The following is a 47,581-nucleotide window of genomic DNA, read 5'->3' as shown; positions in this document are numbered from 1 at the left end:
GGAACTTCTATTCTCTCAAACGGGAAGCCGATGCCTCTGAGCGACACACCCGAATCAGACCTTATGAATAACGCTCTCAGTGTGCTTCGTCTTTGCCTGTTTCGTGGATAACGCGACCAATTATGCCTGCCGACCTCCACTCATATTCGCGGGACTCTTGAAGCGAGTCGCCGATAAGCATCGTCTTGTTCTGTGCGCTGGAGAACGCTGGAACGATCGTCTTATGATCCGCTTCGCTTCGCTCCCACCAAAGTTTGAATTCATGTCTTTGGCCTTCACTCGCCATGTAGGCTGCAATCATGAAATTTTGTTGAACCCACTCGCGTGCGTTTTTTAGCTCCGCTGGAGTAAAAGACGAGGGAAACGTGACCGACTCCGCGTCGGAGGTGACGGTGAGTATCCGCGTTCCAAACTGATCAAATTTGGCGCGTTGTGAATCGCCTGGATGCGTCGTCTCTGCCGAGGCGGAAGTAGTTGCGCCGACACCACCGAGGGTTAAGCCGGATGTTGATACAAAGAATTGGCGTCGTGAAAAGGTGATGGTACCTCTCTCGCGGAAAGCGCTATGGTAGATGAGGCGCGCACTTACCGCGACTCAAGATGAAAGTTTATAAGCCACTGCTTTAGTTCGAGTTGTCCATGCCTGTCACATGCGTTGCATATCCAGAACAACCGGCCATCTTCCAGTCGTATCCGCTGGTTTGCGGGTCACCCCAGAGCGCTATACCGCCTGGTGAATCGACCGGATAAGGCGCCGGGGCTTTCCTTATTGCGTCAGTAAGCTGCCACCACAGTTTGAATGTGTAGTCGAAGCCTTTATCAGCCATACACTGTCCGATGATGATGTTCTGTTGCACCCATGTTTTCGCATTGGCGACTTCGTCGTTGGAGAAAGTGGCTGGATAGACAATACTGGTGGGATCGCTGAGTCGGTCGTAGACGGGAGTACCTGATCCGTCGTCGCGAGGCAGCAATACGCTGGTCCCTGGTGGCAGCGGCGGGGTGGCAGGAGGGGCAAGTTCAGGTGGAATCGCTGTCTCTGGAAGTGATGGCGGTGGACTGAGCAAAGACGGTGACTGCGCGTTCGATGCGAATGCCACACCTAGGCCGCTGACGCCTATCGATGCCACAGCGGCAGCGACGGTTAACGCGACACCCGCTCGACGCTTACGTGACCGCGGTTTGCGCGCTTTTCGGTTTGGGCCCAAGGTAAGCCTCCAGACAACTGAGCAATATCGAACACCTTTTCGTTCCTGAGAATAGATCAGGAATACGACTTTCACAACTTAGTCTGAGGGCGACTCCGGTGTCAACTGCAGGTCGTTCCCACGGAGTCGAGGCGTGGTGAGGGAGCCGCCGGCGCTCTTGCGAGCGGTTGAGTCCGCATCTGGGAGACACTGAACCGCCCACGAAAGCCTATTGTCCGGATCTGGAGTGACCCAGGGATCCCGTACAGAACTCCTGCACATCGCACAGAGGCCCAGACGCGTCACCCCAGGGGCGAACGCAGAAGCGCCACCGTCGAAAGGACGGCGGCGCTTCTTCGAGCGAATGCTCGCAGAGCGGCTCAGGGGGTGCAGGCCACGTTCCCGATCGCGTCCTTCCCCGAGTTGGAGCAGCGCAGTGTGTTGCCGCTGGTCGACCAGCCCGACGGCTGGTGCAGGTACACCGTCTCGTCCGTCGTCTTCTGTCCGAGGTTGCCGCTGACGGTGTTGTTGTTGCCCGAGCCGTCGGCGCGGGTGATGACCTGGTAGCCGTAGGTCGTCGTCCCCGAGGCGGAGTTCCCCGCGGCTAGCCAGCCGTTGCCCGACACGAGGATCATCGATGTGACCTCGCTCGACAGCCGCGAGCCTCCGAGGACCGTGTTGCCGAGGATCTTCCCGTCGAGAGTCCCCTCTTTAGCCTCGATCGGTTCGGCACCTGTGTCGCTGATCATGTTGTCGACCACCGCGATCCTGGCCGTCCGGTCAGGGTTGCAGCCGTTGTACTCGCACCAGTTGCGGTCAGAGGTGCCGATGTAGACGCCCTCGCCGAACTTGGTCGTGACAAGTCCTGTGCGGCGGATGGTGCTGCCCACGATCAACGAATCGGTCGTCTGATTGCGGAAGTGGACCGCCTCATAGCCGATGTCGGTAACGGTGAGTCCGGCCATCTGCACGCCGGTGCTTGAGAGCACCTGGATTCCCTGGAAGGAGCTGCGGACCGAGAATCCGACAAGGTGCAGGTTCTTTGCGTTGTTGATCAGCAGAGCGGTGCCGCTCGAGATCGAGCCGGAGGAGAGCACCGCGTTGGGCGAGCCGCAGATCCACATCGAGCCCGTCAGGGCGGCGGTGCCTCGCAGAGTGAACTTGCCGGTGTACCAGCCGTCGGCCAGGCGGATGACGTCTCCCGCGCGGGGTGCTGCGAGGGCGGCAGCCAGCTCGGTCGAGTTCGTCACTGTTGTGGTCGGGGTGGGGCAGGCGAAGGCCGCGGCCAGGGAGGCGCGGGCGCCAAGCAGATCGGAGGAGATACTCCCCGTCTGCTTGAGGCGCGAGTGGTGGCCCGCGTCATCCGTCGCCGAGATCCAGTAGGTGAAGATACTGCCGGCCGCGGCGGTCTCATCGCGGTACTGGCGTACGGGGTCGGAGACAGTGCCGAGCACGACCGCGCCTGAGCCGTCCTGCGCCGAGCGGTGGACGTCGTACGAGACGACTCGCGAGCTGAACGGTGCGTTCCAGGCCACGGTGTAGCCGTCGGTCAGGGGTGAGAGCTGGATCGTGTCGACCGCGAGGCCGTCGTCGGCGAGGACGAACGCGTCGATGATCAAGTTTCTGTCCGACGACTGGGAGTTCTTCGTTCCCGTGTAGGAGATCGTCACGGTGTGTCGGCCCTCAGCGAGGTCCGTCGTCTCGTAGACCGGCATCTGGTACTGGGCGGTCGAGCTGTAGCGGTCGACCTTCGTGACAGGTCCGCCGTCGACCGAGACCGCGGCAATACCCGAGGAGGAGGTCTTCCGGCTGATCCAGCGCCACGAGGTGCCGACGAAAGTGAAGGACACCGATCCAGCCGACGTCAGGTACTTAATCGAACCGCCGCTGTCTCCGCCAGACATCGATTTCCACGAGCCGGTGTAGGTCAGCGCGGGATCGGTCTCCTGGACGGTGAGGCTGCTTGCGCCAGAGGGATCGAGCACGGGTGCGGTGGAGCCGCCGACTACTTGGTCCTGGTCGCCGGTGGAGCGGGTGACGTCGATGGCGTCGATGACGAGGTTCTTGTCGCTGGCGGCGCTGTTGGCCCGCCCGGACCACGCGATCGTGACCGTGTGGACGGAGTCGGTAAGGCCCTTCTTCGAGAAGACGGGGACCTGGTAAGCGGTCACGTTCGTGTAGCGGTCGACCGAGGTGCTGGCTCCATCGACGGTCACGGTGGCGATGCCGGCGGAGGCGGTGGTGCGGCTGATCCAGCTGAAGCCGGTGCCCCTGAAGCTGAACGAGACGGAGCCGGTGCTGTTGAGGAACCTGATCCCGCCGCCGCTATCGCCGCCGGTCATGGTCCGCCACGAGCCGCTGTAGGTGAGAGAAGAGTTGGTCTCCTCGATGCGGACACTCTGGCCGGCGCCGGGGTCGAGGGTGGCGGCCGAGGCGGCCGGAGCGGTGAGCGGGGCGACGAGGATGCCGAGAGCGGCGATCAGGGCGGTGGCGAGAGAGAAGCGTCTAGGTCGGTGGGTCGGGTGTGTCGTCGTTCGAGTAGTCACGATCGGCTCCGGGTCTTCAAGATGCGTCGGGTGGTGCTGGAGGGAGAGTTCAGGGGTATTTAGGGGGGTCGTGCAGGTCTGACCGACGCTATAGAGACGCCTCGTCCCAACCCCCTGAATGAGGGTGATTCGCGTCCTAGTACCCCATTCGGGCGGCGAGAATCCATCCGCCGCGCCACTGACGCGGCAGTGCGCTCCACGTGCCATTCGTCGGCGAGGGTCAACGGCCGGTCATCGGAGAGGAGAGCGGGGCGTCGCCTGCTCGTGATGGCACGCTGCGAATCCAGGGGGTGAGCAGGCATTCCAGTACTCCGGGAGGACGTGGGGGAGACGGATCGATCCGCGGGTCAGACGACTCGGTTCTTCACGATCGGGCAAACGGCGACTGTACCCCCCGCGCAGGGGGTATCGTCGTCGGGTCGGCGCAGCCAGACGAGAATTGATCGCCCGTTCATAGCCCCGTCGTCGTGCCGAAACACTGCGATGTTGGGCTTTCCCTGGGCAATCACGCTCTAGATAGGCCGCGGCGAAAGATCGGGAATCCGAACGGCAAAGGGGACGCGATGGACACGGTGACGACCAGCGATCGCCGGACCGCACAGTCCCGCGGCGAACGTCCGCGGCCTCGGCGTCTCCTCCGAAACCTCCTCGCCGGCCTGCTGTTGATCCCCCTCGTCGTCCTCGCGCTCTTCGGCGCTGGCATTCCCCTCTACGTCACGCCGCCGATCGATCCGATCCCGAAGCAGGCCGACGCCGTGTTCGTCCTCGGCCCGTCGACCCGTGCGCGCGTCGAGTTCGCCCGTCGGATCATCACCTCCGGCGCGACCGACACGATGGTCCTCTCCGTGGGCCCCGAGGAGATGAACGCGTCCCTGGAGGATAAGAAATACAAAAAGTGCAACGAGCCGGGCGGCGACGTGCTCTGCTACGCCGCCGACCCCCTCACCACCCAGGGAGAGGCGCGGCAGCTGCGCGACATGGCCGCGGAAAACGGCTGGGACCACGTCATCGTGCTGACGAACGCACCGCACATCGCCCGCTCGCGGATGATCCTCGAGCGGTGCTACTCCGGCGAGATCTCGATGGTGCCCTCGGGCGAGCCGATGGGACTCGACTACTTGATTGGCCAGTACTTCTACCAGACCGGCGGATTCCTGAAGGCCTTCTTCGTGACCAACTCCTGCTGACCCACCGACTCAGCACGGACGCGGGGCACCTTCCTCGCCTGCGCTAGTCTGCCGAGGAACCGCGCCACTTTCCGCGCATTTCGTGTCGCCCTCCGCGAACCCCTCCGAAAGGCCCGCCCGTGACTCCTGCCCGATCGATCTTCGCCGTCGGCCGCGGCCAGTACGAGAACATCGGTGACATCATCCTCCGCCGCCAGCTGCTCGATTGGCTGCGCGAGTCGGGCCCGCTGCATGTGTACGTGGGTAACTCGCCCTGGGGCTACGACGACGGCCTGCGTCTGGCTCCGGACGACCGCGTCTACCGCTCGCTCCTGCGCTGGTACGCGGCGCTCGCCCGCGAGGCGCTGGCCGGACGAGCGAACTCGGTGTTCAAGCCCGGTGAGATCCAGCTCACGCTGATCGGGATGAAGGAGCACCTGGTGATGCTCCCCGGCATCGCGCTCGTCCGCCTCGGCGGCGGCCAGGTCATCCGCGCAGGAGTCGGCACGCGCAACTTCGCTCCACTGCCCCGTGCGATCATGTGGCCGTCGATGGCGCTCTCGAGCTACACCCGCTGGCGCGACGACAAGACCGCTGACTACATGCGGGTCGGCACCGCCATGCCCGACCTCGGCTACGGGGAGGGCGCAAGCGACGAGGAGCTGCGGGCGTTCGCCGCGCAGCCCGACGCCGAGCGGCGCGTCCTCGTCCTCTCCCTCCGCGAGGACCACGAGGTGGACGCCCGCCCTTACCCAGGCGCGGACTGGCTGGCCGCGATCAAGGGCTTCGCCCAGCGCGAGGACCTCGACATCGTCGTCGTCACGCAGGTCGCGGTCGACGCAGAGCGCTCGCGCCGCCTCGCCGCCGACCTCGACGCCGACATCCTCGACTGGGACCCCTCGCACACCCACGATCAGCACGAGATCCTGCTGCGCGAGCTGTACCGCACGGCGCGCATCGCGATGAGCGACCGCCTGCACGTGATCATCATGGCGTTCACCGAGGGCGCGGCCCCGGTGAGCCTGCAAATGGACGCGTCCACCAAGGCCTCCCGCCACTTCGAGACGATTGGGATCCACGACGTCACCGTTGACATGTCGCGCACGACTCCGGAGCGCGGTCTCGAGACCATCAGCGCCGTCGCTGCGCGACGGAGCGAACTGCTCGAGAAGCTCCTCGTGGCGCGCGGACGCCTGCGCGGTGTCCGCGACGATATCCAGGCGCTGCTCGCCGTGCCGCCGCGCTCGCGTCCGGCCGCTTCGGTCGGCCAGACGACCCGCGTCTACCACGTCGGCCGTGCCGGCGAGGTCCCCGGAGGGATGACCCAGGTCGTCAACGGGTACCTGCGCTGGCCGTTCGAGCGCTCGGACGTCCGGGTGATCTCCTCCCGCACTGCCCCCGGCGAGCACGTGGCCGGCGCCCGCCTGGCTGCCGGAGCCGCCGCTCGCATCGTCGCGCTCTCGCGGCGCGAGCCCGGGAGCGTCGTCGTCGTGCATCTCTCGGAGCGCGGCTCGTTCCTCCGCGAGGGCTCGCTGCTCCGCCTCGCTCACCGCCTCGGGCTGCGAACTGTCGCCCACCTGCACGGCAGCGAGTTCGCGGCCTTCACCGTCGCGCACCCGCGCCTCGTGCGGGACGTGCTGCGCAGTGCCGACGAGATCATCACGCTCTCGGAGGAGACGTCGGCGATCTGCCGCCGCTACGTCCCGGCTGCCCGCGTGCACCTGGTCCCCAACGCACTCGAGCAGGGCACGCCGCGCGAGAAGACCCGCACCGTCGTCTTCGGCGGCGTCGTCAGCCATCGCAAGGGTGTCGACGTGCTGCAGAAGGCGTGGGCGAAGGTCGAGGGAGCCGAGGGCTGGCGGCTGCTGATCGCCGGGCCGATCCGCGAGCCCGAGGTCGTCGACCGGAGCGTCCCGGGGATCGAGTTCCTCGGCTCGCTCGAGAACGCGCGGCTCCTGGAGCTGTTGGACGAAGCCGCGATCGCGGTCCTGCCCTCGCGCGACGAGGCGATGCCGATCTTCATCCTCGAGGCCCTCGCCCGCGACGCAGCCGTCGTCTCGACCGCGGTCGGCGGCATCCCGGAGGTGCTCGGCGACGGCTGCGGACGGATCGTCTCGCCCGGCGACGTCGATGCGCTCGCCGCCGCGATGACCGAACTCATCGCCGACCCCGAGGCCCGCGCCGCCGTGGTCGCGAACGCGGGCGCGCGCTTCCGCGAGCGCTACTCCGCCGACGCAGTCTTCCCGCGCGTCGAAGAGGTGTGGCTGGGCTGAGGGGGTTCGGCTGGGCGCGACCGACCGAGGGGTTGGCTTGTCTCAGCGGACTGCCGCATCGCCCGCGATCGGGGCGTGCGCCCCTGGTAGGCGATCGGCGGGCGCAGGGGGGGGCGCTCGGGGAGCGTAAAATCGCTGGAGTCCGCGTCGCTGTGCCGTCGCACGACTTCGCCCGCCGACCGTCCCGAGCGTGAGCGTCCACCACACCCCGGCGTCGACCGGACCCCAGCGTCGACCGCCCGTGTCGACAGCCCGCCCCGACACACATCAGAGAGGCTCGACCGTGGCCAACGCCGCCGATTCCGACCGCCGCCTGTGGTTCCTCCCCCTCGCGCGCGCCGTGATCGCGGCGGTCGCCGGCTGCGTGATCACCTTCTCACCGGATCACGGCCCTGCCTTCGGACTCGCCGTCTTCGGCGGCTTCGCTCTGGCGACCGGAGCAGTCTCGCTCGTCCTCGGCCTGCCCGTGTGGACCGGGCGCTCGCGTCCGCTCGCGCTCGGCTCCGCAGTGCTTACCCTCGTCGCCGGACTCGCCGCGCTGATCGCGCTGCCCGTCGCGCACCTGCTCTCCTTCGTCGCGCTGGTCGCCGGGTGGGCGCTCCTTTCCGGCTTCCTCGAGTTCTCGAGCGGACGCCGTGGGCACGGCCTCGCCGCCCGCGACGCCGCGATCGTGGGAGCCGGAACGATGCTGCTCGGAGCCGCTTTCGGACTGCTCCCGCCCCACCCGGTCGTCACGGTCGGTCTCCTCGGCGCGTACGCCGTGATGGTCGCCGTGTTCCTCGCCATCGCGGCGTTCTCGCTCAAATGGGCCGCCGGCGCCGCCACCGGACACGATCCCGTCGCTCCCACGACACCCACCTCCGGAGGAGACCGATGACCGTCGAAGGCCAGAACCCCGAGCCCGGGGCCGAGGGCGGGTCTCTGAGCGGGTCTCAGGGTGGGTCCGAGCGCGCCTCCCAGCCTGCAGACTTTGCTCCTCGGACCTTCCAGCCCACCCGCAAGGACCGCCTCCGGCCGCTGGAGCTCATTGGCTTCTCCGCCGCGATGGCGGCTTTCGTCGGCGTCGTCGTGCTGCTCTCGACTCGCGAACTGGTCGTCGCCCTCCTCTCCTTTGGCGTCACGTTCATCATCGTGGTCGTAGCCATCGCGATGTTCTCGCTCACCTTCAAGCCCGACGAGGCCGAGATAGCCGACATCGACGAGCAGGACGCGGCGCACTGAGTTCGCTGACGAGGGCGTTGCCTGCGAGGCCGTTGCCTGCGAGCGCGTTGCCTGGCGGGAGCCGTCCGCGCCGCCGCCCGCCGCGGTGCCCCCCCACTGTCCAAAAGGTGCCGCCGCCTGCCGCGGTGCTCCCACTGTCCAAAAGTTGTCGCACTCGACGCCGAGTGCGACAACTTTTAGCTTCTCGCGGCGCTGGACCGCGGCCCGGCCGCGCGAGTGTCCAGAAGTTGTCGCACTCGAACGCGAGTGCGACAACTTTTGGACACTCGGGGCGCCGGCCACGCAGTGCAGCGCCGCACTCGCCGCAGGGCGCCCCGCGTCAGCGCAAGCGGTCGACCAGCGCGGAGGCGAGCCCCGTGTACCCGGCCGGGGTCAGCGCCAGCAGGCGCTCCCGTGCCGCGTCGCCGATGTCCAGGCCCTGCACGAAGACCGCGAGGTCCTCGGCACTGAGCCGCTTGCCGCGGGTGAGGTCCTTGAGCAGCGCGTACGGATCGGTGATCGCCGAGCGCCCCGCCGCCACCTCCGCGCGGATCACGGTCTGGATCGCCTCCGCCAGCACCTCCCAGTTGCCGTCAAGGTCGGCCGCGAGCGCAGCCGGGTCGAGGTCGATCTCGAGCAGGCCCCGCGCGATGTTGTCGAGGGCGAGCAGCGAGTGCCCGAAGGCGACTCCGATGTTGCGCTGCGTGGTGGAGTCGGTGAGGTCGCGCTGTAGACGCGAGGTCACCAGCGTCTGCGCGAGCGAGTCGAGCAGAGCGCTGGAGAGTTCGAGGTTCGCCTCGGCGTTCTCGAAGCGGATCGGGTTGATCTTGTGCGGCATCGTGGAGGACCCGGTCGCCCCGGCCTGCGGGATCTGCCGGAAGTAGCCGAGCGAGATATAGGTCCAGATGTCGGTGCAGACGTTGTGCAGGATCCGGTTCGCGTGTGCGGCGCGTCCGTAGAGCTCGGCCTGCCAGTCGTGCGACTCGATCTGAGTGGTCAGCGGAGTGAAGGCGAGGCCGAGGGAGGTGACGAACTGTTCGGCGAGGGCCGGCCAGTCGGTGCCGGGGTCGGCGGCGAGGTGCGCGGCGAAGGTGCCCGTCGCTCCGCTGAACTTGCCCAGGTACTCCGTGGCCTCAATGTGCGTGATGACGCGCCCGAGCCGGTACGCGTAGACCGCGAACTCCTTGCCCATTGTGGTCGGAGTCGCGGGCTGGCCGTGGGTGCGGCTCAGCATCGCTTCGTCGCGGTAGCGGACCGCGAGCCCGCGCAGGGAGTCGACGACGGAGCGCAGTTTCGGCAGCCAGATCTCGCCCACCGCCTGGCGGACGACGATCGCGTAGGAGAGATTATTGATGTCTTCGCTGGTCGCGGCGAAGTGGGTGAGCTCGGCGATCCGCTCCAGGCCCAACTCCTCGAGCCAGTGGCGCACGAGGTACTCGACGGCCTTCACGTCGTGGCGGGTGCGCGCCTCGAGGGCCGCCAGCGTGTCGATCTCGGGCTGGCCGAAGTCGCGGGCGCGGCGGCGCAGCTCCTCGGCGGTCACGGCGTCGATGGGTTCGGAGCCGAAGATGCGGCGGTCGGTCAGGGCCAGCAGCCACTCAACCTCGACGTGCACGCGCGCGCGGTTCAGCCCCGCCTCCGAGAGGTATTCGCCGAGAGACGAGACGGCGCCGCTGTAGCGGCCGTCGAGAGGACTCAGCGGCTGGGTGGGGAGCGTCATGCGGTGGTGCCTTCCGGTTCTCAGGTGTCCTGCGCGAGGACGGCGCGTGCCTCGGCGGGGTCGGCTTGGACCGAGCGGTTGCCGCGCAGTCCGGGTTCGATCTGGGCGAAGAGCGCTCGGCAGGCACGCTCGATGAGCGCGAGCACCGAGTCGAACGCCGCTGCATCGGAATAGTAGGGGTCGGGGACGTCGCCCTGCGGGGAGAGGGCCGGCTCGAAGGCGAGCAGGCGGCGGATCTTCTGCCGGTCGACCTCGGTGCGCGCCCAGGAGCGAAGTGCCCGCTCGTGCCCGTGGTCGAGGGCGACGACGAGGTCGAATTCGGCGAATCGGGACGGGTCGAACAACTGCGCGCGGTGGCGCCCGCCGTCGAGTCCGCGCCGCTGGAGCGCGTCGAGGGCACGGCGGTCGGCGTGCTCGCCGAGGTGCCACTCGCCGGTACCGGCCGAGCTGATCTGGATCGCGGAGCCGAGCCCCGCCTGCTCCGCCAGGGACCGCAGCACCACCTCGGCCATCGGCGATCGGCAGATGTTGCCGGTGCAGACGAAGCACACGGCGAAGGCCGAGGGCGCGGGGGAGTCAGGGGTCACCCGCCCATCATGGCGCACGAAGGCTCCTCCACAGCAGGTCGATCTCGGACGCTCTCCACAGTTCCCGGGAACGCCGCAGTGGGCGCGAGAGGACCCGCGCAGACTGGTCCCACAGGCACCGCCTCAGTCCTGATGGCGGCGGAGGAAGGGGCGCAGGAGGAGACCGATGAACCAGTTCACGAGCGCGAGGACGAGGGCGCCCAGCACGCCCCACCAGAAGCCATCTACGACGAGGCCGAACCCGAAGAGACCGCTGATCCACGCGGTAAGCAGCAGGAGGAGCCCGTTGACGACGAACGAGATCAGCCCCAGCGTGATCAGATACAGGGGGAACGCGATCACCCTCACGACCCCGCCGACCACAGCGTTGACGACTCCGAAGATCACCGCCACGAGGAGATACGTGAGGATCGCCGCGGCCGCCCCGTCGTCAAACGGGTCGACGCGCACCCCCGCCACAACGAGGGTCGTGAGCCAGATCGCGACGGCGTTAGTGAGGAGGCCGAGGAGGAGTCTGCGCATGCTTCCACTATCCCCGGCGCCGCCGAGCATCGCGAGTCGGTCCTCAGGCCGTGTCGTCGCGTCCGGCCGGGTCGTTGCGTCCGGCGCCGCGCGCGACCACGACGGGTGGCGGCTCCTGTCGATCCCGCCCGAGCGCCGCCGAGATGCCGCGGACGAGCGACCACGCACACCCGCGCCGCTCGGACCGCCCTCGACTCCGCATCTCTGCACCCTAATCGGGGGACGTATCTGCGGTCGACCCTTGAGGCGGCACGCTCAGGCCTCCGTGCGATGTGAGCCGAGCGGCGGTGCACGGGCGGCGTCGGCCCCTCCCCCTAGCATGGGGCGGGTGACCGACCCGCAGGAGCCTCCCGTCCGCCTCCGACCCGAGATCCTGGCGCTCCCCGCGTACAAGCAGGGCCGCGCGGCGCCGGCCGACGCCTTCAAGCTCTCCTCCAACGAGAACCCGTTCGACCCGCTGCCCTCCGTGCTCGCGAAGGTCCGTGAGGTCGACGACTTCAACCGATACCCGGACGCCGCCGCGACTGCCCTCCGCTCCGCGCTCGCCGCCCGATACGGGGTGGGCATTGACGAGGTGATCGTCGGAGCCGGATCCGTCGCGGTCATCGCCCAGCTGATCAGCGCCGCCGCCGGTCCGGGCGACGAGGTCGTCTACGCCTGGCGCTCGTTCGAGGCGTACCCGTCACTCGTCACCACCGCCGGCGCGACCAGCGTTCGCGTGCCGCTGCGCCCCGACGACACCCACGACCTCGACGCGATGGCCCAGGCCGTCACCGAGCGCACTCGGATCGTCATCGTCTGTAGTCCGAACAACCCCACGGGCACCGTCGCCACGGCCGACGATGTCGAGTCCTTTCTGAGGCAGGTGCCGCGCGACGTCCTCGTTCTCCTTGATGAGGCGTACGCCGAGTTCGTCGGCGACGAACGCGCGGTCGACGGCACTCGCCTCCTGGCCGAGCACCCGAACCTCGTGCTGGCGCGCACCTTCTCGAAGGCTTACGGCCTTGCCGGCTTACGCGTCGGGTACGCAATCGGCCACCGGCGCATCCTCGACGCCGCCCGCTCGACCGCGATCCCGCTCTCGGTGACCCGCTTCGCCGAGACCGCCGCCGTCGCCTCCCTCGAGCACAGCGAGGAGCTGCTCGAGCGCGTGAACCGCATCGTGCGCCTGCGCGACGATCTCTGGCGGGCGTTACTCGACCAGGGCTGGACGATCCCGGAGTCGCAGGCGAACTTTCTCTGGTTCGATACCCGCGACGACACCGCGCGGGCGACCGAGGTCTTCGAGCGTGCCGGCGTGGTCGTTCGCGCGTTCCCTCCGGAGGGCATCCGGGTCTCCATCGGCGATGCGAGCTCTGTCGACAAGCTCCTCAGTGCGGCGGACGAGATTGTGCGATCCCTCCCCGAGGGGCACCCCGCGAGACGGATAAGTTAGTCGGATGGTAACCACCACTACGGAGTCGCCGACGGTCCAGTTCCTCTCCGCGGACGGTCGGTTCTCGCCCACTCCTGCCGCCGAGCAGTACACCGCCTTTCTCGACGGGGTCGGTGAGGCCCAGCACCGCTCCTTCTACCGCGAGATGGCGGTGGTCCGCCAGTTCGACATCGAGGCCGCCAACCTTCAGCGGCAGGGTCAGCTCGGCCTGTGGGTCCCGAGCCACGGGCAGGAGGCGGCACAGGTCGGCTCCGCGTTCGCGATGCGCCCACAAGACCACGTCTTCCCCTCCTACCGCGAGCATGTCGTGGGCAAGATCCGTGGCATCGACCTGCTCGGCGTCCTCGCCCTGCTGCGCGGCACCACGCACGGGGGCTGGGACCCGAGCGACCCGACGAACGGCAACTTCCACCTCTACACGCTGGTGCTCGGCTCGCAGGCGCTGCACGCCACCGGCTACGCGATGGGCCTCACCCTCGACGGAGCCACCGGCACGGGGGACGCCGAGAAGGATGCAGCGGTCATCGCCTACTTTGGCGATGGCGCCTCCAGCCAGGGCGACGTCAGTGAGGCGATGGTCTTCGCCGCGAGCTATCAGGCACCCACGGTCTTCTTTCTCCAGAACAACCACTACGCGATCTCGGTCCCGGTCGCTACGCAGTCGCGCAGCCCGCTCTATCTCCGCTCGTCTGGCTTCGGCATTCCCGGTGTTCAGGTTGATGGCAATGACGTGCTCGCGAGCTACGCCGTCACCGCCAAGCACCTCCAGGACGCGCGCTCCGGCGGTGGCCCCCAGTTCATCGAGGCGCTGACCTACCGCATCGGCGCACACACCTCGAGCGACGATCCCACGAAGTACCGCACCGACGACGAGCTCGCCTCGTGGGTCGCGAAGGATCCGATCACCCGCTTCGCCGCCTTCCTGCGCGGCAACGGCGCACCGCAATCCTTCTTCGACGAGGTCGACGAGGAGGCGAGGGATTTCGCCGCCGACATCCGCCGCCGCCTGCTCGCCCTCGAGGCGCCACCGACCGGGGTCATGTTCGACAATGTCTACTCCGAGCCGCACGCGCTCGTAGAGGAGCAGAAGGCGTGGCTCCAGCGCTACGAAGAATCGTTCGGAGGCGAGCAATGACGATCGACACCACCACGGCCCTGCAGCCGCCCCGCACCGGGACGCAACTCGAGTCGATGTCCATGGCCAAGGCGCTCAATGCCGGCCTCCGCCGCGCGATGACGCAGGACGACCGTGTCCTGCTGATGGGCGAGGACATCGGTCCGCTCGGCGGCGTCTTCCGCATCACCGAGGGCCTGCACGCCGAGTTCGGCGCGACCCGCGTGCTCGACACCCCGCTCGCGGAGTCGGGCATCGTCGGTACCGCGATCGGGCTCGCGATGCGCGGGTTCCGGCCGGTGTGCGAGATCCAGTTCGACGGTTTCATCTACCCGGCGTTCGACCAGATCACCTCGCAGCTCGCCAAGATCACGAACCGGCACGAGGGCTCGCTCACGATGCCCGTCGTGATCCGCGTCCCCTACGGCGGGCACATCGGAGCCGTCGAGCACCACCAGGAGAGCAACGAGGCGTACTTCGCGCACACCGCCGGCCTCCGTGTGGTCAGTCCGTCCACCCCCAACGACGCCTACTGGATGATTCAGGAGGCCATCGCATCGGACGACCCGGTGATGTTCTTCGAGCCCAAGAGCCGCTACTGGCCCAAGGGCGACGTCGACCTGAGCGGCCCTGCCGCGCCGCTGCACGCGAGCCGCGTCGTCCGCCAGGGCACAGAGGTCACGCTGGTCGGCTGGGGTCCGATGGTCGCCGTGCTGCTCCAGGCCGCCGAACTCGCGGGCGAGGAGGGGACGAGCGTCGAGGTCGTCGACCTGCGCTCCCTCTCGCCCATCGACTGGGAGCCGTTGCTCGCCTCCGTCCGCAAGACGGGCCGACTCGTCGTCGCTCAGGAGGCGTCCGCGAATGTGAGCCTCGGCTCCGAGATCGCCGCGACTGTCACGGAGCGCGCCTTCTACTCCCTGGAGGCCCCCGTCCTGCGCGTGGCCGGCTTCGACACTCCCTTCCCGCCCGCCAAGGTCGAGAAGCTTTTCCTCCCCGATGTCGACCGCGTGCTTGAGGCCGTCGACCGCTCGCTCGCGTACTGACGCGCGCGACCTTCCCTGCACGAGCCCACAGGAGACTCCCCGATGACCGAACAGTTCCTCCTTCCCGACGTGGGCGAGGGCCTCACCGAGGCCGAGATCGTGGCGTGGAAAGTCAAGGTCGGCGACGAGGTCGCCGTCAACCAGGTCCTCGTCGAGATCGAGACCGCGAAGTCGTTGGTCGAATTGCCGTCGCCGTTCAGCGGCACAGTGGTCGACGTGCTCGTCGACGAGGGTCAGACGGTCGACGTCGGCACCGCGATCATCTCCGTCCGGTCCGGAGCCGGAGTCGTCGGCTCCGAGGTGCCAGCCATCCCTGCGCACCCCGCTCAGGCGGCCACCCCGCCCGCCCCGTCCACCACCGAGCCGGGCGAGGGCTCTGGAGCAGCGCTCGTGGGCTACGGCGCCGCAGGCGGTCACGTGGCGACGCGCCGCCGCCGTCCAGGAGCCGCGTCGCCGGCACCGACCCGGCCGGAAGCGCCGGTGCGTCCCACGTCAGTCCCCGCCGCCGCAGCGCTCCCCGTCATCGCGAAGCCGCCGATCCGCAAGCTCGCGAAGGACCTCGACGTGAACCTCCTCGAGGTGCAGGCCACCGGCCTCGCCGGCGAGGTCACCCGCGACGATGTCATCCGCCACGCCTCCCAGGCCAGCGTCTTCCGCAACATTCAGACCCCCGCCTGGGGTGACGACCGCGAGGAGCGGATTCCGGTCCGCGGCGTCCGCAAGGCGATCGCGGCCGCGATGTCGACCAGCGCCTTCACCGCGCCGCACGTCAGCGTCTTCGTTGATGTCGACGCGACCCGCACGATGGAGTTCGTGAAGCGCCTCAAGAACTCGCCCGACTTCGCCGGGGTCAAGGTCTCGCCACTGCTCATCATGGCCAAGGCGATCATCTGGGCCGTCCGTCGCAACCCGACGGTCAACTCCGCCTGGACCGACACTGAGATCATCGTGCGCCACTACGTCAATCTCGGTATCGCCGCGGCCACTCCGCGCGGCCTACTCGTGCCCAACGTCAAGGACGCCCAATCAATGAGCCTCCTCGAGCTCGCCCAGGCCCTCGAAAAGCTCACCCTCGACGCCCGCGACGGCAAGACCACCAGCGCCGACATGCAGAACGGCACCATCACCATCACCAACATCGGCGTCTTCGGGATGGACACCGGCACCCCGATCCTCAACCCCGGCGAGGTGGCGATCATCGCCCTCGGCACGATCAAACAGAAGCCGTGGGTCGTTGACGGCGAGGTCCGCCCCCGCTTCGTCACCACGGTCGGCGGATCGTTCGATCACCGCGTTGTCGACGGCGACGTCGTCAGCCGCTTTGTCGCGGACGTCGCCAGCGTGCTGGAGGAACCGGCGCTGTTATTGGATTGAGCGTGGCTGTGGTGGATTGAGCGGACTCCTCCTTCGTCGTCGTCCGCTCCGCGGTTGGCTGAGGGAGGTGGTGGCGTTTCGCAGAGCGGGGTGCGTATCGCTACGGCGAATCGCTGGAACGCGATTCGGCGGTGAGCTCGGCCCTTCGGGCGAGCATGTCTAGGGAGGGGGGCTCGGCCCTGCGGGCGAGCGGGTCTCGGGAGGGGCGTCAAGGGGCAGTCGGTGCGCCGGCGGTCGGCAGGACGGTGCGGGCGGGGTCAGAATGGGTGGCGTGCAGATGGCGGAGGATATCGAGCGCGCCGGAGTGCAGCTCCGAGAAGTCGGCGCCGCCTATATTCATGGGCTGATCGGCGGCCGGCACGTCCTCGCAGCGGCGAGCCGGTGCGTCGCCGACGGGCAGGACGGCCCGGGCATGGTCGGCCTCGCCTCCCTGTACGCCGACGCCAGAAGGACGGAGATCGAGACCGCGATCGACGCGGCCCTCGACGAGATCGGACAGCTGCCAAAGGATCCCGACGAGATCGCCGTCAACGCGCTCCGTGCGGTCGCACGACTGTTCCTCATCGGTGCGCTCGACATCCACTCGCTCGCCCGCGTCGCGGACGTGCACGTCGGGTACTCGGGTCCGGCGTTCGCGTTGCCGCTCGTCAAACTCGACTACGACCTCGACAGGATGGAATACGACCGGTCCGTGGTCTGTCGCGACGTAGAGGCCCGCGCCCGCCAGATGGCTCAGGAGTTCCTCCGGGCGTCGGAACCCGGCGCCGCGCCCTCCTCCCAGCAGCACCTCGCGCAACCGCAGTTCTTCGCCGGGGACGACCTGACCCTCACACCGTTCGGGGAGGTGTTCGTCGCGCGCCTGCGGAAGTGTGCCGAGAAATGGGACACCGACGTCCGACCGGTTGACACCTGGCACGAGGAGACCGCCGATCCTGTCCTGGTCGGGGTGGCCATTCCGGGACTCTCCGGTCCGAGGACAGTCCTCTGGGTGAAGTGCTGGAAGGACATCGACGGAAGTCCTGTGCTCGAAGGGTCCTGGGGAGATCGCGGCCCGGTGACCGACTGGTACGGACACGATCCCGTTCGAGAGCTGACCGTTCGCGGTAGCAGCGCGCACCCTGGCACCCTCGCCGAGCTGGCCGCGGGATGGATCGTGCACCAGCTCCGGCGCACGATTGTCCGCGACGAGTACGGACGCCGAGGCTGGTCCCACCGGGACGAGGACGGTCCACTGGAGCGGCGGATCATCCCGCGGCGGATCCGGCGGAGTGTTGTGGAGCGTTCCAACGGACGTGCCACCGGGCTCCAACTTCCTTCAGTGGGGCGCAGGAGCGAAGACAGGACGCGACGCGGCGTCAGCTGAGACGAGGGTTCAGACGTCATGGTGGATGAGGGGGCGTCTCAGCTGACGTTGCGGCGGGCGCGGTTCATGACGCGGACATCGCCCGAGACGCTCGAAGTGCGGGGACGCTGACCGACCGCATCCACCGGCCCGAGCCATCGTCCAACGCGGTGCCGCAAGCATTTAATCGGTCAAGCGTTTTGAATCGCCTTCATCGAAGGCGGATAGTTGCACGTAACATCGGTAATGGTTCTCTCGGGTAGTCGATTCTGGTAAATCAATTTACCCAGAAAAACCGTCATTTTTAGTTAGCCCGCGCGTGTTACTGGCGTAGGTTTCTTGCTATTCTGAATAGGCCACAGAGGGTTCGTGTCGGTGGTGTGTGTCAGAATGGTCCAATGATTCTCTCAATCAGCAAAGTCAGTGAAGCGCTTGCCCACGACACCCCCTCAGGAGGTACCCATCGTGACGTTGGCAGAGGTCTTAGGTTGGGCCGCAAACGTCATAGCCGCTGTCCTTGATGTCTTCGCATTCCCAGCGACGGCCATGTTCTGGATCGCTTCGCTTTTAGGCCGAGTCGAACGAGACCCGCTTTCGGTCTTTCTCAATGCGACACTAGAGATTGGTGTCTTCTGGGCCGTAGCCGCTTTCACCGTCGGCGGTTTTCTGCGTTGGATCGCACGGCTCCTGGAAATATGGATCGTTCCCGCGGTGATCAGGTCGGCGCGTGTCGATGCGGCACGAAAGGTGGTTGCCCGGTCTTTTTCACTTGTAAGTTTTTGGAGCAAGTCTCCTGGTGGTTTTCGCGCTCAGGCTACTCGGTGGACAAGCGGTCCGGGAAATTCGACGCAGGAATTCGTGGTAGGCGCGCGGCGCGACGGCAGCAGCTTGGACGCTTGCTCTTACGCCTTCCCACCGTACCTTTTTCTCTCGTTCGTGTCGTGCTCTCGTTGGTGCGCTCCTGGTTCGTTCTATTGATGCTGGCCGCAGCCGCGTGGGTGGCATTTCGGCCACTCGACACATTCTGGGCGCCTATCCCAGGCATGATCGAAGTCACGTACGGCTACCTCAACGACCAACAGTTCACCACGGTTCTCGCTGTCCTGGTTTTGGTGCTCGCGTATGTCGCGACCCCGGGGATTCGAGCGCAAGCAGCCTGGCGTGCCTCGCGACTGGGTTCTGCTCACGGTCACCTGGACAGGATCGCTCTCATGGCCGGTCGTGCGTATACCCCGCTCACCGGAGCCGTCGACGAACTCGACGACTATCTTCGTCGGAAAACGTTGCCCTATCTCGCCAAGACGATCACGGCAGGTGAAGGCCGATGGAATAGCGAGGAGAACTGTGTTCACCTGGTTAAACCGTCGAGGTATTACGCCCTGCCCATGATGCTGCGTCAAGAAAGTCAGTGGAAGATTTCATTGGAGTATCCAAGCTATCTTGCGAACCTTCGTCAAGCTCTCGATAGCCTGGATAAAATCTTCCACGAGGTGCGAAAAGAGGGGCATTTCTGGGAGGTAAGTAAGATAACTCCGTTGTTTACACGGAGCACCCTCTTTGAAGTCGGATACTGGTCGGGAGGACGGTGTGCTCTTTGGGAGCAATATTGGCTCCTCGACCCGGAAAATTTCCAGAAACGTATTGAAGATGAGCTGCGTCACCACCAGTGGATTACCGACAAGTATGTCAACGATGATTTCCAAGAGAATGCAGATGGGGTCCAAGCGCTGAATGCGCGAGCAACGAAGGTCGTCGCTAAAATTTATGAAGATGTACGCGACGGTCTTCTGAATCTTCTCTGGAAGGAGGCAGAACTCATCCGATTGTCGGGCGCGGCAAGGAGATATCGCAGACCGGGGACAGTCAAGCGTGTACTGACCATCCTCGTCGATAAATGACCCGGACGGTGCAGCGGTCGCGCGAGCGGCGGCGTGTGGGTTTGAAAGGATGCCGGAATGTGCCCGCGGAGGAGAACTCGGTGGTTCTCTACTCCGCGGGACGTTCCTACCGTAGTCGTCCGCTCCGGCGCACGATTGTCCGCGACGAGTACGGACGCCGAGGCTGGTCCCACCGGGACGAGGACGGTCCACTGGAGCGGCGGATCATCCCGCGGCGGATCCGGCGGAGTGTTGTGGAGCGTTCCAACGGACGTGCCACCGGGCTCCAACTTCCTTTAGTGGGGCGCAGGAGCGAAGACAGGACGCGACGCGGCGTCAGCTGAGACGAGGGTTCAGACGTCATGGTGGATGAGGGGGCGTCTCAGCTGACGTTGCGGCGGGCGCGGTTCATGACGTGGACATCGCCCGAGACGCTCGAAGTGCGGGGACGCTGACCGACCGCATCCATCGGCTCGGGTCGTCGTCCACGCCGCAGCGGCGCGCGGCGCCGCGAGGTCATCCCATCGCCCCGCTACGCCGTGAGCGCGACCGCCGTCCACGACACGGGCGGCAGCGTGAGCATCAGCACCCCGCCGGCCAGCGTTGCCGGCGCTTCCCGCAGCCGCACGCGATTCTGATCCTCGTGGGTGTTTGTCGCGTACGGGTCCTCGTCAAACAGGGCCACCGCCTCCTCGACCGTCGAGACGCCGAGACCGCTCACGTCGACCGTCACCTCCATCGCCTCCGTCTGCGAGCGGTTCACCAGGAACACGGCCGCGCGCCCGTCATCGAACGTGGCAACGGAGTCGACCAGCGGAGCGTCGCCGTGGCGGGCCGTCGAGTAAGTGCCCACGTCCATCCGCGGCCGCAGCACCGAGCCGGAGGCCAGGCGCGCGGTTGTCGAGAACGGGAAGAAGGTGGTCTGGCGCCACGCCGCTCCGCCCGGCTCGGTCATAATCGGTGCGATCACGTTGACGAGCTGCGCGAGGGAGGCTGAGGTGACCCGGTCGGAGTTCTTCAGCAGCGTGATCATCAGGTTGCCGAGCACGACAGCGTCGGCGACGGAGTAGACGTCCTCCAGCAGGCGCGGGGCGTAGGACCATTCGCGGGTGCTCTGGTCTCCCTCCGCGTCGGCCTTCTCCTTCGCGGTCCACTCGGCGAGGTACCAGACGTTCCACTCGTCGAACGAGAGCGTGATGTCTTTTGTCTTCTTGAGCTTGAACTTCACGTGGTCGACGGTCGCGGCGACCGTCGCGATGAAGTACTCCATGTCGAGGGAGGAGGCGAGGAAGGAGCCGAGGTCGCCGTCGTACTCCTGGTAGTAGGCATGGCAGGAGATGTACTCGACGTCGTCGTAGGTGTGCTCGAGGACCACGCGCTCCCACTCGCCGAAGGTGGGCATGGACGAGCCCGATGAGCCGCAGACGACGAGTTCGAGCGACGGGTCGGCGATCTTGAGCGCCTTCGCGGTGCGGGAGGCGAGCTTCCCGTAGTCCTCCGCAGCCATGTGGCCGACCTGCCAGGGGCCGTCCATCTCGTTGCCGAGGCACCACATCCGGATGTTGTGCGGTTCGGGCGAGCCGTTGGCGATGCGCTGATCGGCCAGGGTGGTTCCGGCTGAGCCGTTGGCGTACTCCAGCACATCGAGCGCCTCGAGCACGCCGCGGGTACCGAGGTTCACGGCGTACATGATCTCGCTGCCGGTCAGTTTTGCCCACTTCGCAAAGTCGTCGAGGCCGACCTCGTTGGTTTCGAGCGAGTGCCAGGCCAGGTCGCGCCGGCGGGGGCGCTCGGAGCGCGGGCCGACGCCATCCTCCCAGCGGTAGCCCGAGACGAAGTTGCCGCCCGGGTAGCGGATCGTGGTGGCGCCCAACTCCTTGACCAGCTCGACCACGTCGAGTCGGAAGCCGTCCGCGTTGGCGGTGGGGTGGCCGGGTTCGTAGATTCCGTTGTAGACGCAACGGCCCAGGTGCTCGACAAACGAGCCGAAGAGCCGCGGAGTCACGGGGGCGACGACCGCAGACGGGTCGAGGATGATGCGCGCGGTGGCGTCGGTCATGGGGGCCTTTCGGGGCGTCGGCTTCCGCGGAGGGAGGGTGCTCGTCGGTGAGCGGGTCTTTCTAACGTTGTACAGAGATGCCTAACGTTGTACAGCGATGCGTTGTACCGAGATGCTCCGCTCCTTTCTCCGTCGCTGTCAAGGGCGTGCTCCTCTTCTCTCCTGCTCTACGGTCCTGTGCTCGACTGGGCGGATGCCCTCCTCCGATGCCTGCGCCGAGCTCGCCGAGCGCGCCGACGCCCTCGCCGCCTCCGCTCCGGCACCCCGGGCGCTGATCGCCGCCCTCGCGCAGGAGGCCGCGGGCATCCGCAGTGCCCCGGTCGGAGTGCTCGACCTCGCCCGCGGTGGTGCTAACCGCGTCCGCGGACGGGGCTTCCGCCGTCGGTACGACGACGGCACCCGCGGCCAGGCCCGCCACTTCGCCGGAGTTGCGGGCGCCACGCTCCTCCTCGGTGGCCCGGTCGCGCACGTTTTCCTCCGAACGCTCGGCGGCGACGAGCCCGGCTCGGCCGATGACCGCCTGACAACGCGGGCGATCGAGTGGAGTCGGCTCCTGCGCCGAGGCGAACTCTCCGTCGCCGAGGCGGGCGCGTGGATCCGCTGCGAGATCTGCGGCTAGGCCGCGCCGGTCGACTCCCGCGGCACCACCGTGAATGCGGCCTCCTTGAGTGTGCCGGGTCCGGTGCGTGAGCCCTCGATCCGGGCCTGCAGAAGTTCGACCGCCGTCCGGGCGATCTCGTCGCGGCCGGAGTCGACGCTGGAGAGGCTCGGCGAGGAATAGCGTGCCTCGTCGATGTCGTCGAACCCGATCACCGCGACGTCTTCCGGCACCCGCACGCCGGCCTCCTGCAGCGCCCGGACCGCGCCGAGCGCGAGAGTGTCGTTGAGGGCGAAGACGGCGTCGAAGTCGAGCCCGGAGGCGAGCATCCGCCGCATCGCCTCGGCGCCAGCGGAGCGCCGCCACGGCCCCGAGACTCCGATCAGCCGCTCGTCGAAGGGGATCCCCGCCTCCGAGAGCGCCGCACGGTAGCCCTCGAGGCGGAGTGACGCCGAACTGACCGCGGCGTCGGGGTGCGTGCCGAGCGCGACGATGCGGCGACGCCCCAGGGAGAGCAGATGAACGGTCGCTGCCCGCGCTGCCGCCGCGTTCTGCATCGTGACGTGGTCGACCAGCCCCGTGAAGATCCGTTCGCCGAGCAGGACCAGAGGGAAATCGACCGCGAGGGCCGTCTCGTCGGCCAGGCCGAGCGGGCTGAACAGCAGGCCGTCGGTGAGTTGGCGGCGCTCGCTGTCGAGGACGTTGCGCTCGCGCTCGGGGTCGCCGCCGGTCTGCTCGATGAGGACGGTGAGACCGCGGTCATCGGCGGCGCGCATCACGCTGTCGGCCAGTTCGGCGAAGTAGGGGAGGCTCAGCTCGGGCAGGGCGAGGCCGATTACAGCAGTGCGGCCTCGGCGCAGGCTCCGCGCCGTCAAATTTGGGCGGTAGCCGAGCTGCGCGATGGCCGCCTGGACGCGCGCCCGCGTCTCGGGCCGTACGTACGGGTAGTCGTGGATGACGTTCGAGACGGTCTTGATCGAGACGTCGGCAGCCCGGGCGACGTCGTGCAGCGTGACGGCCACGATCCTCCTCCGCTCGGCCCTCACGCTACCCCGATGGTTCGCCGACGTCCTGCCGCGAAATGTCGCGAGATGTGCGCCCGCGGTCGAGATGCGACGGCGCGGTCGAGATGGGCCGCCGCGGCAGGCGATCTCGTCCGCCCGGGGGAATCTCGCGACATTTCGCGGAGAGGCAGAGGGGTCGAGGGAGAGTTTGACAATCGTTATCAATAGTGGGTACGGTACGGGGGTTACCCGGAACCTGACTCAGATGGACTCACTGTGAAGAACCGCTTACCCGCTCTCCTCGCCCTCCTCGGGGGGACCGCGCTCATGATGAGCGGCTGCTCCGGGTCGGAGGGCGCCTCGGGCGCGGCGTCTGCCGGCGGAACGGTGAAGGTTGTCGCCTCGACCAATGTCTACGGTGACCTAGTCCGCAGCGTCGGCGGCGACCTGGTCGACGTCACGAGCATCATTGACAGCCCGGACAAGGACCCTCACGAGTACGAGGCCACGGCGCGCGATCAGTTGGCGGTGTCGGGCGCGGCGCTGATCGTCGAGAACGGCGGCGGCTACGACGCTTTCATCGACAGGATGCTCGATGCGGCCTCCTCCACGGCCCCTGTCGTCACGGCGACCGTCGTCGCCGGGCTCGAGGACGGCCACGATCACGATGAGCACACCGCCGGCGACGACGGCCACGAGCACGCCGAATTCAACGAGCACGTCTGGTACGACCTCTCGGCCGTCCGCCAGGTCGTCGCGCGAATCGGCGACGAGCTCTCCACTGTCGACCCCGGCAACGCGTCTACCTACTCCGCTAACGTCGCCACTCTCGACGGCGAGCTCGCCGCGCTGGTCACCCGGGAGGGCGAGGTGAAGGGCACGCTCGCGGGCCGCTCGATCGCCATCACTGAGCCCGTCCCGCTCTACCTGACCGACGCGCTCGGCCTGACGAACGCGACTCCTGAGGCGTTCAGCGAGGCGGTCGAGGAGGGCACCGACGTCCCCGCCACGACGCTGCAGGAGACGCTCGCCCTCTTCAGCGGCAAGACGGTCGGCGCACTGATCTACAACGAGCAGACGGAGGGCGCCCAAACGGATGCCGTGCTCGAGTCCGCGAAGGCGGCCGGCATCCCGACGGTCGGAGTCACTGAGACGCTGCCGGACGGTAACGACTACACGGGCTGGATGACCGCCAACCTGAACGCGATCGAGGGAGCCCTCTCGTCGTAACCATCGATTCCACGATCCGGCCCGTCTCCTCGGAGGCGGGCCCTTCGGTGTTGTGTCTGCGCGGCGCCGGCCTGCGCTTCGGCGACCGCGAGCTGTGGAGCGGCGTCGACCTCGACGTGCAGGCGGGGGAGTTCGTCGCGGTGCTGGGCGCGAACGGCTCCGGCAAGACCAGCCTCCTGCGCGCGGTGCTCGGCCAGCAGCCGCTCAGTGCGGGGGAGCTGCACGTGCTTGGCGCCCCGGTGCACCGCGGCAACCGGCGCATCGGCTACATCCCGCAGCAGAAGCTGGCCGACGAGGGGACTCCGCTGCGCGCCCGGGACCTGCTCGGGCTCGGGATCGACGGCCACCGCTTCGGCCTGCCGCTGCCCTCGCGCTCGCGTCGCGCGGCCATCGACGCTCTGCTCGAGGCGGTCGGCGCCACCTCCTTCGCCGACGCTCCCATCGGCAGCCTCTCCGGAGGCGAGCAGCAGCGAGTCCGCGTCGGCCAGGCCCTCGCCGGCGATCCGGCGCTCCTGCTCTGCGACGAGCCGCTGATCGCGCTCGACCTCGCGCACCAGCGGGCCGTGAGCGAGCTGATCGACCGGCACCGTCGCGAGCGGAACCTCGGCGTCCTCTTCGTTACCCACGACGTGAATCCGGTGCTCGGGATGGTCGACCGGGTGCTCTATCTCGCCGGCGGCCGGTTCCGGATCGGCACGCCCGATGAGGTGCTGCGCTCGGAGGTGCTGAGCGAGCTTTACGCTGCGCCGGTCGACGTGATTCGCGCGCGGGGGCGCGTCATCGTGGTCGGCGCCCCCGACCACTCGCACGTGCATGAGGAGGCACACTCGTGACCGACGTCTGGTCGCAGATCTTCAACTTCTCGGAGTACGGGGAGTTGCTCGCCCTGCTAATCAATTCGGTCATCGCAGGCGCGGTGCTGGGAGTGGTCGGCGGGCTGATCGGCGTTTTCGTGATGTCGCGCGACATGGCGTTCGCGGTGCACGGGATCAGCGAGCTCTCGTTCGCGGGGGCCTCGGCGGGCCTGCTGCTCGGGGTGGGCGTTGTGGAGGGATCGATCGTCGGCTCACTGATCGCGGCCGTCCTGATCGGTCTGCTCGGCTCGCGCGCCCGCGACCGCAACTCGATCATCGCCGTCCTCATGCCCTTTGGCCTCGGTCTCGGCATCCTCTGCCTGGCGCTGTATCCGGGGCGCAGCGCGAACAAGTTCGGACTGCTCACCGGGCAGATTGTGGCCGTCGATGACCCGCAGCTCGGCTGGCTGATCGCCATCTCGGTGGTCGTGGTGATCGGGCTCGCGCTGATCTGGCGGCCGCTCACCTTCGCGAGCGTCGACGCCGACGTGGCGGCTGCGCGCGGCATCCCGACCCGGGCGCTCTCGATCGCGTTCATGCTTCTGCTCGGCTTGGCCGTCGCCGTCTCGGTGCAGATCGTCGGCTCGCTCCTGGTGCTAGCCATTCTGGTGACGCCGGCGGCGGCTGCGTTGCGCCTGTCCGCCTCCCCGATTGTGGTGCCGGTGCTGAGCGTGCTCTTCGCGGTCGGCGCGCTGGTCGGCGGCATCCTGCTCGCGCTCGGCGGGTCCATCCCGATCAGCCCCTACGTCACGACGATCTCGTTCGCGATCTATGCGGTCTCCCGGGTCATCGGACGGGGCGGTGTCCGGCGCTCCCGGGTCGCCGTCGGCGGGGGGCGGTAGCGTGGCCCGGGTCGTGCGGAGTGGAGGTGGGTCTGTGGTCAAGCGGAACACGTGGCAGCGGGAGGCGGTGCGGGAGGCGCTGACCCGCCGCGAGGACTTCGTGAGCGCGCAGGGCCTGCACAGCGCGCTGCACGCCTCCGGATCGCCGATCGGGCTCGCGACGGTGTACCGCGCCCTGTCCGACCTCGCGGTCGAGGGCGAGGCCGACTCGCTCCAGTCACCCGAGGGCGAGAGCCTCTACCGTGCCTGCACGCCCGGTACCCACCACCACCACCTGATCTGTCGGCGCTGCGGGCTGACCGTCGAGATCGCGGCCGACGCGGTCGAGACCTGGGCGCACTCGGTCGCGGCGCAGAACGGATTCACGGATGCGCACCACGTGGTGGACGTGTTCGGACGGTGCGCGGCCTGCACAGTGGAGCTGGCCGAGGGCTAACGCGCACGGCCGTTGCCCGCGGGCACGCTCGATGCGCCGATCCGACGTGCGGTCCGCGTGCGCGGCGCTCACGCGGGCAGGAATACGCCGATCGACCGGTCCTTCACCACGGTGCCCGCCGGCAGCACGCGTCCGCTCATCGCGAGGTACACGCCCGGGGGCAGGAGCTGCACGGCAGACACCGCGGTGCCCAGATTGAACGCGGCGTCGCTCTCGAGCATCCGCGCGGGCTGCATGGCACCGGTCAGCACGACCACGCGGTCGTGGACCACGCCGAGGGCCTCGGCCGTCGCGGTCATCGTGTCCGTTCCGTGGGTCAGGACGATGCGGTCCTCCTCGGCCGAGAGCACCCGCTCGCGGATGAGCGCGCGGTCGTCGTCGTCGAGGTCGAGGCTGTCCTTCGTGAGAATCGACTCGATGCGGAACTCGAGGGTGGTGAGCACCGGAGCGAGCAGGCGCGGCACCATCGGGGCGCCGATCTCGAGTTCGCCCGCGAGCGAGTACTGCTTGTCGACGGTGCCGCCGGTGGTGAGGACGAGGATGCGGTCAGTCACCCGACCAGACTAGGTGCCGCCTCCAACACCCCCCGAGCACGTTCGCGCGCTGTGGCGCAAGGAGGCGTCCCGAGTGCGCGTGATCGGGAACGATGGAGCGCATGCGAACCTCCTCCCTCTCCCTCCTCCGCGCCGGCGCCAAGGTGCTTCTCGGCTCCGTTCTCGTTGTTGCGGGGGTGAGCCACCTCACCCGAAAGCGGGAGGAGTTCCAGGCGCAGGTTCCGGACTGGGTGCCGCTGGACACCGACGCGGTCGTGCTCGCCTCGGGAGTGGTCGAAATCAGCCTCGGCACCTCGCTGATTCTGGCGCGCCGCAGGGCACCGCTGGTCGGAGCCGCAGCCGCCGCCTTCTTCACCGCGATCTTCCCCGGCAACATCTCGCAGTGGCGGACGCGCACAAGCGCCTTCGGCCTCGACACCGACCGCAAGCGCGCCGTCCGCCTGGCGTTTCAGCCGGTGCTGGTGGCGTGGGCGCTCTGGTCGACGCGTCGGCCGCGCGGCTGATGTGACGGCGGCACGACGCATCGTCAGCTGAGATGCCTCCTCATCCACGATCGTGGATGAGGAGCGCTCTCAGCCGACGTTGTGCGGCGCGGCCTCGGTGAGCCGCGGTGCGAGCAGCTCCTCGATCCGGCGCCGCGCCCCTCCTGATGCGGAGGGCGAGGTGGCGGCGAGGATGTCGGCGTACCGAGCGCCCATCAGGAGGCGGGTACGAGCTTCCAGCGTGCGGCGAGTAGCTCGAGTCCGCGGTGGAAGGTGGCCGACCAGGCGGTGACATCGTGGGCCGCGCCCGGCACCTCAAGGTAGGTGGCGTCCATCCCCGCGGCGAGTGCCGCGGTGTACAGGGTTCTCATCCCGGGGCGGAAAGCGGCGTCGTTGGCGCCGACTCCGAAGAGCGCGAAGGTGCCGGTGTAGGGCGCGTGCTTCGCCAGGAGGTTGAGCGGTTTCGCGGCCTCGTATGCAGCCGCGTTGCCGCCGAAGCCATCGGCGATGGTCGCGGCCTCAGAGCCGCGATTCGGTGCGATCTCACCCGAGGCGTCCACGATGTTGCCGAAGAGTGACGGGTAGCCGGCGCCGAGCTGGATCGCACAGGTGCCCCCTTGCGAGAGCCCGCCGATCGCCCAGTGCTGCGCGTCGCCGAGGACGGGAAGATTGGCGCGGATCCAGTTCGGCACGTCGACCGTGAGGTATGTGGCGGAGTTGCCAAGCGGCGAGTTGATGCACATGGGGTTGATCGTCGGGTCGCCGAGCTGGTCCGGCGAGACGACGATCGGTGCGAGCCCGGCGTGCTCGGCCGCGTAGGCGTCGAGGGCCTCCTCCAACCTCTCGGTCGAGAGCGGGTCGGAGGGGGAGCCCGGCTGGCCCGACAGCATCACCATCACGGGGAGAAGCGGCGGCGTGGGGGTAAGGGCGGCGGGAGGGAGGTAGACCACGGCCTCGCGGGCAGGGAATCCGGAGGCGGTCGCCGGGATCGTCACGGGCGACACGGTCCCGGCGCTAGGCATCCCGGGCGGTGCGGTCCAGGTCGCGAGATCCGCGTGCGGGCCGCTCGCGGCGGTCACCGGAGGCGGCCCGTCAGAGTAGGCGCTGATGCCCAGCACGCTGCGCACGGTCGGGTACTGCCCGAAGTCCATGTTGATGCTCATCGCGGCGGTCGTGACGACGAGCACGGTGACACCGAGGGAGGCGAGCGCCCGGCGAAGGCGCTGATGCCCGAGCGCGTGCACGAGGACGAGTAGCGCGACGGCGACACCGCCGAAGCCCAGGCCGATCCAGGCGCGGGTGACCGGGGTGAAGTCGATGCCGAACGGACCGTCGGGTCCGTCGACGAAGGCGGCCAGGCCGACTCCGCCCATCAGGCCGAGGAGCAGGACCACAACGGCGACGGCCAGCCGACGCACGCGGTCGGTGGGGCGTGTACGGGCGAAGGCTGTGAGCAGGAGGACGAGGGCGACGGCGGTGAGAAGGTAGACAGCGACGACGGCGGGTCCGGAGACGACGCTCAGGTCGAGGAGGAAAGTCATGCTTCGATCCGGTCGGAGGTCGTCCCGGTTTGGAGATCGTCGGGCTGGCGTCATTCTGGCGCGTATCTCTGGAGGAAGCCTGGAGGCGCTCCGTGCGATGCTCCTCCCCAGGCGCGGATCCGGCGACCTCTCCACACATCGCGCAACCCCGCGCGCTGCGCTGCGCTGCCGCCTACCGTGGAATTCTCGACGCATCCCGCGCCCTCACAAAGGAGCCCGCCCCATGACGCAGAACCATCGCACCGCCACCGCTCTCCGCGGGGCTCGCGCATGAGCCGCGGCGTTGCCGTCGTCACGGGCGGTACGGCCGGGCTTGGTCGAGCCACCGTCCGCGAGCTGGCGTCCCGCGGCTGGGATATCGCTGTATTGGCGCGTGGCGAGGACGGCCTGGCCGCCACCGTCGTCGAGATCGAGCAGGCAGGCCGGCGCGGGCTGGGTATCCCCACCGATGTCGCCGATCGCGAGGCGGTCGAGTCGGCCGCCGATCGCGTCGAGGCCGAGCTCGGTCCGATCGAGCTGTGGGTCAACGACGCGATGGTCGGCGTGTTCGGCGAGTTCCTCTCTACCGAACCGGCCGATTTCGAACGCGCGGTCGCGGTCAACTTCTTTGGCTTCGTCAACGGCACCAGGGCCGCGCTCTCGCGGATGACTCCGCGCGACCGGGGCCATGTGATCCAGGTGGGCTCCGCGCTCGCGCACCGGGGCATCCCCCTCCAGGCGGCGTACTGCGCCTCCAAGTTCGGCGCGCACGGCTTCACCGAGGCAGTCACCGCCGAGCTGATCCACGGGAGAAGCAAGGTCAGGCTGTCAGAGGTCGACATGCCCGCGCTCAACACGATCCAGTTCAACTGGGTGAAGTCGCAGCTGCCACACCATCCGCAGCCCGTCCCTCCGATCTACGAGCCTGAGGTGGGGGCGATCGCGATTGCCGACGTCGCCGACAAGCCGCGCCGACGCACCTGGGTCGGCGAGCCGACCGCGGGCACCATCCTGGGCGACCGCTTCGCCGGGGCCTTCATGGACTGGTACCTCGCCCGTAGCGCCTTCGACGGTCAGCAGGCTCCCGACAAGAAGGAGCCGATGCTCCCGAACAACGTGTACGAGCCGGTGCCCGGCGACCACGGGGCCCGCGGGCTCTTCAGCGACCGCGCGCGCACGATGACTCCCCAGATCTGGATGATCCGCCACCGTGCCCTCAGCTACGCGGGGGCCGCCGCCGTCGCGGCCGGTGCCGTCGGCGTGGTCTCCGCCCTGCGGAGGAGGTGAGCATGGTCGACGCGGTCGTCATCGGCGCGGGCCCCAACGGGCTCGCGGCCGCCGTCACGCTCGCGCGGGCTGGACTCTCGGTCGTGGTCCTCGAGCGAAACGAGACGATCGGCGGCGGTGCGCGCACGGCCGAGTTGACGCTGCCCGGCTTCCACCACGACGTCTGCTCGGCCGTGCACCCGATGGCGCTGGCCTCCGGGTTCTTCCGCGCGTTCGCGCTGGATCGGCGCATCGAGCTGGTCGTCCCCGAGATCTCATACGCGCATCCGCTCGATGCCGGCCGGGCGGGGATCGCCTACCGGGACCTCGAGCGGACCGTCGAGCGGCTCGGCCGCGACGGTCCCGCGTGGCGGGCACTGATGGGTCCGCTGGCCGAGCGGGCCGACCGTGTGGCCGGCTTCACGAACGATGCGCTGCTACGGATCCCCACCGATCCCGGCGTGCTGGTGCGGTTCGGCCTGCGCGTGCTCGAACAGGGCACCCCGGTGTGGAACCTCCGCTTCGCCGGTGACGTGGCCCCCGCGATGTTCTCCGGACTGGCAGCGCACTCGATCCGGCCGATGCCCAGCCCGTCGACCGCCGCGGCGGCACTCGCGCTCGGTGCCTACGCGCACGCCCGTGGCTGGCCGGTGCCGATCGGAGGGAGCCAGGCCATCGTCGACGCGCTCGCCGACGATCTGCGCGCGCACGGCGGCCGTATCGAGACGGGCGTCGAGGTCACCTCGCTCGCAGAGCTTCCTCCCGCCCGTGCGGTGCTCATCGACGGCACGCCTACCGCGCTCCTCGCGCTGGCCGGCGAGCGTCTCCCCACCGCTTACGTGGCTGCGCTTCAGCGGTTCCGCTACGGCAATGCCGTGGCGAAAGTCGACTTCGCGCTCGACGGGCCGGTGCCGTGGACGAATCCCGAGTTGGCCCACGCCGGGACCCTGCATGTCGGAGGAACGCGGGCCGAGATCGCCGCGGCCGAACGCGACGTGGTCCGGGGCCGGCACAGCCGCAGTCCGTACGTCCTCGTCGCGCAGCCGTCGATCGCCGACCCGGGACGCGCGCCAGAGGGCAAGCACGTCCTCTGGGCCTATACGCACGTTCCACGGCATTCTCCCGCCGACCAGCGCGAGGCGATCACCCGCCAGATCGAGCGCTTTGCGCCCGGCTTCCGCGACCGCATTCTCGCTGCCTCCTCGATGACAGCGCGGGATATGCAGGCCTACAACCCCAATTATCTCGGCGGCGATATCGCGGCCGGCGCGGCCAGCGTGGTGCAGCTTCTCGCGCGACCCGTGCCCACGAGGGATCCGTGGCGGACTCCCGCGAAGGGCCTCTACCTCTGTTCGTCGTCCACTCCGCCGGGCCCTGGCGTGCACGGGATGGCCGGCTGGCACGCCGCCCGCAGCGCCCTCCGGCACGAATTCGGGGTGCGCGACGCGCCCGATCTGTCACCGGATACGCCCCCGGTGTGAGCCACTCCATCACCCTCGCCTTCTGGCAGTGTGGAGGCGTCGCCGCCGTCACCTGCCGCCACTCGACCTGAAAGAGCCTGCGATGTCCCGCAACACTCGCGTCTTCCACTGCCCGCCTGAGTCCGTCTTCGCGGTGCTCGCCTCCGGATGGCTGTTTCCGGGCTGGGTCGTCGGTGCCTCGCGGATGCGCCGGGTCGATGCCGACTTCCCGCACGTGGGTGCGCAACTGCACCATTCGTTCGGGCTCTGGCCGCTGGTGATCGACGACCGCACTACGGTGCTCGAGTGGGATCCGCCGCGGCGCATGATCATCCAGGCGGCAGGCTGGCCGATGGGCGAGGCGCGGGTGCGTCTTGAGGTCGAGCCGCACCCGCGAGGCGCGAGGGTGCGGATCCACGAGGCCGCGGTGAAGGGGCCAGGCACCCTCGTCCCTAAGCCGCTACTGCATGCCGTTCTCTGGCTGCGCAACATCGAAACCCTGCGACGACTCGCGCACATGGCCGAGGCAGGGGCCGCCGGACGTACGTTGGCGCCGGCCGCGGTCCCTTCCGCACAGGACCGTGCGGGGCTCGACACTCCGAAGCACGTCTGGCCACGCCTGCTCGGTACCGTCGGCTCGATCGCCGCGGTTTGTCTCGCCGTGCGCGCCCTGCTGACGGCGGGGCATCGCGCGCGGAGCTAACGCCGCGGGTCGAGGCCTTGGTCAGACGATCCGGTCGATCAGTCGGACGTGCTGCACCGCGACGCGTTTCGGCTCGCCCGAGAACGCGGCGTCGCGTTCCGGTGACGCGAGGTACACCTGCTCGACCGCAGCGAACGACTCCGCATCGCCAGGCGTACTGACGGCCCAGATGAATTCGTTCACCTCGCGGTCGGCGTAGGCGAACTCGACCCGAAATCCGTGCGCCTCACGGGCAGGCACGATCCGCGCCGAGAACCACGCGAGGAAGTCGTCCATCACCCCGTCCTCCAACTCATAACGCCGAAGCTGAACAGTCCTGATCTCCCCTGCACCTGCCATCCCTCAACGCTACCCGCCGCCCCACCCGCCCTCCCGTCTCCCCATCCGCGAGACGTCTCTTGGAAACGCGACACTCCGGGAGAGCCGTACTCACGAGGCATCTCGCGGAGAGGGGAGGGGCGGGCGGGGACGACGGGGTCACGCCAGGGCCAGGCCGTCGAGGAGGTCGTGCACGGTCGAGCCGACCTCGGTGACGGCGGGGGACGCCTCCTGCACCGCGCGGAGGACCTCGCCCCAGATGAGGGCGCCGGCCGCCAGCACATCCTCGCGTCCGGCGCGGACCCACGGCAGCGCAGCGATCTCGGCCGGCGCGAGGGCGGCGAGCTCGTCGCAGGCGGCGACGACGTCGGCGAGCGGGAGGGTCGCCTCGAGCGCCGTGCGGTCGGTGCTGCGCAGAACGTGCGCGGTGATCGTCAGCACCGTGGCGGCGACGCCGACGACGCTCCGCGCGCGGGACAGGTCGACGGGGGAGGCGTCCAGCGCCTCGCAGATGTCGGCCCGGATTGCGGCGCGCTCGTCATCGGTGGGGGCGGCGGCTCGGCGATGGCGCTCGGTGAGGCGGACGCTGCCGACGTTCATGGAGTGCGCCTGTTCCGGTTCCGCGCCGCCGAGGACCAGTTCAGTCGAGCCCCCGCCGAGGTCGACGACCAGGACGGGGCGCTCGGGATCGACGGCCGAGACGGCGCCGCGGAACGACAGGCGCGCTTCCTCGTCACCCGTGATCGTCTCGGGTGCGACCCCGAGGATCCGCTGGACGGCAGCGAGAAAGTCATCGCGGTCTGCGGCGTCGCGGGTGGCCGAGGTCGCGACGAAGCGGAGGCGCTCGGCGCCCGCCTCGCGTGCGGCGGCCGCGTAGTCGCGAGTGACGGCGAGGGTTCGCTGGAGCGCGACCGGATCGAAGCGGCCGGTGCGGTCGACGCCGCGGCCCAGGCGCACGAGCTCGGTGCGCCGCAGCACGTCGACCACCCTCCCGTCCGCCACATCGGCGATCAGCAGACGGAGGGAATTGGTGCCGCAGTCGAACGCCGCGACGCGCGTGGGAGAGGCCATCCCGCCATTCTGCCCGCGCGCCCTTCGCGAGATGCCCTGATCCGGACGAGATCGCATGCCCCGGCGGTGCATCTCGTCCGGACGGCCACCTCTCGCGACATTTCGCGGCGAAGGCCGGGGATAGCCTGGGAGGAGAGCCGAAGGAGCCACCCGTGCACGAACACCACGTCCGCGTCCACCGCAGCGAGGAGGAACTCCCGCGCCACGGCCAGCTCGCCCATGCGCTTGCCGAGGTCGCCGCCGATCCGGTGGAGATCGACGGCGAGGTCACCGAGATGGTGGTCAATCGGGTGATAGACAACGCCGCGGTGGCCACCGCCTCCCTGCTCCGCCGCCCCGTCGTCGCCGCCCGCTCGCAAGCGCTCGCCCACCCCGCTTCCATCGGCGGGCAGGGCTCAGCCGTGCTCGGCGTCGACGCTGCACGTCGTGTTTCACCTGAGTGGGCCGCGTGGGCCAACGGAGTCGCCGTGCGCGAGCTCGACTACCACGACACGTTTCTCGCGGCGGAATACTCGCATCCGGGGGACAATATCCCACCCCTGATCGCCGTCGCCCAACACACCGGAGTTTCGGGTGCCCAGCTGGTGCGGGGAATCGTCACCGGCTACGAGGTGCAGGTCGACCTCGTGCGCGCGATCAGCCTGCACCGGCACAAGATCGACCATGTCGCGCACCTCGGCCCCTCTGTGGCCGCCGGCATCGGGACGCTGCTCGGCCTCGACGTGGCAACGACGGAGCAGGCGATCGCGCAGGCGCTGCACACGACGACCGCCACGCGGCAGTCGCGCAAGGGCGAGATCTCAAGCTGGAAGGCCTACGCCCCCGCGTTCGCCGGCAAGATGGCAATCGAGGCGGTCGACCGGGCGATGCGCGGCGAGACCAGCCCGTCGCCGATCTACGAGGGGGAGGACGGCGTCATCGCCTGGCTGCTCGACGGGAGCGACGCGAACTACAATGTTCCGCTGCCCGATCGCGGCGAGGCCAAGCGCGCCATCCTCGACACCTACACGAAGGAGCACTCGGCCGAGTATCAGGCGCAGGCGCTGATCGACCTCGCCCGCCGCCTCCACCACGCGCATCCTGAGGCCACCGACCCGGAGCGCGTCGACCGGATCGTCCTGCACACCTCGCACCACACGCACACGGTGATCGGCTCGGGCGCGAACGATCCGCAGAAGTACGACCCGACCGCCTCCCGCGAGACGCTCGACCACTCCGTGCCCTACATCTTCACGGTCGCGCTGCAGGACGGCGCCTGGCATCACGTTCGCAGCTATGCCCCCGAGCGCGCCGCCCGAGCCGACACCATCGCGCTGTGGCACCGGGTGAGCACGCTCGAGGACGCGGAGTGGACGCGCCGCTACCACTCGACGGACCCGGCCGACAAGGCGTTCGGCGCCCGCGTCGAGATTGTGCTGACCGACGGCACGACGATCATCGACGAGATCGCGGTGGCGGATGCGCATCCGCTCGGCGCGCACCCGTTCACCCGCGAGCAGTACGTCGCGAAGTTCCGCACCCTCGCGGCCGACGTCCTCGAGGATTCCGAGATCGAGCGCTTCCTCGACCTCGCGCAGCGCCTGCCCGAGCTGACCCCGGCCGAGGTCGCCCACCTCACCGTGACCGCGGCCCCCGGCGTCCTCGCCTCCGTCGCCACCCCCCGCGGCCTCTTCTAACCCCACCCACCCCCCACCTCCCCGCCGCGAGAGGCCGGTCGAGTACGCGACACGCCGATGAACGTGTACCCAACTGGATCTCGCGAAGGGGAGAGAGGGCGGGGCTACCTGAGGGAGGGGCGCTGGGGGAGGGTGACCGTCACGAGGAGGCCGCCCCCGTCGCGGGCTGCCAGCGCGAGGCGGCCGCGATGCGCGGCGACGATGCGGGCCACAATCGTCAGGCCGAGGCCCGCTCCGACGTGTCCGCCGTCCGTCCGGCGCGCCCGGTTCCCGCCCCGCTCGAACGGCTCGAGCAAGCTCGGCAGGATCGACGTCTCCAGCACCGCGCCGCTGTTCTCGATCGTGATGACCGCGCCCTCCGGACTCCTCTGCGTCGTCAGCAGGACGAAGCCGGACGGGACGTTGTGCACGATCGCGTTGTGGAGCAGGTTCGTCAGCAGCTGGAGCAGCAGCGACGTCGATCCGACCGCGAAGCACGATTCGGCGTGGAGCTGGAGAGTGATTCCGCCGCGCTCGGCGAGCGTCAGAACGGTGTCGCGGGCCTCCTCGGCGAGGAGCGACAGGTCGACGCGCGCCTTCTCGATCGCGGGCCGCTCGGCGCGGCTCAGCAGGAGGAGCGCCTCGACGAGGTCGATCGCGCGGGTCGTGACGGCGGAGAGGTTCGCGAGCACCTCATCGATGTCCGGATCGCTGTCCTGCCGGGCGACGTCGAGGATCGTCTTCGAGATCGCCAGCGGTGTCCGCAGTTCGTGCGAGGCGTTCGCGGCGAACCGCTCCTGCTCGCCGACGTGCGCCTCGATCTTCTCGAGCATGGCGTTGAACGCGTCCGAGAGTTCCTGGAATTCGTCCCGCGAATCTCGGCTGACAACCCGGTGGGAGTAGCCGTCGGAGGCGACCAGTCGGGTCACCCGGGTGAGTTCGTCCAGCGGAGCGAGTATCCGCTTGGCTAGGAGCCACCCTCCGACCGTCCCGGCGAGCAGGAGGACCACGATCACTCCCACGGCGACCGGCACGAAGGCCCTCAGCAGTTCCGTGCGGTTGGGGACGAAGATCTGCTCGTCAGTCTTCTGCGAGTACGCGACGAAGTACTCGTCCGTGATGTATCGCAGGAGAAAGAGCGACATGGCGCCCAGGAGCCCGGTGACCGCCAGCCCGACCAGCAGCACGTAGCTGAGTGTGAGGCGGGTTTGGATGCTGACCCAGCGCGCGAGCCGGGGGGAATCGGTGGTCATCCCGTCAGGCCTGGCCGGCGGCGGAGGGTGCGCGCGGGGCGATGCGGTATCCCGAACCGGGCACCGTCGCGATCAGCGTGGCGTCCGGGAGCCGCTTGCGTAGACCGGAGATCGTGATCCTGATCGCGTTGGTGAACGGATCGGCGTTCTCGTCCCAGGCGCGCTCAAGCAGTTCCTCCGCGCTGACCACTCCGCCGTCGGCTTCGGCGAGGACGTGGAGTACGGCGAACTGCTTGCGGGTGAGAGCGACGAAGCGCCCGTCGAGGAAGACCTCGCGACGGAACGGGTCGATCCGCAGGCCGTCCCTGTCGTACACCGGGGGGCGGGCCTGCGTGCGGCGCCTGGCGAGGGCGCGCACTCGGAGGACGAGTTCGCGGAGGTCGAAGGGCTTCGTCAGGTAGTCGTCGGCGCCGATCTCGAAGCCGCTCTCCTTGTCGAGGAGGCGGTCGGCCGCGGTCAGCATGATGATCGGGGTCCCTGAGCCGGAGGCGACGATGGCACGGGCGACATCGTCCCCGGTCGGGCCGGGGACGTCACGGTCGAGGATCGCGACGTCGTACGCGGTGACTTCGAGCAGGGCGAGCGCCTGGTGGCCGTCCGCGGCGATGTCGGAGGCGATCGCCTCCAGCCGGAGCCCGTCGCCGATGGAGCGGGAGAGGTACGGCTCGTCTTCGACGATCAGGACCCGCATCCGTGAACTGTATTCCGCCTACGCGTCGCCCGGGCAGCTGGGGCGCACCCCGTGCCTGGGCTGTCGCGTCCTGGGTGCACCGAGCGGGTTGGCACCAAGCATGTCGGCGCCGAGGTCCGCCCCGAGCAGGTCAGCACCACACACAGGTCATCACTCGATCGGGAAGTCGAAGTAGCGATCGGGGAACGGCTCCCGCTCGAGCGTGTAGTGCCACCACTCCTGCGGATACGGACGGAAACCGCTGTCGATCATGATGTCGCACAGGATCCGCCTGTTCGCGGCCGCGGAGGGAGCGACTCCCTCCGCCCCGTGATGCGAGGTGACGTCCATCAGGTCGTGCCGACCACCCATGTCGAGCAGGCGTCTGCTCGCCGAGTCAACGAGCGTCAGGTCGAGAGAGCCGCCGCGGGTGTGCCCGGAGGAGCAGGCGATGTAGCCCTGCTCGAACATCGCCGCCCGGCTGATCCTCGGATGGAAGATGCTCTTCACGCGCGGGCACTCCGGTTCCCGCGCCCAGCGGACGAAGTGGTCGACGGCACGCTGCGGGCGGTAGGCGTCCCAGACGAGGAGCCCCAGCCCGCGCTCGGAGGCCCGGGCCTGTGCGACGCGCAGTGCGGCTGCCACGGCTGCGGCCGTCACGATCCGGTTGGCCGCGTACCCGTCGACGGGGCCGCCGGTGAAGTTGTCCGAAGTCGCATACTTCGCGTCCCAGTGGATGTCCTCGGCAGCCTCATCGAGGTAGACGAAGCCCGGGCTCATCGGCTCACCGCCAGCTGGACACTGCGGTCGACCAGGTCGGCGACGCTGAGACCGGCGGCGGCCATCATCCGCGGGTACCGGCTGTAGGAGGTGAACCCGGGCAGGGTGTTGACCTCGTTGAGCACGATCCGGCCGTCGTCGAGCAGGAACATGTCGACGCGGGCCAGTCCCCGGCAGCCGAGCGCCCGGTAAAGGGCCTTCGCCCGCTCCTGGATCGACGCCCGCTGCGCCTCGGGGAGATCGGCCGGGACGGTGATCGAGGAGTTGGTCGAGCCCTTCTCCGGCTCCGCCTCCTGGTGGATGCGGAAGAGCCCGTGCTGCAGGCGGATCCGGTCGACCTCGCCGACGACGAGGTCCGCTCCGTCGCCGAGGACCGCGCAGCCGACCTCCGAGCCGAGTACCTGCTCCTCGATCAGCACCTTCTGGTCGTAGCGGTTGGCGAGGGCGATCGCGTCCTCGAGTCCGTCGGGGGACTCGACCTTCGTGACTCCGAACGAGGAGCCCGAGCGCGCCGGCTTCACGAAGACGGGGTACGCCAGAAGGCTCGCGTCGACCGTGTCGCCCGGATGCACGACGGTGAATGCCGGCACGGAGATCCCGGCCTGCGCAGCGACGGTGTAGGCGAGCGACTTGTCCATGCACACGACCGAGCCCTGGATGTCGCAGCCGACGTAGGGGAGACCGGAGAGTTCGAGGAGACCCTGGATGGAGCCGTCCTCGCCTCCCGTGCCGTGCAGGACGGGCAGGACGACGTCGACCGGGACGCGCCGGAACGTGCCGGCGTCCTCGACCAGGAGGCCGTGCGTCGAGCGATCCGGCGAGATCACGGCGGCCCGGCCGGGCAACGACTCCCAGTCGAGGCTCGGACGCTCGCAGAGCCGCCACTCGCCGGAGCGCGTGATCCCGATCCACAGCGCGTCGTACGCCTCAGGATCGAGGGCCGCGGCGATCTCGAGCGCGGACTTGATAGAGACGTCGTGCTCCTCTGAGCAGCCGCCGAACAGGATGGCAATGGTCGTTTTAGACATGGGTGGTCGTCCTCTCGAGGTCCACGCAGCGCGAGAGCGTCGCCTCGATGATCTGGTGGAGGGTGCGGGTGGTGAAGTAGGCGAGGTGCGGGGTGATGATGACGTTCGGCATCGCGACCAGGCGCTCCAGTGAGCGATGGGGGATCGGCCCAGCGGACAGGTCGACGGAGAAGCAGCCCTCCTCGCCCTCGAGGACATCCAGGGCGGCGCCGCCGAGTCGACCGTCTTCGAGGGCGTCAACCAGCGCATCGGTGTCGACCAGCCCGCCGCGCCCGGTGTTGACCAGGAGCGCGCCGGGGCGCATGCGGGCGATCCCCTCGGCCGAGATGCAGTGGCGGGTGCCGTCGGTCAGAGGGAGGTGCAGAGTGATGACGTCGCTCTCGGCCAGGGCCTGCGCGAGTGGGACCCGCTCGACGCCCTGGAGATCGGCACCGGAGCCGCTGACCATCAGGATCCGGCAGCCGAAGGCGCGTAGGCGCTCCGCGACCGCTCGGCCGATGCGTCCGCCGCCGAGCACGCCCACGGTCACGCTGCGTAGCTCGCGTCCGCGCGCTGCCGGGGCGCGGAAGTCGTGCCGGGCGACCGCGGCGAGAGTGGCTCCGGCGTTTCGCAGGGCCAGGAGGATCAGCATCACGGTGTGATCGGCGACGCCGTCGGGTTCGTAGTCGATGTTCGCGACCGAGATGCCAAGTTCTGCGGCGACGTCGAGATCGACGTGATCGAGGCCGATGCTCCGGGTCAGGACGGTGCGCACTCCGTTCGCGGCGAGGGCGTGCAGCGTCTCTCCGGTGACCGGCGTCAGGTGGTTGACGCTGACGCGGGGAATCCCGACAGCGAGCGCGGCGCTCTCAGGGCTGAGCGCGACCTGCTCGACCAGGCAGCGCAGGGACCGCCGCCGTGCCGCCTCCGTGACCGCGCGCGCTTCCTCAGGATCGCAGCCGAAGAAGGCGACGAGAGGCGCGGCGTGAATCGTGTCGAACATGCCTCCAGTGAAGAACACGCCGTGTTATCACAGCGTCGCCCTTTTCCCATACACGGACGACACCCCGTGCCGGCCCCTCCCCACTCCCCTCTCGCGGGGCTCAGAGCAGGGCGTCCGTGAGGTGGCCGGGCGTGCCGAAGCGGTGGGCCGTGATCGAAACGGCCTGCTCGCGCACGAACGGCAGCAGCTCCAGGCGGCCCGCTTCGGTCGCCTCGCCGGCGTAGACCGCGAGGTCGGGGCGTCCGCCGGTCGCGGCAGTGACGGAGGCGGCCTCGGCGCCCAGCAGCCGAATCCGGCCGGCCCCGTGGGCGCGCACCCGGGCCTCCCAGGCGGTGTCGTCCTCCACGACGACCGTCGTCGCCGTCGCGCCGAGCGCCCCGGCGAGTTGCGGAGGTAGCGCCGACGCACTCGAGAGCACCACGCGCGCCTGCGCGGTCGCCGCCGCGATGGCCACGCGCACGAGCGAACCCCACGGCTCCCCGGCGGCGAGGCGCACCAGCACTGCGGAGTCGTAGGGCCGGTGCCGGAACACGTTGCGCTCCGCCTCCAGCCCCGTGACGTCGCGGGCGCCGCCGATGTGCTCGGCCCACGCGGCCGCGCAACTGCGCGCGGTGCGCTCAACACCGGCCGACTCCTGGGCCGACAGCTCGGCCAGTGCCGCTGCGACCAGCCGCGAGGCCGCCGGCGCGACCGGTGCGGTCGCCATAGCCGGAACCGGGCTCCACGAGCCGAGCCCGAGCAGGTAGTCGGGCCCGCCCGCCTTGGTACCCGGGCCCACGGCCGACTTCTTCCAGCCGCCGAACGGCTGCCGCTGCACGATCGCGCCGGTGATCCCTCGGTTCACATAGAGATTGCCGGCCTGGATCCCCTCTAGCCACGTACCGATCTCGGCAGGATCGAGTGCGTGCAGTCCCGACGTGAGGCCGTAGTCGACCTCATTGACCACAGCGATCGCCTCGCCAAGGGTCGGCGCGGTCATGATCCCGAGGATCGGCCCGAAGTACTCGGTGCGGTGGAAATCGGAGCCGCGCCGCACGCCGTCGCGGACACCCGGACTCCACAGCCGGCCGGAGTCGTCGAGCCGACGCGGCTCCAGCAGCCACGTCTCGCCGGCGCCGAGTACCGTCAGCCCGCGCAGCAACTTCCCGCCGGCGGGCTCGATCACGGGTCCCATCCGCGACGCGGGGTCGCTCGGGTAGCCGACCGTCAGCGAGGCGACCGCGTCGAGCAGTTGCGCGCGGAACCGCTTCGAGCGGGCGACGGAGCCGACCAGCACCACGAGCGAGGCGGCCGAGCACTTCTGGCCGGCGTGCCCAAAGGCGCTCGCGACCACGTCCTTCACCGCGAGGTCGAGGTCGGCCGAAGGGGTCACGATGATCGCGTTCTTGCCACTCGTCTCGGCGAGTAGCGGCAGGTCGTGGCGGAACGAGCGGAACAGTTCCGCCGTCTCATAGGCCCCCGTGAGAATGACGCGGTCGACCGCGGAGGACGCGATCAGGTCGCGGCCCAGCTCCTCCTCGGGCAGGCGGAGCAGCCGCAGCGACTCACGGGGCACACCCGCCGCCCACAGCGCCTCGGCCACGACGGCTCCGCAGCGCGCGGTCGGACCTGCGGGTTTGAGGACCACCGCGGAGCCGGCGGCCAGTGCCGCGAGGACGCCGCCGGCCGGGATCGCCACCGGGAAGTTCCACGGCGGAGTGACCAGGGTCAGCGCGGCCGGGTGGAAGCGCGCGCCGTCGATCGTGTCGAGCTCTCGGGCCCGCTCGGCGTAGTAGTGCGCGAAGTCGATCGCCTCCGAGACCTCGGGGTCGCTCTGGTCGAGGGTCTTGCCGCCCTCGGCCGCCATCACCTCGAGGAGCTCGGCGCGGCGGGCTTCCAACTCGTCACCCGCGCGGTGCAGGATGCGCGCGCGCTCGTCGGCCGGGACGTCGTTCCAGCCGCTGGCACGGGTGATCGCGAGGGCCTGCTCCAGCTCGTCGCGGGTGCCGATCGTGGCCGCCTCGATCGAGTCGACGCCCGCTCGCGACCCCGGAACGCGCGCGAGGATCGCCTGCGCCCACTCGCGGTTCGCGGCCACCGACGGGTCGGTGTCCGGGGTGCTGCGGAACTCGCCGAAGCCGGGGCGACCGGAGGCGGCAAAGCGGTCAGGCACGCGGTGGGCCGGAGGCACGGCGCCGTCGAGGGCGGTGACGGAGGCGCGGAACCGCTCCTCCTCGCGGGCGAACAGCGCCGGATTGGCCTCGAGCTCGAAGACGGCCGACATGAAGTTCTGGCTCGACGCGCCCTCCTCCAGCCGGCGGATCAGATAGGCGATTGCCACATCGAACTCGGCCGGCGCGACGACAGGCGTGTAGAGCAGGAGCGAGCCGACCGTGCGGCGCACCGCCTCCGCCTGGCCCTGCGCCATGCCGAGCAGCATCTCGTACTCCATCCCGTCACGGACCCCGCGCGCACCCGCGAGCAGCCACGAGTAGGCGACGTCGAAAAGGTTGTGCCCCGCGACGCCGACCCGCACGTTCCGGATCCGCTCGGGGTGCAGCGCGTAGTCGATGACGCGCTTGTAGTTGGTGTCCGAGTCCTGCTTCGTGCTCCAGGTGGCCAGTGGCCAGCCATGCACGGAGGCTTCGACCTGCTCCATCGGCAGGTTCGCGCCCTTGACCAGCCGGACCTTGATGCCCGCCCCGCCGCGAGCGCGACGGGCCGCGCTCCACTCTTGGAGGCGGATCATCGCCGAGAGAGCGTCTGGCAGGTAGGCCTGGAGGACGATGCCGGCCTCGAGGTCGGCGAACTCCGGCCGGTCGAGGATCCGGGTGAAGACCGCGATGGTGAGGTCGAGGTCTTTGTACTCCTCCATATCGAGATTGATGAACTTCTGCGGCGAGGAGGCGGCGGCGCGTGCGAACAGCGGCGCCAACTCCTCGACGATGTCGTCGACCGCGGCGTCGAACGCCCACGGGTTGTGCGGGGCGACGCTGGAGGAGACCTTGATCGAGACGTACTCCACGTCGTCGCGGGCGAGGAGGCGGTGCGTCCCCTCGAGCCGGCGCTGCGCCTCCGCGCGGCCAAGCACCGCCTCCCCGAGCAGGTTCATGTTGAGTCGGACCCCGTCGCGGCGGATCGCGGCGATCGCCGGCCCCAGGCGCGAGTCCGTCGCGTCGATGATGAGGTGGCCGACCATTCGCCGCAGCACTCGACGCGCGATCGGCACCACGATGTTCGGGAGGAGGGGCGCCATCACCCCGCCGAGAGCGACCGCACCGCGCATCGGCCCGGGAAGGAACGTCGGCACGCCGCCCGCGATCGAGCGCAGCGCGGCGGCGGCCACGCGGGTGTCCTCGGGGCGGACGACGCCGTCCACAAACCCGACGGTGAAGTCCAGGCCCGCCGGGTCCTTCAGCACGCCGGCCAACTGCGCCCCGGAGGCGTCAATGGGGATCGCCGACGCCTCATGTAGCCAGCGGCGCACGAGCGCCACACTCTCCTCGACCAGGCGCGGGTCGACGGAGTCGGGAGAGGGGCCGCCGGTGGCGAGAGCGGGGCTGGCGAGATCCGTCATGTGCGGTCCTTCTGCTCTGAGGGTCGTTCCCCTCAGTATTCGACCGAGTACCGTTGAGCAGAAGCGACCGTTCCTTACCGATACCGGTCAGCTCAGCTGAACAATCGGAGGTCCGCCGTGCTCGATGTCCGCCGCCTGGTCCTCCTGCGCGAGGTCGCCATCCGCGGGACCCTGGCCGCCGCCGCCGAGGCGCTCGCCTACAGTCCCTCCGCCGTCTCGCAGCAGCTCGCGGTGCTCGAACGCGAGACCGGCGTCGAGCTACTGCGCAAGTCCGGGCGGCGGGTGCAGCTGACGCCGCAGGCCGAGATCCTGGTCGAGGCAGCGGGCGAGGTGCTGGCCCTGCTCGAGCGAGCGGAGGCGGCGCTCGCCGCGTCGGGCGAGTCGGTAACGGGCAGGGTGCGCGTGGCGGTGTTTCAATCGGCGGCCCTCGCGCTGATGCCGGGGGCGCTGCGCGCGGTCGGCCAGCGCTTTCCCGACGTCCGCGTCGAGATGGTGCAGCGCGAGCCGGACGGGGCGCTGCACGAGACGTCGTGGGCGCGGGCGTTCGACCTGGTCGTCGCCGAGCAGTACCCCGGGCACTCCACGTCGTGGCTCCCGGGTCTGGTGCGCAGCGACCTCACGACCGACGCGATCCGTCTCGCGGTGAGCCGCGACTCCGCTGTGCTCGACCTCGCCTCGGCCCGTGACTGCGCCTGGGTGATGGAGCCGCGCGGCACGGCTAGCCGGCACTTCGCCGAGCAGACCTGCCGCGTCGCGGGCTTCGAGCCCGACGTCCGCTTCGAGACCGCCGACCTCCAGGCGCAGATCCGCCTCGTCGCCTCGGGCCACGCGGTCGCGCTGATGCCTGACCTGGTGTGGGCGGGCGCCGAGCCCGACTGCCGCCTCCTCGACCTGCCGGGCACTCCGCGCCGCACGATCTTCACCGCGCAGCGCGAGGCCGGCCGGGCCTCGCCCGCCGTCCGCGTCTTCCGCGAGTGCCTGGCCGAAGTGGCGGCCAGCCACGCCTGACACGGTCCCCCGCGAGATGCCTCTGATGAACGACGCCGAGGGGTTGCGTCACACGTCGTATCTCGTGGTGACATCGGCCGGCACGACCGGCGTGGTCCCTGCCTCCTCTTGCCAGAACGTGCGAATCGCGGTGGCGACCTCGGCCGGACGCTCGAACGGCAGCAGGTGGCCGGCTCCGGCGAGGGTGAGCAGGCGTCCTCGGGAGTAGAGGGAGCCGTTGAGGCGGCGCTGTGCGTCGGCGCCGAGGTCGCCGTCCTCGCCGCCCGCGATCAGGAGGGCCGGCACGGAACCGAGCGCGGCCTCGGCCGTGCGGTCCTCACGGCTACCGTGCTCAAGCCAGTCTCTCCAGGTGGTGGGGGAGTAGCGGCGCAGCTCGGCCATGACCTCGGCGTCGACCTCGGGAGGCAGCGGTGCGCCGACATTCTGCTCGACGAATTCCCGCGCCTGCGCCACGTCGAGCGGGCCGTCCGTGACCCAGCCCAGCATGGCGGAGCGGCGCTCCTCCTCCATCGGTTCCGGCGAGAGCGGCGACCCGGCCAGTAGCACGACGCCCTCGAGCCCGAACAGGCCAGAACGCCCGGCGACCGTGCGGGAGGCGACGAGCGAGGCGATCTTGCCGCCCATGCTGTGACCGAGAAGCAGCCAGCGGGAGGCGCCGTGTGCGCGGATCCGGCGGATGACCGACGTGGTCATTGCCTCGAGCGAGGTTTCGGAGCCGCCGGGCATATCGAGTGCCACGACGTCGGCGATGTCGGCCAGTTCCCGGCCGAGAGCGTCGAAGGCGCGGCCGTCGAGCCCGAGTCCGGGCAGGGCGAAGACGGTGGGGAGGGGGCTCGTGGACACGGGCGTCCTGTCGAATCGGCCGCGCCGCGGCGATGGGGCACGGGAGGGGAGCGGCGGCTGTCCTCATCCGATCACACCGCGCCCGCCCGCTCCGACCCTTGCGCCGGCGCTGGAGTCATGCAAGCCGCCCGGCCAGACGCCGCTCTCGGCGCCGATCCGCCACGTCACCACAGCGCCAGCGACACCGCCAGCACCACCATCACGACCGCGACTCCCGCGTCGAGAACGCGCCAGGCCGACCGACTCCGGAACAGCGGCCGGAGCGCGCGGGCACCGAAGCCGAGCACGGTGAACCACAGCACGCTCCCGAGCACCGCGCCCGCTCCGAACCACCAGCGCTCGCCCCCGTGCGCGTTCGCGACCGAGCCCAGCAGCACCACGGTGTCGAGGTACACGTGCGGGTTGAGCAGGGTCAGCGCGAGGCAGGTGCCGATCGCGGTGCGGAGCGAGGTGGAGGCGCCGGCGGGATCGCCGTCGAGCGTCCCCGGTCGCAGCGCCCGCCGGGCAGCCAGAGCGGCGTAGGCCAGGAGGAAGACGATGCCGCCCCAGCGGATCACCACGAGCAGCCAGGGCGCCGACTCCAGCACGGCACCGATCCCCGCGATGCCGACGACGATCAGCGCGGCGTCGGCGAGCGCGCAGATCGCCACGACAGCTCCCACGTGCTCGCGACGCAGGCCCTGGCGAAGGACGAACGCGTTCTGCGCGCCGATCGCGATGATGAGCGAGAGACCGAAGCCGAAGCCGGCGAGCATCGAGTACACGCTCCGACCGTAAAACCCGCCCGCCCCCAAAACCAGCGCCTGAGACCAGCGCCCGCGAGATGCCTCAGAGGCATCTCGCGGAGGGGAAGGGATGTTGCGGGGGTGGCGGCGCTCGCCTAAGCTAGCGAAGTTGCGTGCATCTGCATGCGCTTGCGTGCTGCCCTCGGGGGCGGGAGCTATGGCTCACGCCGAACGGCGGGCGGTACGCCGACAAGTGACCTTGGGTGGGTCGGGCGAGGCCTCGTGTCGCGCGTGGTCCACGGTAACCACACATGGAGGAAACCATGGCAGCAGTCTGCCAGGTGACTGGAGCCGTCCCCGGCTTCGGGCACGCCATCTCGCACTCGCACCGGCGCACCAAGCGCCGCTTCGACCCGAACGTGCAGAAGAAGACGTACTACGTTCCGTCGCTTCGCCGTAACGTCACCCTGACTCTCTCGGCGAAGGGCATCAAGGTCATCGACGCCCGTGGCATCGAGTCCGTCGTCAAAGACATTCTCGCTCGTGGGGTGAAGATCTAATGGCAAAGCAGCAGGACGTCCGTCCCATCATCAAGCTCCGTTCGACGGCCGGAACCGGTTACACCTACGTGACCAAGAAGAACCGCCGCAACGACCCCGACCGTCTCGTGCTCAAGAAGTACGACCCCGTAGTGCGCAAGCACGTCGACTTCCGCGAGGAGCGCTAAATATGGCTAAGAAAAGCAAGATCGCCCGCAATGAACAGCGCAAGGTGGTCGTCGACCGCTACGCAGCCAAGCGACTCGAGCTGAAGAAGGCCCTTGTCGACCCGGCCGGGACCGACGAGTCCCGCGAGGCCGCCCGCGTCGGCCTGCAGAAGCTTCCCCGCAACGCCTCGCCCGTCCGCGTCCGCTCGCGCGACGCCGTCGACGGCCGCCCCCGCGGCAACCTCACGAAGTTCGGCATCTCGCGTGTCCGCTTCCGCGACATGGCCCACAGGGGCGAGCTGCCCGGCATCACCAAGTCGAGTTGGTAGAAGCTGCGTGAATGGCTGAGGGCCCGTGATCCAATGGATCACGGGCCCTCAGCCATTCACGCCCCGGTGCGCTGTGTTGTTTGGAGAGCGCGTCCTTGCCGCGCTCTCTCGCGGTTGGCTTGGTGGGGTGGGTGGGTTGTGGAGGGCGTGTTGCGTTCGCTGCGGGGAATCGCTTGGCACGCGATTCCCCGGTGCGCTGTGTTGTTTGGAGAGCGCGTCCTTGCCGCGCTCTCTCGCGGTTGGCTTGGTGGGGTGGGTGGGTT

The 47,581-nt window shown here is 69.1% G+C and carries 45 protein-coding genes; 24 read left to right on the top strand and 21 right to left on the bottom strand.

Features of this window, described 5'->3' with window-relative positions; all coding sequences use genetic code 11:
• Window positions 1–76 precede the first annotated feature (76 nt).
• The 3 genes from HRF29_RS13720 to HRF29_RS13710 all read right to left on the bottom strand — a co-directional run bounded on the left by HRF29_RS13720 (window position 77) and on the right by HRF29_RS13710 (window position 3,733).
• A complete protein-coding gene (locus HRF29_RS13720) occupies window positions 77–301 on the bottom strand; it encodes a hypothetical protein (protein WP_173249404.1) in 225 nt (74 codons plus the stop codon).
• Window positions 302–623: 322 nt separating this feature from the next.
• Window positions 624–1,100, bottom strand: coding sequence for a hypothetical protein (locus HRF29_RS13715; protein WP_173249403.1), 477 nt, complete (start codon window positions 1,098–1,100; stop codon window positions 624–626).
• Window positions 1,101–1,567: 467 nt separating this feature from the next.
• Window positions 1,568–3,733 carry a right-handed parallel beta-helix repeat-containing protein gene (locus tag HRF29_RS13710; RefSeq protein WP_173249402.1) on the bottom strand — a complete coding sequence of 722 codons (2,166 nt, stop codon included), beginning with the start codon at window positions 3,731–3,733 and terminating at the stop codon, window positions 1,568–1,570.
• Window positions 3,734–4,296: 563 nt separating this feature from the next.
• Between HRF29_RS13710 and HRF29_RS13705 the strand changes: the two genes are divergently transcribed.
• The 4 genes from HRF29_RS13705 (at window position 4,297) to HRF29_RS15035 (ending at window position 8,393) form a co-directional block, all read left to right on the top strand.
• Entirely contained in the window at window positions 4,297–4,920 is a 624-nt protein-coding gene (locus tag HRF29_RS13705; RefSeq protein ID WP_173249401.1) for a YdcF family protein, read from the top strand.
• Between the two features lie 119 nt (window positions 4,921–5,039).
• A complete protein-coding gene (locus HRF29_RS15410) occupies window positions 5,040–7,172 on the top strand; it encodes a glycosyltransferase (RefSeq protein WP_173249400.1) in 2,133 nt (710 codons plus the stop codon).
• A gap of 283 nt (window positions 7,173–7,455) precedes the next feature.
• Window positions 7,456–8,049: a class-II aminoacyl-tRNA synthetase family protein gene (locus tag HRF29_RS13695; RefSeq protein WP_173249399.1), complete on the top strand. Its 594-nt coding sequence runs from the start codon at window positions 7,456–7,458 to the stop codon at window positions 8,047–8,049.
• Entirely contained in the window at window positions 8,046–8,393 is a 348-nt protein-coding gene (locus HRF29_RS15035) for a hypothetical protein (protein WP_246227081.1), read from the top strand. Before HRF29_RS13695 ends, HRF29_RS15035 begins: the two co-directional genes overlap by 4 nt.
• Before the next feature lie 319 nt (window positions 8,394–8,712).
• Here the strand turns inward: HRF29_RS15035 and purB are convergent, their stop codons facing one another.
• From purB to HRF29_RS13675, 3 genes are all read right to left on the bottom strand, one after another.
• Complete coding sequence (gene purB / locus HRF29_RS13685; protein ID WP_173249398.1) at window positions 8,713–10,092, bottom strand: adenylosuccinate lyase; 1,380 nt, start codon at window positions 10,090–10,092, stop codon at window positions 8,713–8,715.
• Window positions 10,093–10,112: 20 nt separating this feature from the next.
• Entirely contained in the window at window positions 10,113–10,679 is a 567-nt protein-coding gene (locus HRF29_RS13680; RefSeq protein WP_173249397.1) for a low molecular weight phosphotyrosine protein phosphatase, read from the bottom strand.
• Between the two features lie 123 nt (window positions 10,680–10,802).
• Window positions 10,803–11,201 carry a phage holin family protein gene (locus HRF29_RS13675; protein ID WP_173249396.1) on the bottom strand — a complete coding sequence of 133 codons (399 nt, stop codon included), beginning with the start codon at window positions 11,199–11,201 and terminating at the stop codon, window positions 10,803–10,805.
• A gap of 319 nt (window positions 11,202–11,520) precedes the next feature.
• Here HRF29_RS13675 and hisC point away from each other — a divergent pair, with 319 nt between their 5' ends.
• The 6 genes from hisC (at window position 11,521) to HRF29_RS13645 (ending at window position 19,407) form a co-directional block, all read left to right on the top strand.
• A complete protein-coding gene (gene hisC, locus HRF29_RS13670) occupies window positions 11,521–12,636 on the top strand; it encodes a histidinol-phosphate transaminase (protein ID WP_173249395.1) in 1,116 nt (371 codons plus the stop codon).
• 4 nt (window positions 12,637–12,640) lie between these two features.
• Window positions 12,641–13,771, top strand: coding sequence for a thiamine pyrophosphate-dependent dehydrogenase E1 component subunit alpha (locus HRF29_RS13665; protein ID WP_173249394.1), 1,131 nt, complete (start codon window positions 12,641–12,643; stop codon window positions 13,769–13,771).
• A 56-nt stretch (window positions 13,772–13,827) separates the two neighbouring features.
• Window positions 13,828–14,793 carry an alpha-ketoacid dehydrogenase subunit beta gene (locus HRF29_RS13660; protein WP_173249409.1) on the top strand — a complete coding sequence of 322 codons (966 nt, stop codon included), beginning with the start codon at window positions 13,828–13,830 and terminating at the stop codon, window positions 14,791–14,793.
• 42 nt (window positions 14,794–14,835) lie between these two features.
• Entirely contained in the window at window positions 14,836–16,167 is a 1,332-nt protein-coding gene (locus tag HRF29_RS13655; protein ID WP_173249393.1) for a dihydrolipoamide acetyltransferase family protein, read from the top strand.
• A 271-nt stretch (window positions 16,168–16,438) separates the two neighbouring features.
• Complete coding sequence (locus tag HRF29_RS13650) at window positions 16,439–17,530, top strand: hypothetical protein (RefSeq protein ID WP_173249392.1); 1,092 nt, start codon at window positions 16,439–16,441, stop codon at window positions 17,528–17,530.
• 800 nt (window positions 17,531–18,330) lie between these two features.
• On the top strand, window positions 18,331–19,407 hold the full coding sequence (locus HRF29_RS13645; protein ID WP_173249391.1) for a hypothetical protein: 1,077 nt from the start codon (window positions 18,331–18,333) through the stop codon (window positions 19,405–19,407).
• 511 nt (window positions 19,408–19,918) lie between these two features.
• On the opposite strand, the gene arfA is transcribed toward HRF29_RS13645, so the two are convergent.
• Window positions 19,919–21,445: an arabinosylfuranosidase ArfA gene (gene arfA / locus HRF29_RS13640; protein ID WP_173249390.1), complete on the bottom strand. Its 1,527-nt coding sequence runs from the start codon at window positions 21,443–21,445 to the stop codon at window positions 19,919–19,921.
• Window positions 21,446–21,638: 193 nt separating this feature from the next.
• On the opposite strand from arfA, the gene HRF29_RS13635 reads away from it, so the two are divergent.
• Window positions 21,639–22,064 (top strand): hypothetical protein, encoded by a 426-nt coding sequence (locus HRF29_RS13635; protein WP_173249389.1) that lies wholly within the window; start codon window positions 21,639–21,641, stop codon window positions 22,062–22,064.
• On the opposite strand, the gene HRF29_RS13630 is transcribed toward HRF29_RS13635, so the two are convergent.
• Entirely contained in the window at window positions 22,061–23,065 is a 1,005-nt protein-coding gene (locus HRF29_RS13630; RefSeq protein WP_173249388.1) for a substrate-binding domain-containing protein, read from the bottom strand. The genes HRF29_RS13635 and HRF29_RS13630 overlap by 4 nt on opposite strands.
• A 258-nt stretch (window positions 23,066–23,323) precedes the next feature.
• Between HRF29_RS13630 and HRF29_RS13625 the strand changes: the two genes are divergently transcribed.
• From HRF29_RS13625 to HRF29_RS13610, 4 genes are read left to right on the top strand one after another with little or no spacing between them, the layout of a single operon-like run.
• Window positions 23,324–24,277 (top strand): metal ABC transporter substrate-binding protein, encoded by a 954-nt coding sequence (locus HRF29_RS13625; protein ID WP_343043750.1) that lies wholly within the window; start codon window positions 23,324–23,326, stop codon window positions 24,275–24,277.
• Between the two features lie 47 nt (window positions 24,278–24,324).
• Window positions 24,325–25,110, top strand: coding sequence for a metal ABC transporter ATP-binding protein (locus tag HRF29_RS13620; protein WP_343043749.1), 786 nt, complete (start codon window positions 24,325–24,327; stop codon window positions 25,108–25,110).
• Entirely contained in the window at window positions 25,107–25,973 is an 867-nt protein-coding gene (locus HRF29_RS13615; protein ID WP_173249387.1) for a metal ABC transporter permease, read from the top strand. Before HRF29_RS13620 ends, HRF29_RS13615 begins: the two co-directional genes overlap by 4 nt.
• Before the next feature lie 34 nt (window positions 25,974–26,007).
• A complete protein-coding gene (locus HRF29_RS13610) occupies window positions 26,008–26,409 on the top strand; it encodes a transcriptional repressor (RefSeq protein ID WP_173249386.1) in 402 nt (133 codons plus the stop codon).
• 68 nt (window positions 26,410–26,477) lie between these two features.
• Here HRF29_RS13610 and HRF29_RS13605 read toward each other — a convergent pair whose 3' ends face one another.
• The gene (locus HRF29_RS13605) at window positions 26,478–26,963 is read right to left on the bottom strand and encodes an asparaginase domain-containing protein (protein ID WP_173249385.1); all 486 of its coding nucleotides are present in this window, start codon (window positions 26,961–26,963) and stop codon (window positions 26,478–26,480) included.
• Window positions 26,964–27,064: 101 nt separating this feature from the next.
• Between HRF29_RS13605 and HRF29_RS13600 the strand changes: the two genes are divergently transcribed.
• Window positions 27,065–27,466 (top strand): DoxX family protein, encoded by a 402-nt coding sequence (locus HRF29_RS13600; protein WP_246227077.1) that lies wholly within the window; start codon window positions 27,065–27,067, stop codon window positions 27,464–27,466.
• Window positions 27,467–27,535: 69 nt separating this feature from the next.
• On the opposite strand, the gene HRF29_RS15235 is transcribed toward HRF29_RS13600, so the two are convergent.
• Both HRF29_RS15235 and HRF29_RS13595 read right to left on the bottom strand, forming a co-directional pair.
• Complete coding sequence (locus HRF29_RS15235) at window positions 27,536–27,661, bottom strand: hypothetical protein (RefSeq protein ID WP_281357345.1); 126 nt, start codon at window positions 27,659–27,661, stop codon at window positions 27,536–27,538.
• Window positions 27,661–28,986, bottom strand: a complete 1,326-nt coding sequence (locus tag HRF29_RS13595) for an alpha/beta hydrolase (RefSeq protein WP_173249383.1) — start codon at window positions 28,984–28,986, stop codon at window positions 27,661–27,663. The genes HRF29_RS15235 and HRF29_RS13595 overlap by 1 nt, the downstream gene beginning before the upstream one ends.
• A gap of 270 nt (window positions 28,987–29,256) precedes the next feature.
• Here HRF29_RS13595 and HRF29_RS13590 point away from each other — a divergent pair, with 270 nt between their 5' ends.
• From HRF29_RS13590 to HRF29_RS13580, 3 genes are all read left to right on the top strand, one after another.
• Entirely contained in the window at window positions 29,257–30,252 is a 996-nt protein-coding gene (locus HRF29_RS13590; protein WP_173249382.1) for an SDR family oxidoreductase, read from the top strand.
• Between the two features lie 2 nt (window positions 30,253–30,254).
• Window positions 30,255–31,712 (top strand): phytoene desaturase family protein, encoded by a 1,458-nt coding sequence (locus HRF29_RS13585; RefSeq protein WP_173249381.1) that lies wholly within the window; start codon window positions 30,255–30,257, stop codon window positions 31,710–31,712.
• An 82-nt stretch (window positions 31,713–31,794) separates the two neighbouring features.
• On the top strand, window positions 31,795–32,394 hold the full coding sequence (locus HRF29_RS13580; protein ID WP_173249380.1) for an SRPBCC family protein: 600 nt from the start codon (window positions 31,795–31,797) through the stop codon (window positions 32,392–32,394).
• A 21-nt stretch (window positions 32,395–32,415) separates the two neighbouring features.
• Here the strand turns inward: HRF29_RS13580 and HRF29_RS13575 are convergent, their stop codons facing one another.
• Complete coding sequence (locus HRF29_RS13575; protein WP_187698467.1) at window positions 32,416–32,733, bottom strand: NIPSNAP family protein; 318 nt, start codon at window positions 32,731–32,733, stop codon at window positions 32,416–32,418.
• A gap of 138 nt (window positions 32,734–32,871) precedes the next feature.
• On the bottom strand, window positions 32,872–33,783 hold the full coding sequence (locus HRF29_RS13570; RefSeq protein ID WP_173249379.1) for a Ppx/GppA phosphatase family protein: 912 nt from the start codon (window positions 33,781–33,783) through the stop codon (window positions 32,872–32,874).
• A 152-nt stretch (window positions 33,784–33,935) separates the two neighbouring features.
• On the opposite strand from HRF29_RS13570, the gene HRF29_RS13565 reads away from it, so the two are divergent.
• The gene (locus tag HRF29_RS13565) at window positions 33,936–35,459 is read left to right on the top strand and encodes an MmgE/PrpD family protein (protein WP_173249378.1); all 1,524 of its coding nucleotides are present in this window, start codon (window positions 33,936–33,938) and stop codon (window positions 35,457–35,459) included.
• A 104-nt stretch (window positions 35,460–35,563) separates the two neighbouring features.
• Here the strand turns inward: HRF29_RS13565 and HRF29_RS13560 are convergent, their stop codons facing one another.
• From HRF29_RS13560 to HRF29_RS13535, 6 genes are all read right to left on the bottom strand, one after another.
• Window positions 35,564–36,691, bottom strand: a complete 1,128-nt coding sequence (locus HRF29_RS13560; protein WP_173249377.1) for a sensor histidine kinase — start codon at window positions 36,689–36,691, stop codon at window positions 35,564–35,566.
• A 4-nt stretch (window positions 36,692–36,695) separates the two neighbouring features.
• A complete protein-coding gene (locus tag HRF29_RS13555; RefSeq protein ID WP_173249376.1) occupies window positions 36,696–37,382 on the bottom strand; it encodes a response regulator transcription factor in 687 nt (228 codons plus the stop codon).
• A gap of 150 nt (window positions 37,383–37,532) precedes the next feature.
• Window positions 37,533–38,141, bottom strand: a complete 609-nt coding sequence (locus HRF29_RS13550; protein WP_173249375.1) for a M15 family metallopeptidase — start codon at window positions 38,139–38,141, stop codon at window positions 37,533–37,535.
• Window positions 38,138–39,169: a D-alanine--(R)-lactate ligase gene (vanA, locus tag HRF29_RS13545; protein ID WP_173249374.1), complete on the bottom strand. Its 1,032-nt coding sequence runs from the start codon at window positions 39,167–39,169 to the stop codon at window positions 38,138–38,140. The genes HRF29_RS13550 and vanA overlap by 4 nt, the downstream gene beginning before the upstream one ends.
• Entirely contained in the window at window positions 39,162–40,151 is a 990-nt protein-coding gene (locus HRF29_RS13540; protein WP_173249373.1) for an NAD(P)-dependent oxidoreductase, read from the bottom strand. Before HRF29_RS13540 ends, vanA begins: the two co-directional genes overlap by 8 nt.
• 100 nt (window positions 40,152–40,251) lie before the next feature.
• Entirely contained in the window at window positions 40,252–43,707 is a 3,456-nt protein-coding gene (locus tag HRF29_RS13535; RefSeq protein ID WP_173249372.1) for a bifunctional proline dehydrogenase/L-glutamate gamma-semialdehyde dehydrogenase, read from the bottom strand.
• 117 nt (window positions 43,708–43,824) lie between these two features.
• On the opposite strand from HRF29_RS13535, the gene HRF29_RS13530 reads away from it, so the two are divergent.
• A complete protein-coding gene (locus tag HRF29_RS13530) occupies window positions 43,825–44,715 on the top strand; it encodes a LysR substrate-binding domain-containing protein (RefSeq protein ID WP_173249371.1) in 891 nt (296 codons plus the stop codon).
• A 48-nt stretch (window positions 44,716–44,763) separates the two neighbouring features.
• Here HRF29_RS13530 and HRF29_RS13525 read toward each other — a convergent pair whose 3' ends face one another.
• The gene (locus HRF29_RS13525; RefSeq protein WP_173249370.1) at window positions 44,764–45,558 is read right to left on the bottom strand and encodes an alpha/beta fold hydrolase; all 795 of its coding nucleotides are present in this window, start codon (window positions 45,556–45,558) and stop codon (window positions 44,764–44,766) included.
• 164 nt (window positions 45,559–45,722) lie between these two features.
• Complete coding sequence (locus HRF29_RS13520; RefSeq protein ID WP_173249405.1) at window positions 45,723–46,313, bottom strand: LysE/ArgO family amino acid transporter; 591 nt, start codon at window positions 46,311–46,313, stop codon at window positions 45,723–45,725.
• A gap of 293 nt (window positions 46,314–46,606) precedes the next feature.
• Between HRF29_RS13520 and rpmB the strand changes: the two genes are divergently transcribed.
• Genes rpmB through rpsN form a run of 3 tightly spaced genes read left to right on the top strand, consistent with a single transcriptional unit; the run spans window position 46,607 to window position 47,318 of the window.
• Window positions 46,607–46,843, top strand: coding sequence for a 50S ribosomal protein L28 (gene rpmB / locus HRF29_RS13515; RefSeq protein ID WP_055786157.1), 237 nt, complete (start codon window positions 46,607–46,609; stop codon window positions 46,841–46,843).
• Window positions 46,843–47,010 carry a 50S ribosomal protein L33 gene (gene rpmG / locus HRF29_RS13510; protein ID WP_027692168.1) on the top strand — a complete coding sequence of 56 codons (168 nt, stop codon included), beginning with the start codon at window positions 46,843–46,845 and terminating at the stop codon, window positions 47,008–47,010. The genes rpmB and rpmG overlap by 1 nt, the downstream gene beginning before the upstream one ends.
• Before the next feature lie 2 nt (window positions 47,011–47,012).
• A complete protein-coding gene (gene rpsN / locus HRF29_RS13505) occupies window positions 47,013–47,318 on the top strand; it encodes a 30S ribosomal protein S14 (RefSeq protein WP_068250798.1) in 306 nt (101 codons plus the stop codon).
• Window positions 47,319–47,581 lie beyond the last annotated feature (263 nt).

This window comes from Rathayibacter agropyri (assembly GCF_013249015.1).
GTDB classification, from domain to species: Bacteria; Actinomycetota; Actinomycetes; order Actinomycetales; family Microbacteriaceae; genus Rathayibacter; species Rathayibacter agropyri.
This window is presented reverse-complemented; position numbering and strand designations above follow the sequence as displayed.

Coding starts and splice junctions, on each gene's coding strand:
- HRF29_RS13675 (WP_173249396.1), bottom strand. CDS start 11,201: ATGCGCAGACTCCTCCTCGGCCTCCTCACTAACGCCGTCGCGATCTGG.
- HRF29_RS13550 (WP_173249375.1), bottom strand. CDS start 38,141: ATGAGCCCGGGCTTCGTCTACCTCGATGAGGCTGCCGAGGACATCCAC.
- rpsN (WP_068250798.1), top strand. CDS start 47,013: ATGGCTAAGAAAAGCAAGATCGCCCGCAATGAACAGCGCAAGGTGGTC.
- HRF29_RS13555 (WP_173249376.1), bottom strand. CDS start 37,382: ATGCGGGTCCTGATCGTCGAAGACGAGCCGTACCTCTCCCGCTCCATC.
- HRF29_RS13660 (WP_173249409.1), top strand. CDS start 13,828: ATGTCCATGGCCAAGGCGCTCAATGCCGGCCTCCGCCGCGCGATGACG.
- vanA (WP_173249374.1), bottom strand. CDS start 39,169: ATGTCTAAAACGACCATTGCCATCCTGTTCGGCGGCTGCTCAGAGGAG.
- HRF29_RS13590 (WP_173249382.1), top strand. CDS start 29,257: ATGAGCCGCGGCGTTGCCGTCGTCACGGGCGGTACGGCCGGGCTTGGT.
- HRF29_RS13665 (WP_173249394.1), top strand. CDS start 12,641: ATGGTAACCACCACTACGGAGTCGCCGACGGTCCAGTTCCTCTCCGCG.
- HRF29_RS13535 (WP_173249372.1), bottom strand. CDS start 43,707: ATGACGGATCTCGCCAGCCCCGCTCTCGCCACCGGCGGCCCCTCTCCC.
- hisC (WP_173249395.1), top strand. CDS start 11,521: ATGGGGCGGGTGACCGACCCGCAGGAGCCTCCCGTCCGCCTCCGACCC.
- HRF29_RS13575 (WP_187698467.1), bottom strand. CDS start 32,733: ATGGCAGGTGCAGGGGAGATCAGGACTGTTCAGCTTCGGCGTTATGAG.
- rpmB (WP_055786157.1), top strand. CDS start 46,607: ATGGCAGCAGTCTGCCAGGTGACTGGAGCCGTCCCCGGCTTCGGGCAC.
- HRF29_RS13655 (WP_173249393.1), top strand. CDS start 14,836: ATGACCGAACAGTTCCTCCTTCCCGACGTGGGCGAGGGCCTCACCGAG.
- HRF29_RS13570 (WP_173249379.1), bottom strand. CDS start 33,783: ATGGCCTCTCCCACGCGCGTCGCGGCGTTCGACTGCGGCACCAATTCC.
- HRF29_RS13520 (WP_173249405.1), bottom strand. CDS start 46,313: ATGCTCGCCGGCTTCGGCTTCGGTCTCTCGCTCATCATCGCGATCGGC.
- HRF29_RS15235 (WP_281357345.1), bottom strand. CDS start 27,661: ATGGGCGCTCGGTACGCCGACATCCTCGCCGCCACCTCGCCCTCCGCA.
- HRF29_RS13635 (WP_173249389.1), top strand. CDS start 21,639: ATGCCCTCCTCCGATGCCTGCGCCGAGCTCGCCGAGCGCGCCGACGCC.
- HRF29_RS13580 (WP_173249380.1), top strand. CDS start 31,795: ATGTCCCGCAACACTCGCGTCTTCCACTGCCCGCCTGAGTCCGTCTTC.
- HRF29_RS13595 (WP_173249383.1), bottom strand. CDS start 28,986: ATGACTTTCCTCCTCGACCTGAGCGTCGTCTCCGGACCCGCCGTCGTC.
- HRF29_RS15035 (WP_246227081.1), top strand. CDS start 8,046: ATGACCGTCGAAGGCCAGAACCCCGAGCCCGGGGCCGAGGGCGGGTCT.
- HRF29_RS13540 (WP_173249373.1), bottom strand. CDS start 40,151: ATGTTCGACACGATTCACGCCGCGCCTCTCGTCGCCTTCTTCGGCTGC.
- rpmG (WP_027692168.1), top strand. CDS start 46,843: ATGGCAAAGCAGCAGGACGTCCGTCCCATCATCAAGCTCCGTTCGACG.
- HRF29_RS13705 (WP_173249401.1), top strand. CDS start 4,297: ATGGACACGGTGACGACCAGCGATCGCCGGACCGCACAGTCCCGCGGC.
- HRF29_RS13560 (WP_173249377.1), bottom strand. CDS start 36,691: ATGACCACCGATTCCCCCCGGCTCGCGCGCTGGGTCAGCATCCAAACC.
- HRF29_RS13600 (WP_246227077.1), top strand. CDS start 27,065: ATGCGAACCTCCTCCCTCTCCCTCCTCCGCGCCGGCGCCAAGGTGCTT.
- purB (WP_173249398.1), bottom strand. CDS start 10,092: ATGACGCTCCCCACCCAGCCGCTGAGTCCTCTCGACGGCCGCTACAGC.
- HRF29_RS13585 (WP_173249381.1), top strand. CDS start 30,255: ATGGTCGACGCGGTCGTCATCGGCGCGGGCCCCAACGGGCTCGCGGCC.
- arfA (WP_173249390.1), bottom strand. CDS start 21,445: ATGACCGACGCCACCGCGCGCATCATCCTCGACCCGTCTGCGGTCGTC.
- HRF29_RS13720 (WP_173249404.1), bottom strand. CDS start 301: ATGATTGCAGCCTACATGGCGAGTGAAGGCCAAAGACATGAATTCAAA.